The sequence below is a fragment of the Cupriavidus sp. GW823-FHT06D04 genome (genome assembly GCF_058795055.1).
Map to the genome: position 1 here is coordinate 1 of NZ_JBXAHL010000004.1, position 56,104 is coordinate 56,104.

Annotated in this window: 52 protein-coding genes (1 of these 52 cut by a window edge); 20 read left to right on the forward strand and 32 right to left on the reverse strand. The window is 66.4% G+C overall.

What is annotated here, in order from left to right:
- Nucleotides 1-140: 140 nt before the first annotated feature.
- Nucleotides 141-2,303 carry a TonB-dependent siderophore receptor gene (locus AC1Q7H_RS07985; protein ID WP_211979487.1) on the reverse strand — a complete coding sequence of 721 codons (2,163 nt, stop codon included), beginning with the start codon at nt 2,301-2,303 and terminating at the stop codon, nt 141-143.
- A gap of 228 nt (nt 2,304-2,531) precedes the next feature.
- On the opposite strand from AC1Q7H_RS07985, the gene AC1Q7H_RS07990 reads away from it, so the two are divergent.
- On the forward strand, nt 2,532-2,762 hold the full coding sequence (locus AC1Q7H_RS07990) for a type II toxin-antitoxin system RelB/DinJ family antitoxin (protein WP_153956959.1): 231 nt from the start codon (nt 2,532-2,534) through the stop codon (nt 2,760-2,762).
- A 102-nt stretch (nt 2,763-2,864) separates the two neighbouring features.
- On the opposite strand, the gene AC1Q7H_RS07995 is transcribed toward AC1Q7H_RS07990, so the two are convergent.
- Nucleotides 2,865-4,541: an amidohydrolase gene (locus AC1Q7H_RS07995; protein ID WP_492381106.1), complete on the reverse strand. Its 1,677-nt coding sequence runs from the start codon at nt 4,539-4,541 to the stop codon at nt 2,865-2,867.
- Nucleotides 4,542-4,611: 70 nt separating this feature from the next.
- Entirely contained in the window at nt 4,612-6,147 is a 1,536-nt protein-coding gene (locus tag AC1Q7H_RS08000; RefSeq protein WP_153956961.1) for an amino acid permease, read from the reverse strand.
- 409 nt (nt 6,148-6,556) lie between these two features.
- On the opposite strand from AC1Q7H_RS08000, the gene AC1Q7H_RS08005 reads away from it, so the two are divergent.
- Together AC1Q7H_RS08005 and AC1Q7H_RS08010 are read left to right on the forward strand one after the other, a co-directional pair.
- On the forward strand, nt 6,557-8,233 hold the full coding sequence (locus AC1Q7H_RS08005) for a phospholipase D family protein (RefSeq protein ID WP_041228748.1): 1,677 nt from the start codon (nt 6,557-6,559) through the stop codon (nt 8,231-8,233).
- Nucleotides 8,234-8,379: 146 nt separating this feature from the next.
- On the forward strand, nt 8,380-9,312 hold the full coding sequence (locus AC1Q7H_RS08010; protein WP_013953995.1) for a LysR family transcriptional regulator: 933 nt from the start codon (nt 8,380-8,382) through the stop codon (nt 9,310-9,312).
- A 29-nt stretch (nt 9,313-9,341) separates the two neighbouring features.
- On the opposite strand, the gene AC1Q7H_RS08015 is transcribed toward AC1Q7H_RS08010, so the two are convergent.
- The 10 genes from AC1Q7H_RS08015 to AC1Q7H_RS08060 all read right to left on the reverse strand — a co-directional run bounded on the left by AC1Q7H_RS08015 (nt 9,342) and on the right by AC1Q7H_RS08060 (nt 19,978).
- Entirely contained in the window at nt 9,342-9,848 is a 507-nt protein-coding gene (locus AC1Q7H_RS08015; protein ID WP_211979484.1) for a DUF6630 family protein, read from the reverse strand.
- Nucleotides 9,849-9,874: 26 nt separating this feature from the next.
- Entirely contained in the window at nt 9,875-10,564 is a 690-nt protein-coding gene (locus AC1Q7H_RS08020; protein WP_153956963.1) for an ArsR/SmtB family transcription factor, read from the reverse strand.
- Between the two features lie 341 nt (nt 10,565-10,905).
- Entirely contained in the window at nt 10,906-12,141 is a 1,236-nt protein-coding gene (locus tag AC1Q7H_RS08025) for an adenylate/guanylate cyclase domain-containing protein (protein WP_492377909.1), read from the reverse strand.
- Nucleotides 12,142-12,354: 213 nt separating this feature from the next.
- On the reverse strand, nt 12,355-13,299 hold the full coding sequence (locus tag AC1Q7H_RS08030) for a SphA family protein (protein WP_249221143.1): 945 nt from the start codon (nt 13,297-13,299) through the stop codon (nt 12,355-12,357).
- Nucleotides 13,300-13,343: 44 nt separating this feature from the next.
- Nucleotides 13,344-14,123, reverse strand: a complete 780-nt coding sequence (locus tag AC1Q7H_RS08035; RefSeq protein ID WP_153954089.1) for a cyclase family protein — start codon at nt 14,121-14,123, stop codon at nt 13,344-13,346.
- Nucleotides 14,124-14,150: 27 nt separating this feature from the next.
- Nucleotides 14,151-15,749 carry a phytoene desaturase family protein gene (locus AC1Q7H_RS08040; protein WP_013953988.1) on the reverse strand — a complete coding sequence of 533 codons (1,599 nt, stop codon included), beginning with the start codon at nt 15,747-15,749 and terminating at the stop codon, nt 14,151-14,153.
- A gap of 100 nt (nt 15,750-15,849) precedes the next feature.
- A complete protein-coding gene (locus tag AC1Q7H_RS08045; protein WP_013953987.1) occupies nt 15,850-16,374 on the reverse strand; it encodes a flavin reductase family protein in 525 nt (174 codons plus the stop codon).
- 75 nt (nt 16,375-16,449) lie between these two features.
- Entirely contained in the window at nt 16,450-17,739 is a 1,290-nt protein-coding gene (locus tag AC1Q7H_RS08050) for a styrene monooxygenase/indole monooxygenase family protein (RefSeq protein ID WP_211979481.1), read from the reverse strand.
- A gap of 80 nt (nt 17,740-17,819) precedes the next feature.
- Nucleotides 17,820-18,608, reverse strand: a complete 789-nt coding sequence (locus AC1Q7H_RS08055; RefSeq protein ID WP_013953985.1) for an SDR family oxidoreductase — start codon at nt 18,606-18,608, stop codon at nt 17,820-17,822.
- A 305-nt stretch (nt 18,609-18,913) separates the two neighbouring features.
- Nucleotides 18,914-19,978, reverse strand: coding sequence for an AraC family transcriptional regulator (locus tag AC1Q7H_RS08060; RefSeq protein ID WP_153954091.1), 1,065 nt, complete (start codon nt 19,976-19,978; stop codon nt 18,914-18,916).
- A gap of 460 nt (nt 19,979-20,438) precedes the next feature.
- Between AC1Q7H_RS08060 and AC1Q7H_RS08065 the strand changes: the two genes are divergently transcribed.
- From AC1Q7H_RS08065 to AC1Q7H_RS08080, 4 genes are read left to right on the forward strand one after another with little or no spacing between them, the layout of a single operon-like run.
- The gene (locus AC1Q7H_RS08065; RefSeq protein ID WP_013953983.1) at nt 20,439-21,116 is read left to right on the forward strand and encodes an alpha/beta hydrolase; all 678 of its coding nucleotides are present in this window, start codon (nt 20,439-20,441) and stop codon (nt 21,114-21,116) included.
- 51 nt (nt 21,117-21,167) lie between these two features.
- A complete protein-coding gene (locus AC1Q7H_RS08070) occupies nt 21,168-22,790 on the forward strand; it encodes an AAA family ATPase (protein ID WP_211979479.1) in 1,623 nt (540 codons plus the stop codon).
- 58 nt (nt 22,791-22,848) lie between these two features.
- Nucleotides 22,849-23,442: a sigma-70 family RNA polymerase sigma factor gene (locus tag AC1Q7H_RS08075; protein WP_211979478.1), complete on the forward strand. Its 594-nt coding sequence runs from the start codon at nt 22,849-22,851 to the stop codon at nt 23,440-23,442.
- Between the two features lie 41 nt (nt 23,443-23,483).
- Nucleotides 23,484-23,690, forward strand: a complete 207-nt coding sequence (locus AC1Q7H_RS08080; protein ID WP_013953980.1) for a zf-HC2 domain-containing protein — start codon at nt 23,484-23,486, stop codon at nt 23,688-23,690.
- A gap of 52 nt (nt 23,691-23,742) precedes the next feature.
- Here AC1Q7H_RS08080 and AC1Q7H_RS08085 read toward each other — a convergent pair whose 3' ends face one another.
- On the reverse strand, nt 23,743-24,087 hold the full coding sequence (locus AC1Q7H_RS08085) for a hypothetical protein (RefSeq protein WP_013953979.1): 345 nt from the start codon (nt 24,085-24,087) through the stop codon (nt 23,743-23,745).
- A gap of 285 nt (nt 24,088-24,372) precedes the next feature.
- Between AC1Q7H_RS08085 and czcI the strand changes: the two genes are divergently transcribed.
- The 7 genes from czcI to AC1Q7H_RS08120 all read left to right on the forward strand — a co-directional run bounded on the left by czcI (nt 24,373) and on the right by AC1Q7H_RS08120 (nt 33,014).
- Nucleotides 24,373-24,747, forward strand: a complete 375-nt coding sequence (gene czcI, locus AC1Q7H_RS08090) for a cation efflux protein, CzcI family (RefSeq protein WP_013953978.1) — start codon at nt 24,373-24,375, stop codon at nt 24,745-24,747.
- A gap of 94 nt (nt 24,748-24,841) precedes the next feature.
- On the forward strand, nt 24,842-26,110 hold the full coding sequence (locus AC1Q7H_RS08095) for a TolC family protein (RefSeq protein WP_492377914.1): 1,269 nt from the start codon (nt 24,842-24,844) through the stop codon (nt 26,108-26,110).
- 16 nt (nt 26,111-26,126) lie between these two features.
- Nucleotides 26,127-27,395, forward strand: a complete 1,269-nt coding sequence (locus tag AC1Q7H_RS08100) for an efflux RND transporter periplasmic adaptor subunit (RefSeq protein WP_153954093.1) — start codon at nt 26,127-26,129, stop codon at nt 27,393-27,395.
- 12 nt (nt 27,396-27,407) lie between these two features.
- On the forward strand, nt 27,408-30,584 hold the full coding sequence (locus AC1Q7H_RS08105; protein ID WP_211979475.1) for a CusA/CzcA family heavy metal efflux RND transporter: 3,177 nt from the start codon (nt 27,408-27,410) through the stop codon (nt 30,582-30,584).
- A gap of 150 nt (nt 30,585-30,734) precedes the next feature.
- Entirely contained in the window at nt 30,735-31,865 is a 1,131-nt protein-coding gene (locus AC1Q7H_RS08110; protein WP_492377916.1) for a cytochrome P450, read from the forward strand.
- 26 nt (nt 31,866-31,891) lie between these two features.
- Nucleotides 31,892-32,248: an antibiotic biosynthesis monooxygenase family protein gene (locus AC1Q7H_RS08115; RefSeq protein WP_010810707.1), complete on the forward strand. Its 357-nt coding sequence runs from the start codon at nt 31,892-31,894 to the stop codon at nt 32,246-32,248.
- Nucleotides 32,249-32,261: 13 nt separating this feature from the next.
- A complete protein-coding gene (locus tag AC1Q7H_RS08120; protein ID WP_013953972.1) occupies nt 32,262-33,014 on the forward strand; it encodes a sulfite exporter TauE/SafE family protein in 753 nt (250 codons plus the stop codon).
- 30 nt (nt 33,015-33,044) lie between these two features.
- Here the strand turns inward: AC1Q7H_RS08120 and AC1Q7H_RS08125 are convergent, their stop codons facing one another.
- The gene (locus tag AC1Q7H_RS08125; RefSeq protein ID WP_013953971.1) at nt 33,045-33,794 is read right to left on the reverse strand and encodes a carbonic anhydrase; all 750 of its coding nucleotides are present in this window, start codon (nt 33,792-33,794) and stop codon (nt 33,045-33,047) included.
- 311 nt (nt 33,795-34,105) lie between these two features.
- Nucleotides 34,106-34,306 carry a DUF3606 domain-containing protein gene (locus AC1Q7H_RS08130; RefSeq protein ID WP_010810704.1) on the reverse strand — a complete coding sequence of 67 codons (201 nt, stop codon included), beginning with the start codon at nt 34,304-34,306 and terminating at the stop codon, nt 34,106-34,108.
- Nucleotides 34,307-34,438: 132 nt separating this feature from the next.
- On the opposite strand from AC1Q7H_RS08130, the gene AC1Q7H_RS08135 reads away from it, so the two are divergent.
- A complete protein-coding gene (locus AC1Q7H_RS08135; RefSeq protein ID WP_492377917.1) occupies nt 34,439-35,536 on the forward strand; it encodes an extracellular catalytic domain type 1 short-chain-length polyhydroxyalkanoate depolymerase in 1,098 nt (365 codons plus the stop codon).
- A 52-nt stretch (nt 35,537-35,588) separates the two neighbouring features.
- Here AC1Q7H_RS08135 and AC1Q7H_RS08140 read toward each other — a convergent pair whose 3' ends face one another.
- The gene (locus AC1Q7H_RS08140; RefSeq protein ID WP_153954096.1) at nt 35,589-35,903 is read right to left on the reverse strand and encodes a 2Fe-2S iron-sulfur cluster-binding protein; all 315 of its coding nucleotides are present in this window, start codon (nt 35,901-35,903) and stop codon (nt 35,589-35,591) included.
- Nucleotides 35,896-36,513, reverse strand: a complete 618-nt coding sequence (locus AC1Q7H_RS08145) for an IMPACT family protein (protein WP_492381107.1) — start codon at nt 36,511-36,513, stop codon at nt 35,896-35,898. Before AC1Q7H_RS08145 ends, AC1Q7H_RS08140 begins: the two co-directional genes overlap by 8 nt.
- Nucleotides 36,514-36,811: 298 nt before the next feature.
- Between AC1Q7H_RS08145 and AC1Q7H_RS08150 the strand changes: the two genes are divergently transcribed.
- From AC1Q7H_RS08150 to AC1Q7H_RS08160, 3 genes are all read left to right on the forward strand, one after another.
- Complete coding sequence (locus AC1Q7H_RS08150) at nt 36,812-38,797, forward strand: PhoX family protein (RefSeq protein ID WP_492381108.1); 1,986 nt, start codon at nt 36,812-36,814, stop codon at nt 38,795-38,797.
- Nucleotides 38,798-38,909: 112 nt separating this feature from the next.
- Nucleotides 38,910-39,422, forward strand: a complete 513-nt coding sequence (locus AC1Q7H_RS08155) for a GNAT family N-acetyltransferase (RefSeq protein WP_041228739.1) — start codon at nt 38,910-38,912, stop codon at nt 39,420-39,422.
- A 130-nt stretch (nt 39,423-39,552) separates the two neighbouring features.
- Nucleotides 39,553-40,182 (forward strand): DUF938 domain-containing protein, encoded by a 630-nt coding sequence (locus AC1Q7H_RS08160; RefSeq protein WP_492381109.1) that lies wholly within the window; start codon nt 39,553-39,555, stop codon nt 40,180-40,182.
- Nucleotides 40,183-40,216: 34 nt separating this feature from the next.
- Here AC1Q7H_RS08160 and bcsS read toward each other — a convergent pair whose 3' ends face one another.
- Both bcsS and AC1Q7H_RS08170 read right to left on the reverse strand, forming a co-directional pair.
- Nucleotides 40,217-40,930 carry a cellulose biosynthesis protein BcsS gene (gene bcsS / locus AC1Q7H_RS08165; RefSeq protein ID WP_211979468.1) on the reverse strand — a complete coding sequence of 238 codons (714 nt, stop codon included), beginning with the start codon at nt 40,928-40,930 and terminating at the stop codon, nt 40,217-40,219.
- A 13-nt stretch (nt 40,931-40,943) separates the two neighbouring features.
- Entirely contained in the window at nt 40,944-43,103 is a 2,160-nt protein-coding gene (locus AC1Q7H_RS08170; RefSeq protein WP_211979467.1) for a glycosyltransferase, read from the reverse strand.
- Nucleotides 43,104-43,530: 427 nt separating this feature from the next.
- Here AC1Q7H_RS08170 and cysK point away from each other — a divergent pair, with 427 nt between their 5' ends.
- Nucleotides 43,531-44,448 carry a cysteine synthase A gene (gene cysK, locus AC1Q7H_RS08175; protein ID WP_153954100.1) on the forward strand — a complete coding sequence of 306 codons (918 nt, stop codon included), beginning with the start codon at nt 43,531-43,533 and terminating at the stop codon, nt 44,446-44,448.
- 59 nt (nt 44,449-44,507) lie between these two features.
- On the opposite strand, the gene AC1Q7H_RS08180 is transcribed toward cysK, so the two are convergent.
- The 9 genes from AC1Q7H_RS08180 to fliF form a co-directional block, all read right to left on the reverse strand.
- Nucleotides 44,508-44,996 carry a GFA family protein gene (locus AC1Q7H_RS08180; RefSeq protein ID WP_211979466.1) on the reverse strand — a complete coding sequence of 163 codons (489 nt, stop codon included), beginning with the start codon at nt 44,994-44,996 and terminating at the stop codon, nt 44,508-44,510.
- An 84-nt stretch (nt 44,997-45,080) separates the two neighbouring features.
- Complete coding sequence (gene alkB, locus AC1Q7H_RS08185) at nt 45,081-45,743, reverse strand: DNA oxidative demethylase AlkB (RefSeq protein WP_211979465.1); 663 nt, start codon at nt 45,741-45,743, stop codon at nt 45,081-45,083.
- 31 nt (nt 45,744-45,774) lie between these two features.
- Nucleotides 45,775-46,191 (reverse strand): type II toxin-antitoxin system HicB family antitoxin, encoded by a 417-nt coding sequence (locus AC1Q7H_RS08190; protein WP_211979464.1) that lies wholly within the window; start codon nt 46,189-46,191, stop codon nt 45,775-45,777.
- A gap of 202 nt (nt 46,192-46,393) precedes the next feature.
- On the reverse strand, nt 46,394-47,827 hold the full coding sequence (locus AC1Q7H_RS08195) for a flagellar hook-length control protein FliK (protein WP_492381110.1): 1,434 nt from the start codon (nt 47,825-47,827) through the stop codon (nt 46,394-46,396).
- Nucleotides 47,828-47,853: 26 nt separating this feature from the next.
- Entirely contained in the window at nt 47,854-48,312 is a 459-nt protein-coding gene (gene fliJ, locus AC1Q7H_RS08200; RefSeq protein ID WP_013953957.1) for a flagellar export protein FliJ, read from the reverse strand.
- On the reverse strand, nt 48,290-49,765 hold the full coding sequence (gene fliI / locus AC1Q7H_RS08205) for a flagellar protein export ATPase FliI (RefSeq protein WP_211979462.1): 1,476 nt from the start codon (nt 49,763-49,765) through the stop codon (nt 48,290-48,292). The genes fliJ and fliI overlap by 23 nt, the downstream gene beginning before the upstream one ends.
- On the reverse strand, nt 49,758-50,576 hold the full coding sequence (gene fliH, locus AC1Q7H_RS08210) for a flagellar assembly protein FliH (RefSeq protein ID WP_211979461.1): 819 nt from the start codon (nt 50,574-50,576) through the stop codon (nt 49,758-49,760). The genes fliI and fliH overlap by 8 nt, the downstream gene beginning before the upstream one ends.
- A complete protein-coding gene (gene fliG, locus AC1Q7H_RS08215; RefSeq protein ID WP_013953954.1) occupies nt 50,563-51,573 on the reverse strand; it encodes a flagellar motor switch protein FliG in 1,011 nt (336 codons plus the stop codon). The genes fliH and fliG overlap by 14 nt, the downstream gene beginning before the upstream one ends.
- The gene (gene fliF, locus AC1Q7H_RS08220) at nt 51,560-53,290 is read right to left on the reverse strand and encodes a flagellar basal-body MS-ring/collar protein FliF (protein ID WP_013953953.1); all 1,731 of its coding nucleotides are present in this window, start codon (nt 53,288-53,290) and stop codon (nt 51,560-51,562) included. Before fliF ends, fliG begins: the two co-directional genes overlap by 14 nt.
- A gap of 406 nt (nt 53,291-53,696) precedes the next feature.
- Here fliF and fliE point away from each other — a divergent pair, with 406 nt between their 5' ends.
- The gene (fliE, locus tag AC1Q7H_RS08225; RefSeq protein ID WP_041688225.1) at nt 53,697-54,020 is read left to right on the forward strand and encodes a flagellar hook-basal body complex protein FliE; all 324 of its coding nucleotides are present in this window, start codon (nt 53,697-53,699) and stop codon (nt 54,018-54,020) included.
- 71 nt (nt 54,021-54,091) lie between these two features.
- On the opposite strand, the gene AC1Q7H_RS08230 is transcribed toward fliE, so the two are convergent.
- The 3 genes from AC1Q7H_RS08230 to AC1Q7H_RS08240 all read right to left on the reverse strand — a co-directional run.
- Entirely contained in the window at nt 54,092-54,385 is a 294-nt protein-coding gene (locus tag AC1Q7H_RS08230) for an EscU/YscU/HrcU family type III secretion system export apparatus switch protein (protein WP_013953951.1), read from the reverse strand.
- Nucleotides 54,382-55,707 carry a flagellar hook-length control protein FliK gene (gene fliK / locus AC1Q7H_RS08235; protein WP_492381111.1) on the reverse strand — a complete coding sequence of 442 codons (1,326 nt, stop codon included), beginning with the start codon at nt 55,705-55,707 and terminating at the stop codon, nt 54,382-54,384. The genes AC1Q7H_RS08230 and fliK overlap by 4 nt, the downstream gene beginning before the upstream one ends.
- A gap of 70 nt (nt 55,708-55,777) precedes the next feature.
- Nucleotides 55,778-56,104: the 3' portion of a flagellar protein FliT gene (locus tag AC1Q7H_RS08240; RefSeq protein WP_013953949.1), read on the reverse strand. It continues 15 nt past the right edge of the window; the window shows 327 of its 342 coding nt (coding positions 16-342); its start codon lies off the right edge, out of view; the stop codon is at nt 55,778-55,780.

Below are 56,104 nucleotides of genomic sequence, written 5' to 3' on the forward strand. Positions count from 1 at the left end.
GTCTCTGGCTAACACTTCCCCTTGCCGGGCGTGTAGGGGACTCCCACCCCCAAGTCAGTGCGCCCTGCCGGGCGCACCCAAAAAAGAACCCCGCTCCGGAGAGCGGGGTTCTGCGAGGCATCGTTGCGTTCGGGTGAACCTCAATACGCAATCCTGGCCGTCAGGCTCACGCTGCGCGGATCGGCCGGCTGGATGTAGTTCTCATACTGGAAGCCCCAGTAGCGCTTGTTGGTCACGTTGTTCAGCGCGGCGCGCAGCGTCAGGTCCTTGCCGGCGACGCGGGTGTTGTAGCTCGCGCCGAGATTGAACACCGTGTAGCCGCCGGCCTCCAGCGTATTGCCCGCGTTCAGCTTGGTATTGCCGGTGTACTTGCCATCGACACCAAGGCGCAGGCCCGGTACGAACGGCACGCGGTAGCTGATGCGTCCGGCCAGCACCAGGTCAGGCGCACCGGCGACGCGCTTGCCGTTGTTGGCCATGCCCTTGTCGTAGTACGAGTCCAGGTACATCGCGCTCGCGCCGAATTCCCACTGCGAGCCCAGCCGGTACACGCCAGCCAGCTCCAGCCCCTGGTAGATCGAGGTGCCGTCCTGCTGGCGCGTCGGCACGCCGCCGTTGATGTTGTCGTACTCGGCGCCGCGCTCGATGCGGAAGGCGGCGGCGGTGGCGCTCCAGGCGGCCTGGTCGGCCTTGACGCCGATTTCATACTGCTTGCTGCGGATCGGGCTGAGCAACTGGCGTGCATTGGTGTAGCCATCCGGCACGATCGAGCCGGGCTCCAGCGCTTCCACGTAGCTGGCGTAGACCGTGGCCGTGGGCACCGGCTTGAACATCAGCGCCAGCGTGGGCGTGACCACGCCGTTCTTGCTGTAGCTGGAGGTCACCGGCACGTAGCCGTTCTGCTCGAAGTTGGTCACGCGCAGGCCGGCCAGCACCGACCAGCGCTCGCTCAGCTGCACGGTGTCGCTGGCGAACACCGACTTCTGCGTAATGTCGCTGTTGCGCACCTTGTTGAAGGCGGTCGAGCTGTAGTACGTGTTGGTATTGGGCTCGAAGATGTTGCCGGTGCCGATGACGGCGCCGAAGCCGTTGTTGTCATAGCGGTCGATCTGCTTCTGCCACGACAGGCCCGCTACCAACTGGTGCCCGAACGGCCCGGTGCGGAACTTGCCTTCCAGCATCGCCTGCCATTGCCCCACCTGCTGGTTCTGCGCGGTGTCGTAGCGCTGGTCGTTGTAGTCGCCGGCCTGGTTCAGCAGGTTGTAGGTGCTTTCGTTGCGGCTGCGGTTGACCTTGGTGAAGCTGTACTTGGTGCTGACCGCCCAGTCCGGATTGATCTGGTAGCGCAGGCCGGTGCTGTACAGCTGCAGGTTGGTGTTCAGGTGCTGGTCGGCACCGGCGAAGTTGCGGATGCGGCCGGACACCGCGGCCGGCAGGGCCGTGTCGCCGTAGCTCCACAGGCTGAACGACGGCATCTGGCCAGTGGCGCGGCGGTCCTGGTAGATCGAGTCGAAGGTCCACGTCAGGTCCCTGGTCAGGCGCGCATCCAGGCCCAGCGAGACGCTGTCGCGCTGGATATTGCGCGCGTTGTAGGGCGTGCCTTCCTCGTGCGTCACGTTCAGGCGGTAGCCGAACATATTGCTCGGGCCGGCGCGCCCGCCCAGGTCGACGTGCTCGCTCCAGACATTGGCGGCGCGGTAGCCCAGTTCGAACGAGGCGGTGAAGGTGTCGGTCGGCTTCTTGGTGACGTAGTTGACGATGCCGCCCGGGGTGGCAAAGCCGTACATGAAGCCCGGCAGCCCCTTGAGCAGTTCCACCTGCTCCATGTGCTCGTAGGGCAGCGTGATGCCGTAGGCCACGAACGGCAGCCCGTTGATCTTGAAGCCGTTCTGCCAGTCGATCTGCAGGCCGCGCACGCTCAGGTAGCTGGACCAGCTGTTGTAGCCATTGCCGTTGTCGCTGACCGACGCATCCATCGCAAACACATCGCCCAGCTTGGCCACCTGGCGGTCGGCCAGGTCTTCGCCGGTGACGATGGTGGTGGAGTACGGGGTGTCGAGCTGCGTGCGCGAGCCCAGCGCGCCGGTGCAGGCCTTTTTCTCAAGCTGCAGGCCGAAATCGTCGACCGCCGAGGCGCTGACGGTCACTGCAGGTAGTGATTGCGCATCCGCTGGCGCCGCGGCTTGCTGTGCCAGCGCGGCGGTTGCCGGAAAGCCGGCCAGGACGGCCAGTTGTGCCAGCGCGGCGAGGTGGCAGGGTTTGGGTGCGCGCAGGCGCGCGGCGCGAATGACTTGGCGGCTCATGAGGGACAACAGGAGGCAGGCGGGCCTGTATGTAAATACAAATGCGACTTATTCGCATTTGCGAAAAGCCGAATGATGCCTACGCTCGTTGCGGTGGTCAAGGTGTGGGAGGGGGTGTTGCGATGAAAGCAACGGTGGCTGGCGTAGCCGGTTCGCGCTAGCCTCCCTGCTCCCCTATCGATTGCTGGAGCCTGCCATGGTCATGTCGAACATTCGTGTCCGATTGACCTGCGAACCAAGGAAGAGGCTTCTGCCGTGCTGGAAGCAATGGGCCTGCCGGTGTCCGATGCAGTGCGCATGCTGCTGAAGCGCATAGCGACAGACAAGGCACTTCCTTTGGCGTTGATGACGCCAAATGCGGCGACTATTGGTGCGCTGAGGGAAGCGCGGGCCGGCGGGTTGCGCAGGTTCGAGTCGCTGGACGATCTAAGGGCCGATCTCTGTCGTGCAGGCGACTGATGCGGTCAGTTAGCTCCTCTCTCCCGCGTGCGGGAGAGAGGAGTGCTAGCCATGGCTAGCTGGTGAAATTCGCCGCGTGCGCGCGGGATGTCAGGGAAACGCTCAGCGCTTGCCGTCCTTCACGTACACCCGCTCACCCGCCACCCAGGTCTCCAGCACCTGGGTCTTCCAGATGTCGGCAGGCTTGGCCTTGAACAGATCCTGGTCGACCAGGATGAAGTCGGCCCACTTGCCGGCTTCGAGCGAGCCCAGCGTCTTCTCCTGGTGCTCGGCATAGGCCGCATCCAGCGTGAAGGCGCGGAATGCCTGCGGCAGGGTCATGGCCTCTTCCGGATGCCAGCCGCGGATCGGGCGGCCCTCATGGTCGGTGCGGGTCACCGCGGCGTGCAGGCCGTAGAACGGGTTGGCCGATTCCACCGGGAAGTCCGAGCCGCCCGCGATCACGGTGCCTTGCTTGAGCAGCGTCTGCCAGGCATAAGCGCCCTTGATGCGGTCCTTGCCGACGCGGTCCTCGGCCATGTTCATGTCGCTGGTGGCGTGCGTGGGCTGCATCGAGGCGATCAGGTCCAGCGTCTTGAAGCGCGGGATGTCCGGCAGCGCGATCACCTGCGCGTGCTCGACGCGGTTGCGCAACTGGCGCCCGCCCACATCCTTGTAGGCCGCTTCCATGGCATCCAGCACCTGGTGGTTGGTGGCATCGCCGATGGCGTGGATATTGACCTGGTAGCCGGACTTGATCGCGGTCTTGACGGCGGCCTGCATGGCTGCGTCGCTCATGAAGAGCAGGCCGCTGTGCACGTGGTCGTCCGAATACGGCGCCATCAGCGCGGCGCCGCGGCTGCCCAGGGCGCCGTCGCCGTACAGCTTGACCGCGCGCAGGTAGTAGCGGTCGTTGCCATAGCCCACCAGCGGCCCCTTGGCCGAAAGCGCCTTGAAGTCGTCGCCGGTGTCGCGGATCATGCCATAGATGCGCGTGGTCAGCTTGCCCTGGTCGGCGAACTCGCGGTAGATCTTGTCTTCGGCAACGGTCACGCCGGCGTCGCCCGCGGCGGTCAGGCCGAGCGCGTTCATGTGCGCCAGCGAGGCGGCCAGTGTGGCGCGGCGGTCGTCGTCGCTGTACGGCGGGATCACGCTGTTGACCAGCGCCATGGCCTTGTCGACCAGCACGCCGGTGGGGTTGCCGTCGGCGTCGCGCTCGATTCGCCCGCCGGCCGGGTCCCTGGTGTCGCGGGTGATGCCGGCGGCCTGCAGCGCCTTGGTGTTGAGCCACGCGGCGTGGCCGTCCACGCGCACCAGCCGCACCGGGCGGTCCGACACCGCCGCGTCCAGCTCGGCCGCTGTCGGGAAGCGGCCCAGCTTCCAGTTCACCTGGTTCCAGCCATAGCCCAGCAGCCACTTGCGCTGCGGGTTCTTGTCGCCGTAGGCGCGGATCATGCCTTGCGCCTCGGCCAGGGTCCTGGTGCCGGACAGCGAGATCTCGGTGGTCTTGAAGCCCAGGCGGAACACATGGCCGTGGGCGTCGATCAGGCCCGGCAGCAGGGTCTTGCCCTGGCCGTCGATGCGTCTGGCATCGGGGTACTGCGCGCGCAGCGCGGCGGCGTCGCCGGTGGCCAGCACCTTGCCCTGGTCGAACACCAGGCCGGTGAAGCTGGTGATCTTGTCCTGCTTCAGGGTGTAGCCCTGCACCGATTCCACCAGTGTCGGCGCGGCATGCGCGGACAGGCTCAGTGCCATGCCGGCGCCAAGCGCCAGCATGCTCATGCGGATTGCTCTCTTCAAAGCGATGCTCCTTGTTGTTGTGCTTTCTTGCTTTTATGTACTGCTGCTTGTGAGCGCCCGGGAATGGCGCTTATTCACCGGTTGCCGGTACGGCGGCGCGCGCCGGGGCGGCATCGCGTCTGGCCGGCAGGGCGGGGAAATGCATCTCGGCATAGGACACGAAGCGCGTCTTGCGCGCAATGCGGTAGCCCAGCCAGATCAGGAGGAAGATCGGGATGCCGATATAGGTGGCGGCCACGCTGACCCAGTCGATCTTGCCGCTGGTGAAGGCCTGGTAGTTCTGGCCCAACGTGACGATCAGGCACAGCGCAAATGCGAAGACCGGCCCGTAGGGGAAGAACGGCGAGCGGTAAGGCAGCCGGTCCAGGTCCAGCCCCTGCGCGACAAAGCCCTTGCGGAAGCGGTAATGGCTGACCGCAATGCCCAGCCAGGCGATAAATCCGGTCATGCCGGACAGGTTCAGCAGCCACAGGTAGACCGACCGGCTTTCGAACAGCGAGGTGAGGAAGCACAGCGCGCCCACCGCGGTGGTGGCCAGCAGCGCCATCAGCGGCACCCCGTTGCGCGTCAGCTGCGCAAAAATGCGCGGCGCGCGGCCTTCGGTGGCCAGGTTGTACAGCATGCGGGTGGAGGCATACATGCCCGAGTTACCGGCCGACAGCACCGCGGTCAGGATCACCGCGTTCATCACGCCTGCCGCAAAGGCCAGGCCCGCATGGCGGAACACCAGCGTGAACGGGCTTACGCCCACGGTCTGCACGTCGTTCTTGAGCAGGTTCGGGTCGGTGTAGGGGACCAGGATGCCGATGATCAGGATCGCCAGCACATAGAACAGCAGGATGCGCCAGAACACCTGGCGCACCGCGCGCGGGATGTTTGTGGCGGGATCGGCCGATTCGCCGGCGGCGACACCGATCAGCTCGGTGCCCTGGAACGAGAAGCCGGCGATTATGGCCACGCCGATCAGCGCCGGCAGGCCGCCGACAAAGGGCGCATCCCCGATGGTCAGGTTGGCCAGCCCGTGCGTGGCCGATACATCGCCGCGCAGGATGCCGAAGATCATCAGCGTGCCGATGCCGATAAAGGCGATCACTGTCACCACCTTGACCAGCGCGCACCAGTACTCGGCCTCGCCGAAGCCGCGCACCGAGATCGCGTTGAGCAGGAACATCAGGCCCAGGAAGAGCGCGCTCCACAGCACGCCGGGCGTGTCGGGGAACCAGTACTGCATCACCAGCTGGGCCGCGGCCAGCTCCACCGCGATGGTCACCGCCCAGTTGTACCAGTAGTTCCAGCCGAGCGCGAAGCCGAAGCCTTCATCGACATAGCGCGCGCCATAGGTGGCGAACGAGCCCGACACCGGCATGTAGGCCGCCAGCTCGCCAAGGCTGGTCATCAGGAAATAGACCATCGCTCCGATCAGGATATAGGCGGCCAGCGCGCCGCCGGGGCCGGCCTGCGCGATGGTGGCACCCGAGGCCACGAACAGCCCCGTGCCGATCGAGCCGCCGATGGCGATCATGGTGAGATGGCGTGCCCGCAGGGTGCGGCGCAGCGTCGGCGCGGGGGCGCCGGAAGAGATGGGCTGGGAAGGTTGGCTTGACATCAGGATCCGGTCTGGGCGCGCGTCAGGACTAAAGGCGCGAAGGGGGCGCAACTATGCCGGCATCGCCAAGAGGCGGCAAGCTGCGCCAAAGCGCCAGCCGCATGGGTCCCGGCGGCCCGCCGCCAGTGCCACCTCCCGGTTCTACCGGCCGGTATATTGGGCGGCATCATAAGAGAAATCGCTGTGCAGGGAAAGCCGCTGCGCGGGCCGTGCGCCGTCATATGTGCGGCATTCGCCGCGTGGTGCCTTGTTTGTCCATGAGGTGTAGGACAAACACCCGGCGTGGAACAGGAATGGCACCGCTGTTGCGGCCACGGCGCACGGTATATCGTGCGAAGTAGCAGGCGCTGCATGCCGGCCGGTGCGCGGAGCCAGCCCCATCCCATCCCGCCGCAGGGGGACCTCACGGATGTTCCAGACGCTCTGCCATGTCCCGTTCGATGCCCGGCCACTCAGTGCCGCGGGGCATGCGGGCGCCAGCCGCTGCCGGGGCCTGCGCCGGATGACGGCGCTGATGCTGGTGTCCGCGCTGGCGGCCGGGGTGCTGGCAGGGTGCGCCAGCCTGCCGGCCTCGGCGCAGCGCACCCCCTCGAGCGCTCCGGCCAGTACCGCCGATACCCCGCTGGGCAAGGTGCTGGCGCCGCGCCTGGCGCAGCGCCCCGGCGAGTCGCTGTTCTATCCGCTGTCGTCCGGGCCCGACGCGCTCGCTGCGCGGCTGGCGATGGCGCGTGCGGCGCAGCGCAGCCTGGACCTGCAGACCTATATCTTCGAGACCACCGGCACCGGCGCCGCCGTGCTGGGCGACATCCTCGACGCGGCCGACCGCGGCGTGCGCGTGCGCATGCTGCTCGACGACCTGCATACCGGCGGCATGGACCAGATCCTGTCGGCCATCGATTCGCATCCCAATATCGAAGTGCGCCTGTTCAATCCCTTTGCCAACCGCAGCGTGCGCTGGCTGGAAATGCTGGCCGGCTTCAAGCGGCTGGACCGGCGCATGCACAACAAGTCGATGACGGTGGACAACCAGATGTCGCTGGTGGGAGGGCGCAATATCGGCGATGCCTACTTCTCCGCGCGCACCGACATGGACTTCAGCGACCTCGATGTGCTGATTGCCGGACCGGCGGTGCCGCAGGTGTCGGCCGTGTTCGACGAATACTGGAACGACCAGTCCTCATATCCGGTGGTGGCGCTGATCCCGGCAGGCAAGGAAGCGCCGGTTGAGATGCGCAGCCTGCGCAAAGGTTTGGAGGCACGCGGCGACCAGGCCATCGCCAGTCCCTACGTGAAGGAATTGCTGGAGTCGGGCCTGGCCAAGAGCATCGAGAGCGGCCATATGCCTGCTTACAGCGGCAACGCAGTCGTGGTCTCCGATTCGGCCGCCAAGATCACGCACCAGACCGATGACGATCCCGGCTACGCCACCGCCCGGCTCGAGAAAATGATCAACGGCGCGCAGAAGGAAGTGCTGCTGATCTCGCCGTACTTCGTGCCGGACGACGACGGCGAGGCCTGGCTTATCGCGCTGGCAAAGCGCGGCATCCGCGTGCGCATCCTGACCAACTCGTTTGCCGCCACCGATGTCAGCCCGGTGCATGCCGGCTACGCCCCGCACCGGCTGGCCCTGGTGGCCGCGGGCGTAGAGCTGTACGAGCTCAAGCCCAGCGCCTACGCCGAACTGGCAAGCAGCGGCAAGGCCGCGCGCGGTTCACGCTCGCGCTCTTGGCTGTCGTCCAGCCGCGCCAGCCTGCACGCCAAGAACTACATCGTCGACCGGCGCCTGGTATTCATCGGCTCGCTCAACATGGACCCGCGCTCGGCCAAGCTCAATACCGAGATGGGCATCGTGCTGGACAGCCCCGCGCTGGCCGAGCGCATGATCAAGTCCACCGAGAACGCGCTGCTCGACATGACCTACCGCGTCGGGATGCAGACCGATGGCGACGGCGGCAACCGGCGCCTGACCTGGACCACGCGCGAGAAGGGGCAGCTCATGGTCTACGACAGCGAACCCGGCATGGGCCCGCTGCAGCATCTGGGCATCGGCGTGCTGCGCGTGCTCCCGATCAAGGAAGAACTGTAGCTGGCGCGCATCAACAATGCCTTCGACGAACTGCGCCGCGGCAAGCTGGTGCGTTCGGTGATCCTGTTCGATTTAGGGTCGCCGCCCACAGCGCCATTGTTCGCGCTGTGGGACAATCGCGGCGCACCGCAATGACGAGGCGCCGCATGAAGACAATCGAATGGAAGGACTGGGAGATTTTTTGCCGCGTGGTGGAAGGCGGCGGCTTCACCCAGGGAGCCGAGCTGGCCGAGGTACCCAAATCTTCCGCCAGCGCCGCGGTGGCGCGGCTGGAAAGCCAGCTTGGCATCCGCCTGTTCGAGCGCACCACGCGCCGCGTGCGCGTGACCGAACGCGGCCAGCGCCTGTATGAGCGCGTGGCGCCGCTGTTCGCCGAACTCCATGACATCAGTGCCGAGGCCACCTCGGACAGCGCCGAAGTCAGCGGCCTGCTGCGCATCTCCACCCCTTATGAAGTCGGCTCCCAGCATTTGTCCGAAAGCCTGACGCGCGTGCTGCGCGCCCACCCGGGCCTGCGCGTGCAAGTCGATGTCAGCTGGGACCAGCCCGACCTGATCCGGCACGGCTACGACCTTGCGTTCGTGATGACCGACACCGCGCTGCACGACACCTCGTTCGCCAGCAAGCGCGTGGTGCTGATTGAACGCGCTTTCTATGCCGCGCCGGCACTGATCAAGGCGCGCGGGCTGCCGCGCACGCCGCAGGACCTGCAGGGCTGGCCGACGCTGGGCAACGCCGACGACCGGCACTGGGAGTTCCTGCGCGACGGCGTGGAGATTGCACGCCTGGATGTCGAGCCGCGCATCTGCACCCATAACGCCGAGCTGCGGCTCAAGGCGGCGCTCGACGGGCTGGGCGTGACGCGGCTGTCGCCGCGCTTCGTGCAGGATGCGGTCGGACAGGGGCAACTGGTGCGCGTGCTGCCGGGCTATGCCTCATCGCCGCTGAAGGTCTACGTGCTGATGCCGGCGCGCAAGCTCATGCCGGCCAGCGTGCGGCTGCTGCTGGACGTGCTGGAGCAGACGCTGGGGGTGCCGGAGGCGCGGCGCCCGGCCGGCAAGCGGAGGGAGAACGCTTAGCTGCCGCGGCCTCCGCTCGCAGGCATCGGTCAATAAGGCTGCTCGGCCGGCCGCACATCAAAGTGCAGCACTTCGGCAAGATCCAGCATCTCCTCATCATCCTCGCTGCGCGTGATCCAGCCGCCGTAGGCATCGCCGCCCGTATCCCAGTTCCACAGCGTATAGCCGGCCACGCGCAACTGGTTGTGCGCCAGCTCCATCAGTTCGGGCACGCTGGTGGTCTCCAGGAAGGCTTCTTCCTCGGGGTCATCGCTGCCCCAGTTGATCTCCAGGTCGATCCGTTCGCACAGCTGGTTCAGGCAGCCGATAAAGGACTGGGCATCCTTCCAGTCGACAAAGAACCCGGACTGCCAGTCGATGACCTCGCGGATCACCCACAGCAGTTCCTGGCCATCGGTGTCATCGTCCTCGGCATCGAGCAGGGCATCTTCAAACATCGACAGCTGCGCCGAGGTCTGCGCGCTGTCGCCAAGGTTGATCAGGGCGAAGAAACGCGCAATCGCGTCCTGCGTGTCGTCGTCCAGTGGTCTGGCCATCTACTTTCTCCTGTTGCTGCGGTCTTCTAGGCCGCGATGCGCATGATCTCGCGTTGGCCGGCCGGTGTCACGCGCAACGCGCGCGAGGTGCGCGTAGGCTCGACCCAGCCGCGCGCCAGCAGGCTGCCCAACAGCGCCGCGCCGAGCGCGCCGCCCAGATGCGGCTTGCGCTCACTCCAGTCCGGGCAGGTGCAGGCAAACTGGCGCCGCTTGCGCCGGGCGGCCTCCACATCCACGCCCAACCCTGCCAGCGCCTGCGCGCCGTCGCCGCTCAGGTCTACGCGCTGTCCGTCCAGCATCAGCCAGCCTGAATGCGTCATCCGCTCGAACAGGCCCACCGCGAGTTCTCCCGCAAGGTGGTCATAGCACGTACGCGCCTGGCGCAGCGCCGGTGGAGCGGTGCGCGATACCGGCACGTCGCGCAGCCGCGGCGGCTGGCTGGCCAGCGACGCCGAAGCCAGCGCCTCGATCGCCACGCCGATCTCCGGCGCGGCCAGGCGGTAGTAGCGGTTGCGCCCGCGCGTCTCGGCCACCAGCAGCCCGCCTTCGGTCAGCCGGGCCAGGTGGCCGCTGGTGGAAGAGGCCGACAGCCCCGCGATCAGCGCCAGCTCGCCGGCGGGCCGGGCGCTGCCGTCCATCAGGGCCCACAGCATGGCCGCGCGGCCGGGATCGGCGAGCAGACCGGCGAGGTGGCTGATGCCGGGCGTGTAATCCATGGTTTGGCTCCGGATGAAATGTGTCATGCGGAGTATAGGAGATGGGCGGGTCGTTGACCTCGGACATTCGCTGAGTCAGGCTTGGCGACATGTCTGGACTTAACACGATTGTTCTGCGCCGCCGAGCCAGACTTCGAAGAGGCTCCGGAGTGGGGAGATAAGGGATGCGACGAGAGCCAATTGAATGGCCGGCCTTCGGTGAAATAGTGGCTGCCATTAGCCGGAATAGTGATCTGCAACAGCTGCTGATAAATGCGGGGCTTGCAGCGTCGTGACGCGCAGTCGAAAAACGTGGAAGCGAAGATGGCTCGGGGGATCTGGTCAGGGGGAAACAACTATCGCTATAGCGCCTCGCGGCGGCCAGTCAGGAACCAGGTATGCACTGCACCGACCCCCTTTGCCACGATGATGCCGCGTTCTTCGAACTGAAAGGATTCTCCCAATCGATTGCGAGTTGCGTCGGTAACTTGAATCCGTCCAGCCAGACTATGGGATTCCATCCGACTGGCAGTGTTGACGGCATCGCCCCATAAGTCGTAAATGAACTTGCGCTTACCGATAACGCCGGCCACGACCGATCCACTATTGATGCCAATTCGCATTCGGAGGTTATAGCCGGTGCGTCGATTGAACAGTCTGAGCGCGTCTATCATGTCCAGTGCCATGTCGGCAGCGCGGACAGCATGGTCAGAAACTGGTTCCGGTAGCCCAGCTGCTGCCATGTAAGCGTCCCCGATTGTCTTGATCTTCTCAAGTCCGCGACGATCCGCGATTGTGTCGAATTCGGTGAAGATCTCATTGAGCACTGCGACCAGGCGCTCGGCGCTCATGCCCACCGAGAAACGGGTGAATGCCACGATGTCCGCAAACAAGACCGTCACTTCCGGGAAGCTGTCGGCTATGACTTCAGGAATGCTGTTGGCTACGATTTCCGGACGTGCTTTCAGTCGTTCAGCTATCGGAGAGGGCAGCAGGTTCAAAAGCAGCCGCTCCGAAAGCGTCTGTTCGACCATGAGTCGATCGTAAAGACTCTGAAGTTCATCGCGCTGACGGCAGATTAGATCCCAGCTGGCTTGAAGCTCCTCGTTTTTCCGCGCAAGCGCTGCTTCGGTGCGCTTCTTTTCCGTGATGTTGCGCCCTTCAGGCAGCAGGAACACCACCTCGCCATCCGAATCTCTAATAGGTAATAGCGAGAAGTCGACAATGATCGTCTCCTCGCCCATCTTTTGGCCGTATACCTCGAAGTCACCGCGGACGAACTCGCCTTGGCCTGCGCGCCGGATCAGCTCTCGCAAGACGCGCTGGGTCTCCGGAGAGATGACCCACCATCTGGCCTCCCAGAATGGCATTCCGCGAATGTCATCCATTTGAATGCCGATTCCCTCGAGCGCTGCGCGATTGATCTCGAGCATCTTGCCGTCGACGTCTAGCAGGCCGACGAACTGGTACATTGCGTCCAGCATGATGCTTGCAAGCTTGGCTCGCTGGGTTTGGAAGTCGTCGTGTGCGGAAAGCGTTACATCTCGCACCTGAATTTGCGGGCTGGCCGAGAACAGCTGGCGGCTAATAAGGGCCATGCTTCACCTCTTCCGCTCCGCCGCAAATTCATACAGGAGTCAGCCTGACGGGCTGGCTTTCGACGGCAGGGCTTTTGCTATTGGAGCATATCTGCAACGGCGCGGCACGCCCTGACCGGCAGGCCACGTTGCCGTTCGCACCGAGGCGAAAATCAGCGCCGTCTTCTCGCATGGCTACAGAAGCACAGCACAGGGCCTCGCGGGCCCATTCCGTCAGAAAGCGGTGACCACCTTGACCCAGAATTTGTCGCCGCCAAACCGGTTCCTGGCATACGCTTCATGCTGCCATTGGGTGATGAAACTAGTTCCCTTGGCGTTGGTGTAGGAGACGCTGGGGCCGATAGCCAGCACCTCGCCGCGACGGCCACGGCTCCACACCCCAGGCACTTCTGGCACCACGGCGCCATTGAACTTGTCGTCCGTGACCTGTTTCAGGTAGTACCCGCTCAAGCCGACAGTCCACGGGCCGATGTGCTTGCCCAGGGCGTAATCGACGTGCAATTCCTGTCCGGACTGGTAGCTTCCTGTCATGCCGCCGAAGTTGGAGTCCTTGTTCTTCCCCTTAATGTTGTACATGAACTTGGCAGAGATTTCCCAGCCACTCTGGTTCAGCCAGGTGAATGCCGCAACTGGCTCGAAGGCCCAGTAGTTCGCGCCGATGCTGGCCCTGGGATCATTCTGGTCGTAGCGGCCCGTGGGCGCGTAGATGTCCAGACCCGTCGTGACATGCCAGTTCGCACCATGCCAGCCGAGCACTATCGGGTCGATCGTGATGTCACCCAAGCCGGTGGCGTTGCGACGGCCGCCCATCTGGGGCAAATTCATGGACTGGTAGACGAGCGGAACGATGGCCTGCATGCCCCAGCTCGCGCCAAGAAGCGTGATGTTGGTGACCTTCACCACCCGCAACGCGTCGAACCAGGCGTCAACCTTTGCAGGATTGCCGGCGATGTTTGCGTTGTCGCCGTTGCCGTCTTTGAGCTTACCGCCGTAATAGCCGGTGTAGTTGAGGAGATAGGTGCCGGGCGGGGGCAATGCTCCCGACATCCAGCTTTCAGCTCCATTGGGATACTGGTCTGCGCCCTCCTTTGCGAGCGCCTGATTGCCGACTAGCGCAAGCGAACCGGCCAGTACGGCCGAGATTGCTCGTTTCTTCACTTCGTTCTCCTCCTTTTTGTGGTGATGGGCGGGTTAGCGGAATATCAGCCGGGAATAAGAGCCAGGACGCGAAGCGGGCTGCCTGAACCGTCCTTGATCTTCAGCGGGGCGGCGACAATCAATGCACCCTGCGGCGGGAGTTGGTCGAGATTGGTCAGGCATTGCAGACCGTAGCGGTTGTTGCCATGCATGAGGTAATGGCACGGGAACGGTAACTCCCAGCCATAGGACTGGCCCGCGTCGGTGCCAATTGCTTCGACGCCAAATCCATGGACATCGCGCTGTTCAATCATCCACTGGACGACGCCCAGGTCAGGGCCGGGTGTGTGCATGCCGTCGTCACGCGCATTCAGGTACGCCTCGGGACTATTGCGCTTGGACCAGTCGGTGCGCATCAGGACCCAGGAGCGCGGAGGGATGCGGCCATGCCGTGCTTCCCAGGCTTTGACGGCGTCGACAGTGAGCAAGTAGTCCGGGTCTTCCGCGGCCTCCCTCGAGCAGTCGATGACGCAGGCGGTGGCGAAGAATTTTTCGGCAGGGATGGTGTCGGTCGTATTGTCCGGCAAGTCCTTACCAGAGATCCAATGGACTGGTGCGTCGAAGTGGGTCCCGGTATGTTCGCCGCAGGAGAAGTTATTCCAGTACCAGTTCGGTCCACGATCGTCGTAGCGCGAGATGGTTTCTTGCCGGAAGGGCCAGGTCTGGCCCATCTCCGGAGGCAGCGAGATGGTCGGAAATTCAGAACTCAAGGTCTGCGTCAGATCCACCACGCGGATGCGGCCGGACAGCAACTCTGCTGCAAAGTGGGCGAGGCTGTTGCTCATGGTTGTTGTCTCCTGTGGTTGCTTCACTTATGAGTTAGATTTCGCCCGTTTCTTTGCGAGCGCGTTTGCGACGTGGTAACCGGAGGTACCGCCAAGACCGGGGCCTGGATGGGTCGAGGCGCCGATGTGGTGCAGATGTTTAACCGGGGTAGCGTGATCCTTGACGCCAGGGACCGGACGCCAGAACATGAACTGGTCGATGCTGCATTCGCCGGAATAGGGATCACCGCCGACGAGGTTGACGTTCATCGACTCAAGATCCGCCGGGGAGAGGACCGTACGCCCGACGACGCTCGCCTTGAGATTTGGAACCTGGCGAGCAATGCGGTCGATAATCCGGTCGGCGTAGCGCTCACGGAGTTCGGCGGTCCAGCGACCATCCGCGGGAACAGCGATCTCTCCAAGCGCATCGCCTTTGACTTGACGCGGACACTCCGGAACCTGAATCCAGAGCACCCAGCCTCCGGCCGGGCTTCTGGAAGGGTCAACAGCGCAAGGCTGGGCAACGCAAATCGTGCCTTCGGCTGGAAGCAGGCCTCGCTCTGCTTCGCTGACTGCCCTGGAGACACCGTCCAGACCCGAGGTAAGGTGCAGGTAGATGACGTCGCGCAGATGTTCTTGGGGCCAGTCCGGAGGGGCGGACAGCGCCAAATGGATCTGCATGTTCCCCTTGCCGTAGCGGTACTCGGCCGCCTGCTGACGTAGGCCAGGGGGAACGTGCTTGGCGGCCAGCAGCTTTCCGTAAAGCTGGCCGGGCGTGACGTTGCAGATGATCTCCTTGCCCATGAAAACGCGGTTGTCCCGCGTCCTAACGCCGCGCGCCGAGCCGCCCTCGACCAGGATGTCCTCGACGTCGGCATTGACGTGGAAAGCACCACCCCTGCTCTCGATGATTCTGCGGAAGGCGTCGACGGTACGGGCATTGCCTCCTTGGACGATAGGCAGGCCAACCGCCTCCAGCGTGAAGGCGACGACTTTTCCCATCAATGCAGACATGGCGCTTTCCGGGCCAAGGCCTGTATGCAGTACCCACGGCGCGAGCAGCGCCTGGACCAGGTCGGATTTGACCCGGGTCTCCAGCCAGCTGCGGCAACTCATCAGTGCAGGGGAAAAGAAGGCGACGGTGTCATGCACGCCTTGTTTCCACAGGCGGCCGGCCACGGTCTTTGCAACACCGGCACTCCACAGTTCGTTGCCAAGCAGCGAGAACACCAGGCCGGCGTTTTGCTCGACCTCTTGCATGGCGGCCTGAAAGGCATCACCGTCGCCGCTTGCCAGCGTATTGAATGTGCTGACATTGCGCTCACGGGACGTGCTCAGAACCAGCGAACGGTTATCGGGTAACAGTACGCCAGTGGGTGTACTGTTATTGCGGTAGCTGAGCCCTGCCTGATGAAGTTCATCCTTCAGCTCCGCGTAGCCTGGCGACGTGACAAACAGCGGATGTGCCGTGGACAACGTGTCGTGGAGATAGCCCGGTGCATTCAGGGCCTCCGTGCGAATGCATCCGCCCAGCGTGCTATTGCGTTCCAGCACGCAGACACGCTTGCCGCGTCTGGCTAGGACGGCAGCGCAGACGAGCGAATTGATACCACTGCCGACAATGACGGCGTCATACGTACTCATTGGATTATCCCGGGGGCAAGGATAAGAGAGGCGGGCAAATACGTTCGGTCGCGGCGTTGGCCAGCTTCCTTTAGACGAATTGCCGCGTGCGGTACCGGAATCAGGTCGCGGCGACGTATTCGGTGCGGATCAGCTCTGACAGCTCCGTAAGAGCGTTAGCGGTACGCGCGTAGTTTCCCTTGTAGAAGAGCAGGGATTCCCGATCCGATGTGTCAAAGTGCCGGACCTCGCCCAGGAAGATGATGTGATCGCCGCCGTCATACTGATGCGTGTTTCGGCATTGGAATACCGCTGCGCAACCTGACAGGACAGGCGAGCCATCGATGCCATCCGTGCAGGGGACGCCCGAAAACTTGCCTTCCGCGCCTCGTGCGAAGCGGTTGGAGACATGTTCCTGGTCGGCTGCCAGGACGTGGATCACGAAACTCCCGGTCTTCTGGAATGCCTCGAGGCTGTAGGACTTCTTGGCGAGGCTCCACAGCACCAGGCGAGGCTCCAGCGATACCGAGCTGAAACTATTCACGGTCACGCCCCAGGGTTCTCCGTCGGGGGTGCGCGTTGTGACGATGGTTACGCCCGTGGCAAAGCGGCCGAGGGCATTCCGAAATTCGCGAGCGTCGGTCATGGCTGTCTCCTGTCGCCTGCTCAACCGTTGCACGGTGAGCAGGCTGCTTGCTTTCGTGTGGGTGATCTTTTTGCCTCAGGCGGCCTTGGACTGCGACTCTTCAGCGATCCAGGCCTCGGTGGCTTCCTCGTTGAACCAGTAGCTGCCATAGTCGCGCGGATCGTTGAATCCGTTGGCGATGCGCTGGGCGATGCGCGGCGCGTGCTGCGCTGTGGCCAGCAGTTTGACGATGTGGTCTGGCGGCGGGAAAAGCAGGGAATTTGTCCAACGGATGACCGGTTCGGCATAGCCTTCGTAAAGGCCGTCGAAGGTCTGCTGCATCCATGCCTTATCGAAGGGCTTGTCCCCATGGCGCAGGATGGCCTCGAAATAGTGCAGAGCGCCCTTGGTGGCGTTGTTCGAGCCCTGGCCGGTGATCGGATCGTTGACCATGACCGCGTCGCCGAGCCCCATTACATGCCGGCCGGAAGGCAGGGAAAGAGTAGGGTTGCGCACGGTCGGGGTGACGCGTCCGCTCAGGATCCCATTGGCATCGGTGAGTCGTACATTGGCACAGCGCTCGCTTTCCCACGGCAGGTAGTCGCGCAGGATGCCCAGGCAGACATCCAGATGCTGGTCGGCGGACTTGATGTCTGCCCAGCGGTCCATCGGGCCGCCAGGAATGGCTTCGAAGACCATGATGTCGCAGGCTTGCGTTTCGCAACTGCCCTGGGTGGTGAGGGCCGGGAAGACAAAGTACTCGCCGATGCCGGGAATCAGATTAAAGTTGACGCACTCAAACGGACCACTGCGCTGCATGCCCGTCACGTAAGCAAGTGCCAACTGGCGTTGGGGATGACGAACAGGCGAGCGTGCATCATTGCGTGTCAGCAGATTGACGATCTCTCCCTTGCCACCGGCCAGGAGAACAAGATCATGAGATTCGACCAAGGCTTCAAGCTGGGGAATCTCGACATTTTCGATACGTAGAATGCCGCCACGGCTTTCGAACTCCGCCATCCAGCCTGGCATCTTTACACGTTGATCAACAGACTGGGCGTAGGAATTCAGGCGGGCGCGCCAGTGGATGGCAACTTCGCCCTTGCCGTCGTCGGTGGGGATGGTCAGGCCGATGCCGTCCACCGTGGGGCACTGCCTTTCCCATTGATTCATCCGGAAATTGCGCTCGATCTGGAGTGCTTGGTCGAAGATGCACTGGGACGACATCACTTTGCCGCCCCATACCTCGTCAGCGGTGCGGTTTGTCACTAGCGTGACCTCATAGCCTTGATCCAGCAGGCCGCACCCGAGCAATAGTCCTGCCTGACCCGCGCCAACAATCGCAATCTTGCGTGGCGTGATCTTGTCGATGGAATGGGGGATCATGTGTCTCTCCTGTGGGATTGTCTTGTGTGCAATTCACTTCGTGCCGGGCGAACCGAGGTCGCCCGGAATCACCGGCCGGTTTATGCCGTCAGCCGGTTGATGGCTGCTTGCCGACCCTCGGGGCCGAGGGCGCCGTATCCGCCGTCACATGCATAGTCGGCGCCGGTAACAAAGGCGGAAGCATCTGACAGGAGGAAGCGAACCACTTGCGCGACTTCTTCTGGCTTGCCGAGCCGGCCGAGTGGGTGAAAATCTGCGGCGATACCGTCGGCTTTCGCCTTGTCGCCGCCGCTCAGCGCGCTGATGACGGAGGACCACGTCCAGCCCGGCGAGACGGAGTTGACTCGAATGTTGTCCGGGGCTAGATCCAATGCGGCGCTACGTGTGAATTGCTGCATCGCTGCCTTGGTAATCGGGTACAGCCAGCGCCCCGACTGCGCCACGCCCGCGGAGATCGAGGCAAAGTTGACGACCGCTCCGCCGCCGCGCTTTTTCATCTCCGGCACGCACGCCTTCAGCATCATCGCCGCGCCGACTACATTGACGTTGTAGGACTCCAGCCACTGCTCGCGTGTGGAATCGGCACCGTTATCCACGTAGGTGCAGGCGCAGTTGACGAGCAGGTCGATGCCGCGGAAGGTCTCCATGGTGTCGGCGATGCAGGCAGCGATGTCGGCATCGCTGGTCACGTCCACGGCCACATAGCGGCAGCGCTCCGGATGCCGCTCGGCAACATTGCGGCCGCCTTGCTGGTCGATGTCGACGACAACGACGTTGGCGCCAGCCGAGACCAGGGCCGATACCACGGCCTCGCCAATCATGGTCGCGCCACCGGTGACAATCGCCGTCTTGCCTTCGATTCCTTGCATGTCCGTCTCCACTTGTTGTATTGGCTCGCATGTAGCCATGTGCAACGTAGTTTGGTGTAGCGGTGATGACGCTGCTATCCACAATCCGCCGGCCAATATCCAGATAACGAGCCGTCGCTGGCGGACCGGGAAAAGGAGGCGGTGGAGTCAGGAAAAGGTGGGGCGGCAGCCTTGCCGGATGGCCGGGCGTGCAGGTATCCGTTCACGCGCGAGCGCGGCCTGGCGTTGTTGTATCAACGACTGCAAGTCAGTGAAACGGGTCGATGCCGCAGGGGTATTGCGAGGTCTAAAGAGCCCGCTGATTATCAACGCCCGGCATCGCTGACATGGCGCTCCGCTGCACCCCTGCGCAGGGTCGCCGACGGAGAAACGCCGAAGCGCTTCTTGTAATAGGCCGCAAACCGGCCGAGATGTGTAAAGCCAAAGCGATATGCAAGATCCGTGATGGAGGCCTGCTCCGCTCCGGCGGCAGCAATCAACGCTTGTCGGACGCAGTCCAGTCTCGCATCCCGCAGATAGGCTAACGGCGTCGTATTGAGATGGCGGCGAAAGCCTTCTTCCAGCGCCCGGATACTCACGCAGGCGACTTGCGCCAGGTCGGCGACGGTCAGCGGTGTGTCGGCATTCGCGCGGACATAATCTATCACCCGCTGCATATGACGTGGCCTGGCGGGCTCGGCGCTGCGCGCAAGGAGATAGGTGTGGGTGTGCGGTTGAAGCAGCAGCAGCGTCCGCAGCAGGTAGTCCTCCATCGACGCCACCGCGGCCGGGAACTGGAGCCAGTTGGTGCCGTGCTGGTCGATATTCCTGGTAAGGTCGAGTACGGACTGGCTCCATGCGTGCTGGGGCAGCCCCGGATCGAATGAAAGGGGCCCGCTGGGATCGCGCCCGGTCAGCAATGCGAAACGTTGCTCGATGGCTTCCTTCTGAATCCAGAGCAAGACTTGCGCACAATCCTCATGCCAGTGCATTCGGGTTGGGGTGTCTGGACTCAGCAAGCTGGCGGTGCGGACGTCGGAAAGTATCTCCTGCGAGCCACACTTGATTTCGGCATGGCCCGCAACCGGGATCTGGGCGAGATAGAAGTGCTCTAGGCAGCCAGGGTCGATCTCTACATGGGCGCCATAGGCAAGGAAGTTGAGTGCGGTCTCATGCAGTCGTACCAGGTTGTGCTGGACATGCAATTGCTGCAGTGCACCGACCACTCGCAGTTCATGCGGGCAAAATACCGAAGCGATCTTGCCCTGGGCCTCCTTCACATCCTCGGAGCGGAATGAGGGGTAGTTCGCCAGCATGCCTTGCGGCGCGCAGTTGTGGTCACGCGCCGGAGAAGACGGGATGTCGGCGGGTGACTGGGGGGCGGTCTGCATCGTCTCACTCCTGCAGGATTGCAGCGTGCCTGGCTCGCCTGCGAAGCGAAGGAAGCCCGCGCAATCAGTTACTTTATACCTAAACTTCCTGCGCGCGCCAAGAAGGCGGCCGGGCTGCCCTGTTGGCCGACCGCCAGGGAATCTCTGCGCGATCGTCGCCACGCTCCTTCTTGTCCATATAGTTTAGGCATAAAAATATGATTATGGAAATATGCGCTTCGAGCCGACGCGGGTAATCCGGTCGGCGCCTCGACGGGAGGCGCAGGGGGCAGATGCCGCTGGCGGACCTGATGCAGGGCATCCTGCGCGGGCGGTATTTCTCGCTGCTGGAGAACCAGGAATAGGACTGGTGCAGGTTTGCTTGCGGAGGAGGGAGGCCGCCGTCGGTCTCCGGGTTCATGGTCTATACTTAGATATGTGATATACAATATATTAAGTGTGCATAACGCCTCCTGCCGCCATGCTTGATCCCTCGCTGTTCGGTCGCCTGTCATTCACCTACGCGGATCCCGTCGACGGCCCGCTGCCACCCGGGCGTAACCCGCTGGGCGTGGCCCCGGAGCGCGATGCCGTGCTGTTCGTTCCGGACGGCCTGCCGGAGAGCGGGCCGGTGCCGCTGCTGGTGATGTTCCACGGCGCGGGCGGGTTTCCGGAAAAGGTGCTGCCGCATATCGAGCCGCATGCGCGGCGCCACAAGTTCCTGGTGCTGGCGCCGCATTCGCTCTACCCGACCTGGGACATCGTGATCGGCGGCAACGGCCCCGACCTGGAGCGGCTGCGCCAGGCGCTGATCGCGGTGACATCGCGTTACCGGGTCGACGCGGGCCGGCTGGCCTTTGCGGGCTTCTCGGACGGGGCCAGCTACGCGCTGTCGATCGGCATCACCAACGGCGACATTGCCAGCCATGTGATTGCGTTCTCCGGCGGCTTCATGTCGGTGTTCATGCAGGAGGGCGCTCCCAGGGTGTTTGTCGCGCACGGGCTGGCTGACGAGCAACTGCCGGTTGTCACCAGCGGCCGCGCCCATGCGGCCAGGCTGAAGGCCGCGGGCTACGACGTGCAGTACGTCGAGTTCGATGGCCTGCATGTCATCCATCCGCCCGTGGTCGAGCGCGCGATCGATTTCTTCCTGCAGTGAAACCCCGGCCGCTGGCCGGCGCGGCCACGCCATTCAACGGGAGTGCGGTACATGGATTTCGAGATTCCAGAGGCGCTGATCCACCCCCTGCTGGCGATGATCGAAACCGGGTCACGGTTGGCGCGGCAGTTGCAGGAGCACGGCGTCTGCCACGGCAATATGCTGGTGTCGAGCAAGCTATTCGATGCGCAGTCGCTGAGCTCGCTCTACACGCTGAGCAAGACGCAAAACGAGCGCGCGCTGATGTTCCAGATGCTGGCGCTGGACAATGTCTACAACGCGCCGCAGGCGCGCGTGATTCCGGGGCTGGACCAGCTGGTGGCGGGGCTGGCCGCCTACCTGTCGCGCGATGCCATCGATGGCTGGCTGTACCAGCGCAGCCGCGACGGCGTGCTGCTGCCCTGGCTGGTGCGCCGGATGCGCTATGTATCGCCCGAGCAGGGCATGCCTTATGTGGTGGTGGACATGCTGGCCAACACCATGCAGTCGGCCAACTCCACGCTGACTGACCACCACCTACGCCGCTCCGGCATGACCACGTCGATGGTGATCACCCGCGACGACATCGCTAACCGCACCATCCCGGAGTTGCTGGCCGAGTTCGGCTTCTACAAGGAGTGCGCGGAATTCCGGCACGAATACGAGCAGCATGCGCAGCGCTTCGTGCGCTACCAGCGCCGCTTCGGCGCGCAGTTTGTCGCCACCCGCGCGGCGTTCTCGCTCGATGCCAAGGGACCCGCCGAGCTGACGCCGATTGCCGACACCGCGGGCGCGCGCTGCGTGAATGATGAGGAACGGCTGGAGCGCCGCTTCGAGATGACCTGCGACCCGGCGTTCTGGCGCGATGCCGGGGTCATGGAGGGCTTTGAGCGCGTGCCGCTGCATGGCTACGTGCACCTGTTCCACCTGGAGTGGCATCGCAACATCTGGGTGCATGTGCAGCACCTGACCGAGTATCGCTACCAGCCGGCCCTGCGCGACAAGCTGGTCCTGCCCGCGCATCACCGCGACCTGATCGATATCCTGACCTCGCACATGGACATGCTGGTGCCGGACTTCGTGCCCGGCAAGTCCGGCGGTACCACCATCCTGTGCCAGGGCGCCCCAGGCCTGGGCAAGACGCTGACCGCGGAGATCTACGCCGAGGTGGTGGGCAAGCCGCTGTACCGCGTGCATTCCGGGCAGCTGGGCACCACTGCCGCGTCGGTCGGTGCCACGCTGATGACGATCCTGCGCCGGGCCATGCGCTGGAACGCGATCCTGCTGCTGGACGAGGCCGACGTCTATATCCGCTGCCGCGACAACGACCTGGAGCACAACGCCATCGTCGCGGAATTCCTGCGCACGCTGGAGTACTTCAACGGCCTGCTGTTCATGACCACCAACCGCATCGGCGACGTCGACGATGCCATCCTGTCGCGCTGCATCGCGACCATCCATTACGAAACGCCGTGCAAGCAAGACGCCATGCGGCTGTGGCGCCTGCAGGCCGGGCAGTTCGGCGCGGAACTGGGCGACGCGCTGATCGATGCGCTGACCGCCGCCTACCCCAAGGCGAGCGGACGCGACATCAAGGAGCTGCTGAAGCTGGCAACCCGCTACGGCAAGGCCAAGGGGATCCCGCTGTCGGAAGACGTGTTCCGGCTGTGCGGGCAGTTCCGCGGGATAGGGTAAGGCGCCGGTGCGCGGGTATCATGGGCCATCTGTGCAGGCAACCGCGCCCCGATCCCCGATGAGCCTCGACCCCGCCGAACTCCAGGCCATACGCCCCTACCTGCTGCGCTTTGCCCGCCTGCAGCTGCGGGACGAGGCGGTGGCCGAGGATGCCGTCTCGGAAACGCTGCTGGCGGCGCTGGAGCACCCTGAGCGCTTCGCCGGCCAGTCAACGCTGCGCACCTACCTGGTTGGCATCCTCAAGCACAAGATCATCGACACCCTGCGCAGCGGCAAACGTGAGGTCAGGCTGGCGCTGGCCACCGATGCCGAAGGCCAGCCGCAATCCGACGACGATGCCTTCGATGTGCTGTTCACGCGCAACGGCCACTACCAGGACCCGCCGTCCGACTGGGGCAACCCGGAACGCGCCTTTGAGCGCCGCGAGTTCTTCGAGATCCTGCAGCTTTGCGTGGACCGCCTGCCGGAGCGCACCGGCCGGATCTTCATGATGCGCGAGTGGCTGGAGCTGGACACCGAAGAAATCTGTCAGCATTTGCAGATCAGCGCGACCAATGCCTGGGCGATGCTGTACCGCGCCCGCATGCGCCTGCGCGAATGCCTGGAACTGCACTGGTTCGGCCAGCGCGGCCGGCCCGGCAAGGCCGGTTGAGCCCGGCCCCCGCCCATGCAACGGATAAGTCACTGACCTACATGCCAGATTCCCGCCCCTCCCGCCGCCTGCTGCCGAACTGTGAAGAGGTGCATCACCTCACCATGAAGGGCCTGGACCGGCCGCTGTCATGGGGCGAGCGGCTGCGCATGCGCGCCCACCTGGCGATCTGTGACGCCTGCACCAGCTTCAGCGCCCAGATGCGGACCCTGCGCGAGGCCATGCACAGGCTGGGGCGCGACGAATGACAGAAGGCCAGCGGATCCGCTGGCCTTCTTGCTGGCTGGGTGCCGATATCGCTCAGGCGCGAGCGCCTTCGCCGTAGGGGTCGAAGCGGCCAGCGCGGCTGCCTTCGGTAAAGGTGTCGAAGCTGCGCGACGGCGATGCCGACACGCCGCTGCGCTCCAGCCCGGCCACCGTGCGGGCGCCGTCGACAAACGGATCGGCCTTGCCCACGCGGGCGCCTTCCGTGAACACATCGTGGCTGCGGAACTCATAACCATACTTGTCGCCGGGCACGGTGCTGCGGAAGCTGTAGCCGTACTTGTCGCCGGGCAGCTGCTCGGCGACGGTGGCGGCTTGCGCGGCGCCCAGGGCAGCCAGCGACAGGAGCAGGGCGGTAGCGAGGCGGGTGGTCTTGGTCATGATGGTTCTCCTTAAGCTCGTTGAATTTGTCAGAAGGCTTTGCGTTGTGTGCGTGCCGTTCATGTACAGAACTATAGAAGCGCCATCGATACGGAAACAGGCCAGTTGCCGGACAAGTTATTCAAAAAAATTGAAGTTACGGCCGAGGGCGGAAGCGGCCCGTGGCATGACGCAAATGTAATGTCCCCGTCGCCGGAATGCCCGGCGCGGCTCGGTTAAACTTGCGGCTCGCTGCAATCCCCCGTCGCCTGATGCCAGGCGGCCAGGGCAGCTGCCACTTCCCTTATGCAACGGCTCATCCTCATCCTTCTTGCGCTCGTCCTGCCGCTCCAGTTCGCCTGGGCGGGAGCCGCCGCGTATTGCCGACATGAGGTGGCGGCTCCGGCCAAGGCCCATTTCGGGCACCATGAGCACCAGCACAAGGCCGACAGCGGCAAGCAGGACCAGCCCGCGCAGAAGGCGCAGGACAAGGCCAAGCTCGGCCTGCCCGATCCCGACTGCGGCGTCTGCCATATCGCTTCGCTGCCGTTTGCACGGGCCGACGCGCCCGACGTGCACGCCATGCGCCGGGTGGAACTGGCGCCACCGGCGCCGCAGCCCAGCTTCTCTTCGCACAGTGCGCGGGCGCCCGACCGTCCGCAGTGGCCGCGTCTCGCTTAACCGGCGAGACGACGCTTCCATTTCATGGTCTTCCTGATTTCCTGACGTCAGGCGTCTCGCCGAATTCTCCCGGTTTCTTTCCTGGTGCAATTCGATGCGAAGACTTTTGCTGCCGCTTGGGCTGGCGGCCGTTCTATTCAGCCCACATGGCGTCGCGCAGACGCCGCCCCCTGCCATGGCGCAGCCATCGGCATCCTTGCCGGCCCCGGGCCAAGAGCCTGCCGGCACGCTGAGCCTCGACGCCGCGCTGGCGCTGGCCGAAGCCGGCAGCTTCGCGTTGTCCGCGGCGGGCAAGGAGCTTGACGCCACCGAGGGCGATGTCACGCAGGCGCGCGTGCTGCCCAATCCCGAACTGGCCGTGTCGATCGAAGACACGCGCAAGGCCACGCGCTCCACCACCGGCCAGATCAACCTGCCGATCGAACTCGGCGGCAAGCGCGCCGCGCGCATCGGTGTGGCCGAGCGCGGGCGCGAACTGGCGCAGGTCGAGCTGGGCGGCGCACGCGCCGAGCTGCGCGCCGCGGTGATCGCACGCTTCTTTGGCGTGCTGGTGGCGCAGGAACGCGTCAAGCTGGCCGAAGGCTCGGTCGGCATCGCCAGCAAGGCGGCCGCGGCGGCCGGGCGGCGCGTGGCCGCCGGCAAGGTCGCGCCCCTGGAAGAAACGCGCGCCAGGGTCGAACAGGCCAATGCCGAGCTGGAACTGGCCGAGGCTACCGGCGCGCTGCAATCCGCACGTCAGTCGCTGGCCACGCTGTGGGGCAACGCCTTGCCGCACTTTGCGCAGGCGCAGGGCGACCTTGACGCACTGCCCTCGCGCCCCGCGCCGGCAGCGCTGCAAGCGGCGCTGGAAGACTCGCCTCAACTGGCGGCAAGCCGCCTCGTGGCCGAGCGCAGCCGCGCCGAAGTCGCCGTGGCGCGCAGCCGCCAGTATCCCGACGTGACCGTGAGCCTGGGCGCCAAGCGCGACAACGAGGCCAACCGCAATATGGCCGTGCTGGGCGTGGCGATCCCGCTGCCGCTGTTTGACCGCAACCAGGGCAACCTCTACGCCGCATTGCGCCGGGCCGACAAGGCGCAGGACACGCACGCGGCCACGCGCATCCGCCTGGTGGGTGAGCTGCAGCAGGCGTCGACGCAGCTGTCGGTATCGCGCGCCGCGGCGCAGACGCTGCAGGCCTCGGTGCTGCCCGCGGCGGAGCAGGCCTATGCCGCCGCCTCGCGCGGGTTCGAGGCCGGCAAATTCAATTTCCTCGATGTGCTGGATGCCCAGCGCACGCTGTTCCAGGCGCGCATCCGCTACCTGGACGTGCTGGCCCGCACCTATGACGCGGCGGCCAGCATCGACCGCATCCTCGGACACTGATACGGACGCCGAAGACATGGCAATGAGCAAGCAACAACGGGCCGCCGTGGTGGCCATCCTGGTCGCGGGGCTGCTGGGCGGCGCGGCGATCCTGTTCACCGGCAAGGGCGGCAGCGCCACCGGCGAGGCCGGGCACGGGCAAGCCGAGCATGGCGACGAGCACGAACATGGCAAGGAAGGAGACAATGCGGCCGCGCACGCTGACGCCAGCGCTCCCGCGGCGAAGCCGGAAGCCGAAGGCAAGCCGCACCTGATCGCGCTGACGCCCGCGCAGATCCAGCAGGCCGGCATCGGCATCGCCAGCGCCGCCGCGGCGCCGCTGCGCAGCAGCGTCGATTTCCCCGGCGAGATCCGCTTCAATGAAGACCGCACCGCGCACGTGGTGCCGCGCGTGGCGGGCGTTGCGCAGGCGGTGCCGGCCAACCTTGGCCAGCAGGTACGCAAGGGCGAAGTGCTGACGCTGCTCGCCAGCACGACGCTGGCCGAGCAGCGCAGCGAGCTGCTGGCGGCGCAGAAGCGCGAGGCGCTGGCGCGTGCCACCTACGCGCGCGAGAAGACGCTGTGGCAGGAGAAGATCTCCGCCGAGCAGGATTACCAGCAGGCCCGCACGGCGCTTGAGGAAGCGCAGATCGCGGTCCAGAACGCGCGCCAGAAGCTGACCGCGATTGGCGCCACGGAGAAGAGCGCGGGCAAGGGCGGCAGCCTGAACCAGTTTGCGCTGCGTGCCCCGTTCGATGGCATCGTGGTCGAGAAGCACCTGGCGCTGGGCGAAGCGGTCCAGGAAGCCACCAGCGTCTTCACCGTCTCCGACCTGAGTTCGGTGTGGGCGGAGTTCGTGGTGTCCGCGCGCGACCTGGACCAGGTGCGTGTGGGCGAAGCGGTCACGGTGCGCTCGAGCGCCTCGGACACGCAGGCCGAGGGCAAGGTGTCCTACGTCGGCGCGCTGCTGGGTGAGCAGACGCGCACGGCCAAGGCGCGCGTGACGCTGGCCAATCCCGGCATGGCGTGGCGCCCGGGGCTGTTCGTCACGGTCAGCGTGCTGGGCGCGCCGGCGCAGGTGCCGGTGACGGTGGCGGCCGACGCGGTGCAGCAGGTCGACGGCAAGAGCGTGGTGTTCATCGCCGTGCCGGGCGGGTTTGCGGTGCAGCCGGTCAAGACCGGGCGCGCTGGTGGCAAGCTGGTGGAGGTGACCGAGGGCCTGCAGGCCGGCGCGCGCTACGCCGCGGCCAACAGCTTCATCCTCAAGTCCGAGCTGGGCAAAGCCAGCGCCGGGCATGAGCACTGAGCGGAGGCACGCATGTTTGAACGCCTGATCCGCTTTGCCATCGAGCAACGCTGGCTGGTCCTGCTGGCGGTGCTGGGCATGGCCGCGCTGGGCCTGTACAGCTACACCCGGCTGCCGATCGACGCGGTGCCCGATATCACCAACGTGCAGGTGCAGATCAACACCGCAGCGCACGGCTATTCGCCGCTGGAGACCGAGCAGCGCATCACCTATCCGGTCGAGACCGTGATGGCGGGCCTGCCCGGGCTGGAGCAGACCCGCTCGCTGTCGCGCTACGGGCTGTCGCAGGTGACGGTGATCTTCCGCGACGGCACCGATATCCACTTTGCGCGCCAGCTGGTCAACCAGCGCATCCAGGAAGCGCGCGACAAGCTGCCCGCCGGCATCACGCCCGCGATGGGCCCGATCTCGACCGGGCTGGGCGAAATCTACCTGTGGACGGTCGAGGCCGACCCCGGCGCGCGCAAGCCGGACGGCACGCCGTATACGCTGTCGGACCTGCGCGAGATCCAGGACTGGGTGATCCGCCCGCAGCTGCGCAACGTGCCCGGCGTGACCGAGGTCAATGCCATCGGCGGCCATGCGCGCGCCTATGTGGTTGCGCCCAGCCTGGAGCGCATGGCGTCGTACGGGTTGTCGCTGGCCGACGTGGTGAGCGCGCTGGAGAAGAACAACGACAACGTCGGCGCCGGCTATATCGAGCGCCGCGGCGAGCAGTACCTGGTGCGCGTGCCGGGGCAGGTGCGCTCGCTCGACGATATCCGCGACGTGATCGTCGGCACCGCGCAGGGCCAGCCGATCCGCGTGCGCGACGTGGCCACCGTGCAGACCGGCGGCGAGCTGCGCACCGGCGCGGCCACCGAGAACGGCCGCGAGGTGGTGCTGGGCACCGTGTTCATGCTGATCGGCGAGAACAGCCGCACGGTGTCGCAGGCGGCGGACCGCAAGATGGCCGAGATCAACCGTACCCTGCCCAAGGGCGTGCAGGCCGTCACGGTGTACGACCGTACCACGCTGGTCGACAAGGCCATTGCCACGGTCAAGAAAAACCTGCTGGAAGGTGCGGTGCTGGTGATCGCCATCCTGTTCCTGTTCCTGGGCAACCTGCGCGCGGCGCTGATCACCGCGCTGGTGATCCCGCTGTCGATGCTGTTCACCTTCACGGGCATGGTGCAATACCGCATCAGTGCCAACCTGATGAGCCTGGGGGCGCTGGACTTCGGCATCATTGTCGACGGTGCCGTGGTGATCGTCGAGAACTGCGTGCGCCGGCTGGCGCATGCGCAGGAGCGCCACGGCCGGCCCCTCACGCGCGGCGAACGCCTGCATGAAGTCTTTGCCGCGGCGCGCGAGGCGCGCCGGCCGCTGTTGTACGGGCAGCTGATCATCATGGTGGTGTACCTGCCGATCTTTGCGCTGACCGGGGTGGAGGGCAAGATGTTCCACCCGATGGCCTTCACCGTGGTGCTGGCGCTGCTGGGCGCGATGGTGCTGTCGGTGACCTTCGTGCCGGCGGCGGTGGCGCTGTTCATCGGGAACCGCGTGGCCGAGCGCGAGAACCGGTTGATGGCCTGGGCGCGCCGCCGCTACGCGGTGCTGCTGGAGCGCTCGCTGGCCGCGACGCCGGTGGTGCTGACGTTTGCCGGCGTGGCGGTGGCATTGTGTCTGGCCATCGGCACGCGCCTGGGCAGTGAGTTCGTGCCCAGCCTGAACGAGGGCGACCTGGCGATCCAGGCCTTGCGCATCCCCGGCACCAGCCTGACGCAATCGGTGGCGATGCAGCAGCAGGTGGAAACCGCGCTGAAGGCCAAATTCCCGGAGATCGAGCGCATCTTTGCGCGCACCGGCACCGCGGAGATCGCCTCCGACCCGATGCCGCCGAATATCTCCGACGGCTACATCATGCTCAAGCCTGTGTCGCAATGGCCCGAGCCCCGCCGCACGCGCGACGAGCTGATCGCCGCGATCCGCGATGAGGTGGGCAAGCTGCCGGGCAACAATTATGAGTTCTCGCAACCGATCCAGCTGCGCTTCAATGAGCTGATCTCGGGCGTGCGCTCCGACGTGGCGGTCAAGGTGTTCGGCGACGACAACGCCGTGCTGGAGCAGACCGCCAATCGCATCGCGGCAGTGCTGCAGGGCATCCCCGGCGCGGCCGAGGTGAAGGTCGAACAGACCACCGGCCTGCCGATGCTGACGGTGCAGATCGACCGCAACAAGGCGGCGCGCTACGGCCTGAACCTGAGCGATATCCAGGATGCGGTGGCGATCGGCATCGGTGGCAAGGTGTCGGGCACCTTCTTCAGCGGCGACCGGCGCTTCGACATCGTGGTGCGCCTGCCCGATGCCGTGCGCGAGGACGTGGAAGCGCTGCGGCGCCTGCCGGTGCCGTTGCCGAAGGAGGCAGCGGCGCGCACCAGCTATATCCCCCTGAGCGAAGTCGCCAGCGTGGAGATCGCGCCGGGCCCCAACCAGGTCTCGCGCGAGAACGGCAAGCGCCGCATCGTGGTCAGCGCCAATGTGCGCGGGCGCGATATCGGCAGCTTCGTGCCCGAGGCCGAGGCTGCCATCCGCGCGCGCGTGCAGATCCCGGCGGGCTACTGGACCAGCTGGGGCGGCACCTTCGAGCAGCTGCAGTCGGCCACCGCGCGGCTGCGCATAGTAGTGCCGCTGGCGCTGGGCATGGTGTTCGTGCTGCTGTTCGCCATGTTCGGCAACGTCAAGGACGGGCTGCTGGTCTTCACCGGCATCCCGTTCGCGCTGACCGGCGGCATCCTGGCGCTATGGCTGCGCGGCATTCCGCTGTCGATCTCGGCGGCGGTGGGCTTTATCGCCTTGTGCGGCGTGGCGGTGCTCAACGGGCTGGTGATGCTGTCGTTTATCCGCTCGCTGCGCGAGGATGGCCATGGGCTGGATGCGGCGATCCGCGATGGGGCATTGACGCGGCTGAGGCCGGTGCTGATGACGGCGCTGGTTGCCTCGCTTGGCTTCGTGCCGATGGCCTTGGCAACGGGCACGGGTGCCGAAGTGCAGCGCCCGCTGGCGACAGTCGTCATCGGCGGCATCCTGTCGTCGACGGCGCTGACCTTGCTGGTGTTGCCGGTGCTGTACCAGCTGGCGCACCGGAACGACGAGGCGGTGGCGGACGCGGCGCAGGGGGAGGGGGAGTTTGCGCGGGTGGAAACGTAAGCTGCGAAGCCACGTTGAAGCCACTGGGTTTCCGCGAAGGCGGGAACCCAGTGGCTTTTGCAAAGGCAATCGACCTTTCATGACGCCATGAAGCGTTCACCCCCGCGCACGCGGCAAACTGGCAGCACATCCAGTCCCCAACGTGCCGCCATGCAGACAGCCACCCTGCCCGATACCGGGATCGACCCGCTTCGCGCCGTCACCGATCCCGACCCCTACCCGTACTACCGGGAGCTGGCCACCCGCCAGCCGTTCTACCGCGATGACCGTCTCGGCCTGTGGGTCGCCGCCGGCCCGCGTGAAGTGGCGGCAGTGCTGGCCCATCCTGACTGCCGCGTACGCCCGCCGGCGCAGCCAGTACCGCCCGCGCTGGCCGGCACCGCAGCCGGTGACCTGTTCGGCCGCCTGATCCGGATGAACGACGGCGCTGCCCACGCACCACTGAAGCAGATCCTGATGCCGATGCTGGCGGGCCTTGACGCGGCCGCCACAGCGCGGCGCGCGGCGGCGATGGCAACGATGATCGATGCTGGCGCTGCCGCCGGTACGTCTGGCGAGCGCGTCAACCGCTGGCTCTTCACATTGCCTGTGGTGACAGTGGCCGACCTGCTCGGTTTGCCCATTGCCGAAGGTGGCAAGGCGGCCGAGGTCGCACAACGCGTCGCGGCCTTCGCCGCCGCGCAGTCGCAGCTGGCCGATGCGCACACCGTCCGTGCCGGTGCTGACGCAGCGCAATGGCTGGGCGCGTGGCTTGCCGGTGCCACGCCGGGCGACGGCCCGCTTCCGGCGCTGCATCAAGCCGCGCATGCCGCCGGCATCGACGCGCAGGCTGTCGCCGCCAACATCATCGGCCTGCTGGTGCAGGCCTGCGAAGCCACCGCGGCGCTGGCCGGGAATACGCTGCTGCGGCTGGGTCGCGACACGCCGCAGTCAGAGCTGCCGCTCGATGCCGTGGTGGCGCGGGTCGCCCGGGAGGATCCGCCGGTGCAGAATACGCGCCGCTTCCTGGCCGCCGATGCGCAACTGTGCGGCCACGCCGTCAAGGCCGGCGATGCGGTGCTGGTGCTGCTGGCCGCGGCGTCGTGCAGTGGTGCCGCAGCCGGCGAGCGGCCATGGACCTTCGGCCACGGCCGCCATGCCTGTCCCGGTGACCGCGTGGCGCAGACGCTGGCTGCTGCCACGGTGGCAGCGCTGCGTGCGCGTGGTGCCGATCCGGCCGCGCTGGCGCAGGCGTTCCGCTATCGTCCGTCGCTAAACGCGCGCATTCCGCATTTCCTTTGATCCCCGCCATTGCCCCAGGAGACAACATGATCGCAGTCATCTTCGAAGTCGAGCCCGCACCGGGCCGGCAGGACAACTACCTCGACATCGCCGCGCACCTGCGCCCGCAGCTGGAAGCCATCGACGGCTTTATCTCGGTGGAGCGCTTCCAGAGCCTGACCAACCCCAACAAGCTGCTGTCGCTGTCGTTCTTCCGCGACGAGGCCGCGGTGATCGCCTGGCGCAATACGCTGGCGCATCGCCAGGCGCAGGCGGCCGGTCGCGGCGGCGTGTTTGCCGGCTACCGGCTGCGCGTGGCGCAGGTGCTGCGCGACTACGGGCTGAATGAGCGCGACCAGGCGCCGGCGGACAGCCGCGCGGTGCATGACCACAAGGCGGGCTGAAGGAGGCGCAGCGATGACGATGGAAGCGATCGGCACCCAAGCCGCGTTTATCGGCCTGACGTTCTTGCTGGCAGGCTTTGTCAAAGGGGTGGTGGGCCTGGGCTTGCCCACGGTTGCGGTGGGCATGCTAGGGCTGGTGATGCCGCCCGCGCAGGCGGCGGCGCTGCTGGTGGCGCCGTCGATGGTGACCAACGTGGTGCAGCTGTTCAGCGGCGCGCGCTTCGGGCAACTGATGCAACGGCTGTGGCCGATGCTGGTGGCGATCTGTGCCGGCACCTGGCTGTGTGCGGCATGGGTGCCGGCCGGCATGATGACGCACGCGACCTCGGCCTTGGGTGTGGCGCTGGTGCTGTACGCGGTGGTCGGGCTGGCCGCGGTGAAGCTGGTGGTGCCGGCGGGGGCGGAGCGGTGGCTCGGGCCGTTGATCGGGCTGGTCACGGGTGGCATTACGGCGGTGACCGGTGTGTTCGTGATTCCCGCCGTGCCTTACCTGCAGGGGCTCGGGCTGGACAAGGAAAGCCTGGTGCAGGCGCTCGGGCTGTCGTTCACGGTATCGACCATTGCGCTGGCGGTGAGCCTGGCCATGGGCGGGTCGCTGCTGCATTTGCCGGTGCTGGGCGCCTCGGCGCTGGCGCTGGTGCCGGCGCTCGGCGGCATGTTCCTGGGCCAGTGGCTGCGCCACCGGATCAGCGCCGAGCGCTTCCGCAAGCTGTTCTTCTGCGGGCTGCTGGTGTTGGGCGGCGAACTGGCGCTGCGAGGGCTGTGATCAAGCCCCCATGCTCCCCGCCCTGCACGCTCAGTGGCTGGCCTGCACCGTGCGGCCGTTCAGCGGCTGCACCGGACGGGCGTTCATCGGATAAAGCTGGCGGAATGCGGCCAACTGCGCAGGCGACACTTCCACCGGCGTCTTGAGCACCTGCCAGCGCACGTCCTCGCTGCACGGTGGCGTGGTCAGCGAGCCGGTGAAGGCCCAGTACGACTGCCGGGCCGGCAGCAACGCCGCCACATCCAGCGGCGCCGTCAGTTCACGCGACTCCCCGGCCTTGGCCGGCAGGCTCGCGAAGACGGGTTTCAGCGCCGCATTCTCCCGCCCGGACTTGAACAGCACCGCCACCACCGCCAGCTTGCCTTCTGCATTCTGGTGCACCAGGTGCGCGACCAGCGGATAGGTCTTGCCGTTGATCTTCTCTTCGCTGGGCGTATGGAAGTGGAACTGCAGCAGCTTGTAGGCCACACCGTCGAGTTCGATCTGCCCCGCGGCGGGCAGGTTGACCTGCACGGTGTGGCCGTTGTTGACCACGGTGGCGGGCGCCGCGGCGTAGCCAAAGCCGATCGGCTTCAGGTCCGCGGGTTGGGTCTTGCCGGTGCGGATATCGATGGGCGACTGGTGCTTGCCCAGCGCACAGGTCTTGTAGTCCTGGTCGAGCTTGGCCCAGTGGCTGGTACCGGTTGGTCCGATATAGCTCCAGTGCGGGTCATTGCCGGCCCACGCGGCAGGTGCAAGCAAGGCGGTGCAAACGGTGATAATCGGCAGCCTGATGTTCATTGTCGATGCGTCCTAGTGTTGGTAACCCCTTGGTTTCCGACGTGGTGTTATCAAGCTGTCCCAGTCTTGAGTGCCGGGTCTTTGCCCGGCCGGGAATCATGCAGCAAAACTGCCGTCCAGCGAATAAGGCATTGCTGAATTCCGGTCTGCACTGCATTTAACAGGGGTATGGACTGCATGCACGCATGCGATTGATGCATGCCGCGCATGCCGTCATGGAACGGACACGGCGCCGACATCTCACGTGGCACGCTCCACAGGCATCCCCGCTCAGCCGGGGATGCCTGCCTGCCACCGTTTGTCTCGGGATTTCAGCCAGGCCGCGCGCCGGCCTGGTTCGACTCCAGTTGCGCGCGTACCGCGGAGATATGGTCGCCCGCGGCATCGACGGCGTTCTCCAGGTCGCTGGTGCTGCAGCCCAGCTCCCGGCACCAGTACTGCACTTCAAGCGGATCCATCAGGTTGATGCGGCCAGGATCCAGCGGCCTGAACTCGTTTGTCACATCGCTCATGCTTGCCTCCTGTCCATGTCTCGGGGCGACACGGCCCTTGCATTGTAGGCAGTCATCCGGCGCGCGTTGCATGCAAGACGGCCTGAGCTTGCGCATATGATGTACGGGTTACCCCAGCCGACAGGACGCCGCATGCCCCGCTCATCCGGTGCAAAACTCTGGTCCACGCTGAACAAGGCCGCGGCCCGCAATGCGCGCCGCATGCAGCGCGCCGTCAACCAGAACCTGACCAAGCCGATGACCGAGGCCATCGTGCGCAACGCGGTGAAGCAATCGGCTGCAGTCACGGCCGCCACCCAGCGCGCACTGTCGGGCGTGGTATCGCCGGTGCAGGCGCCGCAGAACCGCGGCAGCGGGCGCTGGGAGGAAGGCGCATGGGGCGCGCCACTGGCACCGCGCCGCTACCGCATCTTCGTGCCGGCCGGCGTCACGGCGTCGCGTCGCGCGCCGATGCTGGTGCTGCTGCATGGCTGCGGCCAGGACGCCGCCAGCTTTGCCGCGGTCACGCGCGCCGCCGCCGTGGCGCGCGAAGCCGGCTGGGTGGTGCTGCTGCCTGAACAGACCTCGCAGGCCAATGCACAGCGCTGCTGGAACTGGTTCCGGCCCGCCGCGCGGGGTGGCGTCGAAGCCGGGCTGCTGATGGCGCTGATCGACCAGGCTTGCCGCGGCCATCCGGTTGCCGTCGACCGCGTCAGCGTGCTGGGGCTGTCCGCGGGCGGCGCGATGGCGCTGATGCTGGGGCTACGCTACCCGGAGCGCTTCGCCGCGGTCGGCTCGCACTCCGGCGCGGTGCCCTGGAGCGCCACCAATGCCGCCCAGGCAGCGCGTGCCATGCGCGGGGGGCACGGGCCCGATGCCAAGACCATGCAGGCGCTGCGGTTCGGGCTGGCGGGGCGCCGCCCGCCGCCGTTGCTATTGCTGCATGGCGATGCCGACCACGTGGTCGACTTCAGCAATGCCACCGCCGCGGCGGGCATGTGGATGCACCTGCAGCCGGAGGATGCGCACCCGCTGTCCGCGGTGCCGGCACGGCGCATCCAGCGCGGCATGCGCCGTGCCATGGATGTCTTCGACTGGATGGAGGGAAAGTCCCCTTACGTTCGCCTAGTGCGGATCGAGGGTCTGGGTCACGCCTGGAGCGGCGGGGCAGGCGGCCAGGCGTTCTCCGATCCGGCGGGGCCGGATGGGTTGAAGCTGGCGTTGCGGTTTTTTCTGGCGGTTTGGGGGTGAGAGAGTAGTCTTGACGCCGCACAACGGGTGAGGTTCTCTTCAGGCCTGAGACCTACCCCAGCCTGACAGGCTCAATCACCACATCACTGGCCGGACAAGCCACACACGGCAGGATCAGCCCCTCTTCCCTCTCATCCAGACTCAACCCCGGCCATTCGATCCGATAGCGGATCGTCCCCGCATGCAGCCGGCTGGCGCAGGCGCGGCAGGTGCCATTGCGGCAAGAGTTGGGCAGCGCCACGCCTTCGAGCAGTGCAGCTTCCAGCAGGCTCAACGCCGCCGGCGCGGCGAAGCGGGTATTGCCTGGCAGCACGCTTGCGGTGAATTCCGCGCGGTCGTCCGGCGCCACCGGCTCGCGTTCAGCCATGGGCCTCATCCTCCGCTTCCGGGAATTGGGCGCGTCCGTGGGTCGCGTCGCGCAGGGCATCGCGCGCGGCGTCGAGCTGGGTTGCGGGCATGCGCAGGACCAGCGTGGCCTGCGCGCCATAGGCGGTGCCGGCCAGCGTGCAGCCTGGCTGCGCTTCATAGTCGAGCCAGCGGCGCACGCGCGGCTCGTCGGCATAGTCGACTGACACCGTCAGGGTGCCGTAGGCGATGCGTTCCACGCGCTCGGCCTTTTTCAGCGCGGCCGCGATGGCATCGGTGTAAGCGCGCACCAACCCGCCCGCCCCCAGTTTGACGCCACCGTAATAGCGCACCACCGCCGCCAGCACGCCGTCCAGGTCATGGTGGCGCAGCACTTCCAGGATGGGCCGGCCGGCGGTGCCGGAGGGCTCGCCATCGTCGGACATGCCCGAGGCGCCGCCAGCCAGCAATGCCCAGCACACGTGGGTGGCGGTGGGGTGCTCGGCGCGCAGCGCCTGCAGTGCCGCCATGGCGGCGTCACGGTCGGCAACGGGCAGCGCCAGCGCCAGGAAGCGGCTCTTGCGGATTTCGATCTCGGCCTGGACGGGGGTGGCTAGCGTGTATGTGGGCAAGCGGCAGGGCGGAAGGGGGGGCAGAAACGGAGGCTGCCGGCATTCAACGGATCCGCGCCTGTGGAGCCGCGGATGCAAAGGGCGAGTGTACCGCAGCGGCATCCGGGGCCTGGCCGAAAGCGCCGCTTTTGTGTCGTATCGTCAACTTGTTGTCACAAACTGCGCCTACGATCCGCTCCGGCCATGCGCAATGCCGCCCGCCGCCCGCCTGTGCCAACAGGTGCCCGGTCCCACCCGCGGGGGCCGGCGCAAATACGCAGTGAACAACATATCCCTTCCTCTTCCCCGGATCGAGAACATGCTTGAACAACCCAATGCTGGCCGCCGCAAGGCCCTGAAGCTCCTGGCCGGCGCGCCGATGCTGCCGCTTGGCCTTGCCTCCACCGGCCTGCTGGCAGGTTGCGGCGGTGGCGACGACGCTGTCGCCGCGCCGCTTCCGCCGGCCCAGGCCGCCACGTTCACCACGGCCGAGTTCGTCGGCATGAGCGCGCCGACGCTGGCTACGCCGGACGCGATGGCGACAACCACGGTGGGCTCCAGCCTCAAGGTGTCGTTCAGCGACGGCAGCAGCCAGACCTACAAGCTGGCCTACCAGCCGTTCTTCATCACCGGCGACACCCTGCCCGACGGCAAGGGCGGCACCATCCTGGCCGGCGGCTACTACGACATCAACAACAGGCCGATCATGGACACCTCCGTGGCCGGCAAGGAACGCCAGTTCTTCTCCGACGCGCCGGACGGCAGCTCGCTGCTGACCCTGGCCAACCCGACCGTGCCCGGCGTCAAGGGCAAGACGGTGTTTGCGGTGGTGCAGTTCGAGTACACCACGCGCAACCAGGGCAATGCCAGCATGTACGGCCTGCTGCCGTCGCCCATCGCGGTGGTGACGCTGGACCAGGACCCGGCCACCGGCAAGCTGACCCCGGTCAAGTACCACAACGTCGATACCTCGGGCGTCAACGGCCTGTGGATCACCTGCGGCGCCAGCCTGTCGCCGTGGAACACCCACCTGTCGAGCGAAGAGTACGAGACCGACCTGCTGAACGCCAGCGCGGTCACGCAGCTGCAGGGCTACAGCCAGAACCTGTACGGCGACCCGGCGCGCGCCAACGCCTACCACTACGGCCACCTGCCGGAAGTCACGGTCAACCCGGACGGCACCGGCACCATCAAGAAGCACTACTGCCTGGGCCGCATCTCGCATGAACTGGTGCAGGTCATGCCCGACGAGCGCACCGTGCTGATGGGCGACGATGCCACCAACGGCGGCCTGTTCCTGTTTATCGCCGACCGCGCCCGCGACCTGTCGTCCGGCACGCTGTACGTGGCCAAGTGGCACCAGACCTCGGGCGTGGGCCCGGGCAGCGCCACGCTGTCGTGGATCAGGCTGGGCAGCGCCACCAGTGCCGAAATCCGCGCGCTGGTCGACGGCGGCATCAAGCTGGCCGACATCATGGACGTCAAGACCGCCGATCCGGCTGATGTCAGCTACACCCGCATCCTCTACAACGGCAAGCCGAACTGGGTGAAGCTGATGCCGGGCATGGAAAAGGCCGCGGCGTTCCTGGAAACGCACCGCTACGCCGCACTGGTCGGCGGCAGCCTGGGCTTCACCAAGATGGAAGGCACCACGGTCAACATCAAGGACAAGAAGGCCTACTCGGCAATGTCGCGCATCGAGTCGAGCATGCTCACGGCCAATGCCGCCAACGCCGGCGACATCCAGGTGGAAGGCCCGTACTCCGGCGCCGTCTATGAGCTGAACCTGAAGGGCGGCCAGGCCGACAAGACCGGCACGGCCATCAACAGCGAATGGGTGCCGGTCGACATGGCGGCGGTGCCGGCGCTGGTCAGCGAAGACCTGGGCGGCGGCAAGATGAAGCAGCAGGATGCGCTGGGCAACTTTGCCAACCCTGACAAGGTCGCCACGCCCGACAACCTGAAGTTCTCGGAAAAGCTGCGCACGCTGTTTGTCGGCGAGGACAGCAATACCCACGTCAACAATTTCCTGTGGGCGTACAACGTCGATACCAAGGTGCTCAGCCGCGTGCTGTCGTGCCCGGTCGGCGCCGAATCCACGGGCCTGCACGCGGTGGACGAGATCAACGGCTGGACCTATGTGATGAGCAACTTCCAGCACGTTGGCGACTGGGAATCGCCGCTGCACGACAAGGTCCGGCCCGCGCTTGAGGCGAAGGTGATGGCCAACTACAAGGACCGCTTCGGTGCCGCCGTGGGCTACCTGACGGGCGACCCGACTGGCGTCAGGCTGGCCAAGGCCTGACGCGGTAGCGCAGTGCCAGGATGAAGGCGGCGGGCTTCGGCCCGCCGTTTTTTGTTGGGGCGCGATCGTCTAACATGGCAACTCCGGCATCATGCCCAGCCTCCCGCCCGTCATGCCTGACCAGCTTCCGCACATCCACTCCGCGCGCCTCAGCCTGCTGCCCTTTCGCGGCGACGACGCAGCCGAGGCCTTTGCCTGCATCACCCCGACGCTTGCGCGATTCATGGACTGGGAGCCATCGCCCACGCCGGCGGCTTTCGAAGCCGTGTGGCAAGGCTGGCTGATAGGCATGGCGCGAGGTTCGGAATGTGTGCTCACCATCCGGCGTGCCGACGACGGGCTGTTCCTGGGGCTGGCGGGATTGCACCACGCCGACACGCCCGCGCCGGAACTCGGCATCTGGATCCGCGAGGACTGCCACGGCCATGCCTTCGGCCTGGAAGCGGTCACCGCGCTGGCGCAATGGGCGCAGGACAACCTGTCGCCGGCGCACCTGGTCTATCCGGTGGCCGAACAGAACTGGCCCAGCCGCCGGATCGCAGAGTCGCTTGGCGGCACGGTCGTGGGCCAGGCCACGACCCTCAAGTTTGAGCGCTTGATCTACCAGATCCCGGGGCGCCGTTGAGGTACAGCGGCATCGCATCCTGCCCAGGCTGCCGCCCCTCATCAGCTGACACGCAGCCCCTCAGGGCGGAGCGCCCCCCGGCGGGCCGATTCTGCTACGCTAGGCGCTTTCCCCCGCTGAGCATGCCATCATGACCGGCTCGACCCAAGACCCCGACGCACGCCGCATGGCGCCCGCCACCGAGCGCAACCGCGAGCCTATCCTTGCGGTGTTGCGCAACGTGCTGCCCGCCAGCGGCACGGTACTGGAAATTGCCAGCGGCACCGGCCAGCATGCCGTGCACTTTGCCGCAGCGCTGCCGGGACTGACCTGGCAGCCAAGCGATCCGGAAGCCGCCGCGCGCGCGTCGATCGCAGCCTGGACCGCGCATGCGGGCCTGGCCAATGTGCGCGCGCCGCTGGCGCTGGATGTCTGCCGCCAGCCATGGGGCATCGATGCCGCGGATGGGGTGGTGTGCATCAACATGATCCATATTGCCCCATGGGCCGCGGCCGAGGCGCTGTTCGAGGGCGCCGGCAAGCTGCTGGGCCCTGGCGGCGTGCTGTTCCTGTACGGCCCCTATCGCCGCGGCGGCGCGCATACGGCGCCGAGCAACGCGGCCTTCGACGCGCAATTGCGCGCCACCGACCCCGACTGGGGCGTGCGCGACATGGAAGCCGTGATCGCGCTGGGCGAGGCGCAGGGCATGCGCTGCGACGAGCCGGTGCCAATGCCGGCCAACAACTTCAGCCTAACGTTCCATGTCAATGGAATCAAATAGTTAGCGTATTTTCTTGGGTGCGGCACAAGCGCCATCAGAACGCCTTGCTGATTTCCAGCCCGCCATAGAATGCGCGCGGCTGCCCACCGGTCTTCTTGACACCACCATAGAAGCCAAGCTTCACGGTCTGGCCGAGCGAGATGCCGGTCAGCACCAGACCGCCCTGCGTGGAGTGGTAAAACGGATCGCCATGCTTGATGACCTCCGCGCCGGCCCACGCATCGCCGAAAATCTTGTAGAGAATCCGGCCGCGCGCCCAATACGCCTTGGGCCCGATGTTGTAGCTCGCGATCCCGTTGACGGCCCAGTGTTGCGCGAACTCCTGCTGGCCGAGGACTGTCAATGCCAGGCCCCATTCGCCGCCGTCGGCACGGTTATCGGCGCCTTCTGGCGACACGCGATTGTAGCGATAGCGCGCGCCGGCCGTGGCTTCAACCCAGCCGGTCTTCCAGCCCTTCTGTACGCCAAGCGCCGCCTCGGCCGACTGTCCGTTCACTGACACCGTCGTGCCGTTCGAGCCGTACTTGTAGTGGTAGTCGCTGACGACGAGCTTCTGGGTGAGGAAGGGCACCGGCAGCCAATTGCCGGTGACACCAGCGTATTCGCTACGCTCACCTCCACCGGCGAAGCTTGCCCCGCCGAACAACGTGCCCGCCATAGCCGGCAACGGGACGATGGCCGCGCCACAGAGGGTTACGATGGCGAGCGCACGGTCGGCCCGAATATTCTTGCGCGTGTCCTGCGTCATGCGGCCTTTTCTTTCATACCGTCGTCGCGTGCGGCGTAATGTTGTAAAGGTGGAAATCGCCGGTTGGCGTCGCTAGCCTGCCCGTGGGCGTCAGCCTGACCGCATGTTCCGTGGCCATGCCTTTCGCTGTGCGACGCAACGTGGCACCAGTGTCCAGATCGAGTTCGATACTGCTGAACAGCAGCGGCGCCGCGCCCTCGATCGTGGCAATGACCACCGGCAACACACCGGCGCGCAGCGGCTGCATCAGCAGTCCCGGCGCCCAGTTCTGCGTCAGCAGTGGCGCGCCCCCGTCGCGGCTCAGCAATTCAGCCAGGCGAGTAAGAGGCGGGGTCTCGGTTTCGGAAAGGTTGCCCATTTCAAGCTGCAGCCGACTGCCGTACAGGAACGTCTCGAGTGCGCCGGTGTTGCCCTGCGCATCCCAGTTGAAGCGCAGTCCCACTGTGGCCTCCCCGGCGACGCCCGCCGCGGCCTTTTCCGCCCACGCCGCAGATCGGTTGACGAACGTTGCGGCGGCCGCATCGCATACGATCAGATTGGGCAGGTGGATGGCTATGTTTACCGTGTCGCCGCGGGATAACGTTGGAATTGGCTCCCCGATGTAAAGCGCGCCGTTGGGGGAAAGGTCCGATGTCAAGCCAAGGTATGACGTGCCATCAAGGGTCAGCGTGATCGGCAGCCGCAGCGGGAAGCGGTACTCGGTGCGGCGGTTGCTTGCATGGCGGTGAGCGTACACGATCACCATTGCTGCCGTGAGAAGGGTCGCGCAGGTCCATATGAGCGTGACGACGCCTGCACCGACCGGAATGCTCCCTGTATGCATCCGGTACAGGCCTGTCGGCACGCTGATTGCCGTAATCCCCGCCAGCACTAGCACCGGCGACATCCAGAGCCACATCCTGCCAGTATCGGAAAGCTGCTTGTCGGTCACGGCAAACGGGATGTTGCGACGAAACAGTCCAACGCTCGTTGACATGAAGGCAAAGAATCGAGTCATGGCGTACTGCTCGCTGAGAAGCAGCGAGTTGTAGCCGCGTCCCAGCTCAAGGTGAACCAACATCGACAGCAGGTAGTACAGGCAGAACAGCAGCAGGAAGGTGTTGAGCGATGCGACGATGGGTAGGTCGCCCGAGAGAAATACTGCCGGCGGTGTCAGAAAGAAAACAAGCTTCTGCCAACCTTCGAAGAAGTAAAGTGCCGACGCGAAATAATTGAGTCGCTGGCCCAGCGTCAGGCCTCGGCTGAAAAGAATTCTTTCGCGCCGGAACACCTGCATCGCTCCCATTCCCCAACGCATGCGCTGCTTCAGGTAGGTGTCAATGCTGTGCGGCGCCAGGCCAAAGGCGAGTGATTCGGCGTAGTACACAGACTTGAATCCCAGCTTGTGCAGCTTGACGGCCGTATGGACATCCTCCGTAACGGTCTCGGTGGCGAAGCCGCCGATTCTCTCCACCGCGGAACGTCGGATCACCGCACAACTGCCGCAGAAGAAGGCCGCATTCAGTGCGTCCTTGCCGCGCTGTATGACTTTGAAGAAGAGCGCCTGCTCATCCCAGACCCGCTTCTTGCCGATGCGGTGGTTGAACGAGTCGATATTGAAGAAGTCCTGCGGTGTCTGCACGAACGCAACGTCTGCATCGTGGAAGAATCCCAGTGTATTCACCAGGAAATCCTTGCGAGGAGCATGGTCGGCGTCGAAGATCGCAATGAATTCGCCTTCGCAGAACTGCAGCGCGTGGTTCAGGTTGCCGGCCTTGGCGTGGGAGTTGTTATCGCGGGTGAGGTAGCGGCAGCCCAGATCCTCGGCCAGCTTGCGCATGTCTGGCCGCCGGCCGTCATCGAGTAGCCAGGTAACATGCGGGTACTCCATCCGCGTGGCCGCCAGCAGCGTACGGCGCAGCAGGTCCACGGACTCGTTGTAAGTGGGCACGAATACATCGACCTTCAGTCCCGCTGGCGGCGGTACTACCTCCCGCACGCTGAGCCGAAAGGTCATCAGCACGAACAGAAGTCCGCTCAGATAACCGTAGACTTCAGCGGCATACAACGGCAGAGACAGCCACGGCGCGTCCATGTTGACGGTTCCTACGCGCCAGGCGAGATACGCGAATCCGCAAGACACGTAGACGGCCACTAGCAAGGCGATATAGCGTTTGGGCTGCTCAGTCTTCATGTTGGCTTCCAATGGGCGCCTTGCCCGTCGAGCTACAAGCGGAGACCTATATCGGCATAGTCATACGACTAGTCCGCATGGTGCCATAGGCGGGAGCTCTTTGACGACTTCATGTCGCATCAGACGGTTGTTGTTTATTTCTGATATGAAGATCATTTAAGGCAGGGGCGGGGACGAGCTGGCTAGTGACCAAAATCTACGCGCAGATTCCACGGTTGCGTGAGTTGATCGCCGAGCGCCTGCGCGATAGAGCGGTGGCCTGCGCAGGGCATACGGTCAATGGTTAAGGAGGGCATTGCAGACGATACGATCCTGGCATGAAGCGTTCCGCCTGCGTGGCGCTTTGCTCTAGAATCGTCCCGTCATTCGATCCTGCGATGCCAGTGCCTTACAGGCCTGCGGCATCGCGCCCGCCACGGAGAACAAGATGAAGGTCCAGAACATCCTGCAGACGATCGGCAATACCCCGCATATCCGCATCAACCGGCTGTTCGGCAACGGCCACGAGGTCTGGATCAAGTCGGAGCGCAGCAACCCCGGCGCCTCGATCAAGGACCGCATCGCGCTGTCGATGGTGGAAGACGCCGAACGCCGTGGCGTGCTCAAGCCGGGCGGCACCATCATCGAGCCGACCTCGGGCAATACCGGTATCGGCCTGGCCATGGTGGCCGCGGTCAAGGGCTACAAGCTGGTGCTGGTGATGCCGGACAGCATGTCGGTGGAGCGCCGCCGCCTGATGCTGGCTTATGGCGCCACCTTTGACCTGACCCCGCGCGAGAAGGGCATGAAGGGCTCGATCGCGCGCGCCGAGGAACTGGTCGCCGCCACGCCGGGCGCGTGGATGCCGCAGCAGTTCGAGAATCCGGCCAATGTCGACGTGCACGTGCGCACCACCGCGCAGGAAATCCTGAACGATTTCCCCGAGGGGCTGGATGTACTGATCACCGGCGTTGGCACCGGCGGTCACCTGACGGGCTGTGCCCGCGTGCTCAAGGACAAGTGGCCGCAGCTCAAGGTGTTCGGCGTCGAGCCGGTGGCCTCGCCGGTGATCTCCGGCGGCGCGCCGGCGCCGCACCCGATCCAGGGCATCGGCGCGGGCTTTATCCCGAAGAATCTCGATACGTCGTTGCTGGACGGTGTGATCCAGGTCGATGCCGAGCCCGCGCGCGAGATGGCACGCCGCTGCGCGCGCGAGGAAGGCATCCTGGTCGGCATCTCGTCCGGCGCCACGCTGGCCGCGATCGCACAGAAGCTGCGCGAACTGCCGGCCAACGCGCGCGTGCTGGGCTTCAACTACGATACCGGCGAGCGCTACCTGACCGTCGAAGGGTTCCTGCCCGCATAAGCAGGCATGAGCGCCCTGGCCCGTGCGGCCCGGGCGCTCAGAACGCTTTGGGCAGCCGCTCAGCGCGACGACAGGCCGTGCCGCTTGTGCCAGTCCGCCAGCGATTCCTTCGGCCAGGTGTCGCAGTGCACATGGCCTTTGCCCTTGGGCACGTCGACCCAGGGCGCGACAGAATCCAGCGCAGCCTCCACCACCTCCGGCGGGCGCGGCAGCGCTGTGTCGATGGCCGATGCATGCGGATGCACCAGCTCTGGCCAGCGCGGGTCCCAAAGCCACAGCGCGCTGCCGCACTTCACGCAGAAATGCCGCTGCGCCGGCGAGCGCCGCGCGCGCTTGCCGGGCTCGCGCAGCACGGCGTGATAGATGCCAAGGTGCTTGCGCCCGCGCACGCGCAGCGTGGCCGCATCGCCGCCCAGGTTGATCGCGTAGCCGCCACTCCCCGCCGTCTTGCGGCAGATTGAGCAATGGCAGTGCATATACGGGTAGGGCGAGTCGGATTCGAGCGAGAAACGGATGGCGCCGCAATGGCAGGAGCCGTCTAGATGCATGGTGTGGGCCTTTGCACGGTGGCGTTCAGGACAGTCCATTGACTGTAGAAAACCCCCGGCAAAGTGCCAAGGCGGCGGTGATGGCTAGAGCGCCTTGCGGAATGTCAGATTGATGCGCAGCCGCCCCAGCAGCGGATGGTCGCCATCGGCCAGTGGCGCCACGCCGTGGAAGGCCAGCCGCGACGGCCCGCCCCACACCACCACGTCGCCATGCGCCAGCCGCACCCGCTGCGGACGGTCCGCGCGGCGCATGCCGCCGAACAGGAACACCGCGGGCAGCCCCAGCGAGACCGAGACGATGGGCGCGCTGAAATCGCGCTCGTCGCGGTCCTGGTGCAGCGAGAGCCGGGTGCCCGGCTCATAGCGATTGATAAGACAGGCATCCGGCTCGAAACCGGCAATGCCCGCTTGCGCCGCCGCGGTGGTGGCCAGTTGCCGGAAACTCGCCGGCATCTCCGGCCACGGCTTTCCGTTCAGCGGATCGACGGGGTCATAGCGATAGCCGCGCGCATCGGAGACCCAGCCGACCGTGCCGCAGTTGACCATCGCCACCGACATTCTCAGCCCGCCGGGGGTGATCATGTGCCGCCAGGGGGCAAGCGCGATGACGGCCTGGACGTCGGCCAGCAGCACTTCGGCATCCGCACGGGCCAGGCCGCGCAGGACTACGGCGCCGTCGGCGAGGGGTTCGATGGCGGGGCTGCCGGAGCCGCTCGGTGGCAGGTCGTCGAACAGGTCGAAAGTCATGAGATGGAGGATTGCGGACGCCTTGGCGCGGTCAGGCGACCGTCAGTTCCAGCCGCTTCCCCAAGGCCAGGAATGCAGCCTCGATCGTATCGATCTTGGTCGCATGGTCCAGGTCGACGATACGCTGCACCTCCTGCTTGCGCGTATGCAGCCGGCGCGCCAGTTCCGCCTGCGTCACGCCCTGCGCGATCATCTCGTTAAGCAGGAGCACCTTCGCCGACACGCTGGCCGGCAGTTCTACCAGATGCTGGCCGCGTCTTGCCTTCGACGGCAGCGGCACCGGGCGGCCATCTTCGAAATAGAACTCCATGGCCGTAGCGAGCGCATCGGCGGCCATCTCGCGGGCCTGCTCGATGGTGTCGCCGCTGGTCAGGGCTTCGGGGATATCGGGAAACGACACAGCAAAGCCACCGTCGTCCGGGACGATGTTGGCAGGGAAACGCAGCATATTGGGACTCCTCCTGCGACAACGGATGCCGGGTGTATGGTAAGCAAAAATGTTTACTGATTCTAGCAGCAATCCGTTAAATCTGGTTGCAGGATTGTGAGCGAAATACATGAACCGGCCGCCGCTGACATGACAAAGGCCGCCCGTCGGGCGGCCTTGCATTCTTCCTTGGCGCAATCACCACGCGCTGCGTAGCGCGAACTCAGGCAAACGTATCGATCTCGCCACGCCCAAGCACGCGTGCGGGACGGGCCGTCGTACTGGCCACCGCCGCCGGCTCAACAGCCGCCAGCGTGCCGGCACCAAAGCTGGTTTGCCCGCGCCCATTCTCCGGTGCCTGCTGTTGCTGCCCGTTGCCATTGCCCGCCTGGCTGGCAAAGCCGTCTGCGCCCACCGAAGTCTGTCCAAGCTGGATGCCGCTTTCCGACAGCGCGGTGCGCAGGTGCGGCAGCGCCGCTTCCACCGCGGCGCGCACGGCCTGGTGGGGCGAGACGAACTGGGCCTGGGCCTGCTCGTTGACCACGTTGAGCACGACCTTGAGCGGCCCGAGGTCGGGCGGGTTCAGCTGCAGTTCGGCGCTTTGCTGGCCTTGCGTGCTCATGCGGATCATCTGCTGGCCAAGGGCCTGCGGCCACTGGCTGTCATACAGCGGCGGGGTGACCACGGGACGGGCGGAGGCGGCTGCAGCGGCTGCAGCGGCTGCAGTAGCCGACGGGGTGGCCTGGCCGGCCAAGGCGGCGGCCGCGGCTTGCGTGTTGTCGGGGCTGGCGGCGGTAGCCTCGCCGGTGCGGGCGGCAGCCTGTGCGACGGCGAACGGTGTTGCCACGGGTCTGGTATCCGCCGTGCCGGGGTTGGCGGCGAGCGGATCGGCGCGGTGCTGGGCGATGCCGCTGTCGGGGCGATTGCCCGATCCGCCGGCAGACTGGCCGGTGGTGTCCTGCTGCTGGACGGCCAGTACGTCGCCCGGGATGGCCTGGGCCGTGCCGGCCTTGCCGTCGGTGCCTGCGCTGGTGCCGGCCTGCATCGCGGCGCGCTGGGATGCGATGGTGGCCAGCGTGTCGGCTATCGAAGGCTGTGCGGGCCGGGCTTCGGTGGTGACGACCTGCAGCGTGTCCGGCTGCGGCGTGGCGGCCGCCGGCATGGCATCGGCCTGGACATCTGCCGTGGCCGGCTGCGTGGCATTTGCCAGCGCCGCCTGCAGTGCGGCGCCGCCGCCGGTGTCGGCAACGCCCGCGAGGGCGGAACCTGGCGCGCACGGTGCGGCAGCAGGGCTGGTCGGGGCGGCGGCAGGCAGCATCAGTGCCAGGGCCGCTGCGGCAGCGGCTGCGGCGTCCGTCGGCGTGGCTGCCGTGGTGTCGTCCTGGTCCTGGTCTTCATCCTTGTGGCCGGCCGTGGGCTTCTTGCCGGCCGCGGCGACTGGCTGGGGCTTGCCGGCATCGGCCTGCGCCGCGGGCTGGCGCGATGCGGGCTGGTCGCGCGCGGTGGTTTCCCTGGCCGGCGGCGCGGGGGCCTTGCTGCTTTCGCGAGCGCGCGACAGCGCGTCGCCGAATCCGCTTGCGGTTGCGTCGGCGGTGGCGCGCCTGGCGCTCTCGACCGCATTGGCGGCGCTGCTGACAATCTGGCTGATATCGATCATGGGGTTGGCTACGGGTGTGGCCCGGGTCAGGCTTCGCTGAGGCGGCTGGCCGTGGTGCGGACCAGGCGGGCTGCGTATTCGTCGTTGGCGCGCTGCTCGCGGCGCGCGGCAACCTGGTCTTCCTTCGCTTCGGCGCGCGCGATCAGCGTGTCGAACGAGTTCAGGCGGCGCTTCTGGTGCTGCCAGTGGTTGCGCCCTGCCAGCAGGTCGGCCTCGGCCTTGGCCAGCGCCGCGCCCTGCTGGCGGATGGCATGGTCGAGCGAATCGAGAAAGCGCGAGAAATCCTGCCAGCGGCTCGAGGTCATGCCTTCGGCGGCCACCACCTGCATGCGCGCGCGGTACTCATGGCGGTACTCGGTGAGCTGGTTGAGCTGCTGCTCAGCCTGCGTGCGCAGTCCCTGCAGCCTGCCCAGCTCGCGCGCGGCGGCGTCGGTATCGTTCTGGGCGAGGTCAGCCAGCGTATTAAGCGGTGAATGCCTGGGCATGTTCACTCCTGTCGAAGAGGCTGTGAAGCTGGGCGATGGCGTCGTCGTAGCCGGCGCGCTCGTGGATGTCTTGCTGCAGGAAAGCTTCCATGCGCGGGTGCAGGCGCATCGCCAGGTCCAGCTCCGGGTCGTTGCCCGGCACGTAGGCACCCACGCTGATCAGGTCGCGGTTGCGCTGGTAGCGCGACATCAGCTGCTTGAAGCGGCGCACCGAGCCGAACTGGGCGGCCGGGATCAGCGCGGTCATGGCGCGGCTGATCGATGCTTCCACGTCGATGGCCGGGTAGTGGCCGGATTCGGCCAGGCTGCGCGACAGCACGATATGGCCGTCCAAGATGGCGCGCGCGGAATCGGCGATCGGGTCCTGCTGGTCGTCGCCTTCGGTCAGCACCGTGTAGAACGCGGTGATCGAGCCGCCGCCCTCGGGGCCATTGCCGGTGCGCTCGACCAGCGTCGGCAGCTTGGCAAAGACCGAGGGCGGGTAGCCCTTGGTGGCCGGCGGCTCGCCGATGGCCAGCGCGATCTCGCGCTGCGCCATGGCGTAGCGCGTCAGCGAGTCCATGATCAGCAGCACGTGCTGGCCCTGGTCGCGGAAATACTCGGCCAGCCGCGTCGCATAGGCGGCGCCCTGCATGCGCAGCAGCGGCGAGGTATCGGCCGGCGCGGCCACCACCACCGAACGTGCGCGGCCGTCGGGGCCAAGTATGTTCTCGATGAACTCCTTCACTTCGCGGCCGCGTTCGCCGATCAGGCCGACCACGATCACGTCGGCGCTGGTATAGCGCGCCATCATGCCGAGCAGCACGCTCTTGCCCACGCCCGAGCCCGCGAACAGCCCCATGCGCTGGCCGCGTCCGACGGTCAGCATGCCGTTGATGGCGCGCACGCCGGTATCGAGCACAGTCTCGATCGGCGCGCGCATCAGCGGGTTGATCTGCTCGCCGGCCAGCGGCACCTCCATGGCGGCGGTGATCGGGCCCAGCCCGTCGAGCGGACGGCCCGCGGCATCCAGCACGCGGCCCAGCAGGCCGGCGCCAACCGGCAGGCGCTTGGAGCCCGGCTCGCGCGGCGCGGTGATGCCGGCCGGCTGCGGCGATGGTTCCAGCGGATAGACGCGCGCGCCCGGCAGCAAGCCCACCACATCCGATTGCGGCATCAGGTAGAGCCGGTCGGCGCCAAAGCCCACCACTTCCGCTTCCGCGGTGCGCGGGGCATTGCTGTCGGTGGTGAACTGCCCGGCGGGCAGCTCGATCAGGCAGTCGCTGCCCACCGGCAGGCGCAGGCCCACGGCTTCCAGCACCAGGCCCGCGGCGCGCGTCAGACGGCCGCAGCTGCGCTTGCTGTCGAGCCCGGCGATGCCGGCCGTGGCGCTGTCCAGCGCGCCGATCCAGCGTTGCGCATGAGCCAGCGCGGAATCCGGCGCGGGCGTGGCTTGCTCGGCGGCATCAGGCATGTGGCGGCTCCCACGGATCGTCGCGGCCCAGCGCCTTGACCACGCGGGTCCAGCGCGTAGGCAGCGTGGCATCGCGCTCGCCGCTGGCGGCACTGGCGATGCAGCCGCCGCGCGCCACCGACGGATCGGCGCGCACGGTCCAGCCGGCGGCCGCCAGTTCGCCATGCAGGTGGGTTTCCACCAGCGCCACGTCGTCGGGATGCAGCAGCAGGCTGGGCGATCCGCACAGCGCTGGTTCGCTTGTCAGCAGCTCGCGTACGGCCGGCAGCAGCACTGCGGGGTCGTTTGCCAGGGCGGTGCGCACCAGCTGGCGCGCCACGTCCAGCGCCAGCGACACCAGCGCGAGCGCGACCTGGTCGTCCACGCCGCCGAGCGCGCTGCGAAAGTTGGTGGCCAGCGCCTGCAGCTGCGTGGCCTCGTTGCGTGCGGCTTCCAGGCCGCGGGCGTAGCCTTCGCGGTGGCCGTCGCCGTAGCCCTGGGTCTGCCCCTGGGTGTAGCCCTGGGCATAGCCTTCCTTGCGCGCGCCTTCGCGCATCGCGTCGAGCGCCTCGAAGTCGATCGGCGGCGGTGCGGGCTCGGATGGCATGGCGGCCAGGGCTTCGGGCGGCTCCATATCCCGGGGATCGAGCGAGCCCATCTGCCAGCGCTGCCAGCCGGCTGCGCCGCCACGCGCGCGGCGCGGGGGCTCGAACGGCGCAAAGCCGCCAGGATCGGCGGCCGCGCCGTTGCCGGCAAGGGAAGAGAGCGGGTCGCCGCGCGGCGCGCGGCGTGCGGCCTGGCCGCGCTCAGGGTTTGCCTCAGACATAGGCATCGTCGCCTCCGCCGATCTGCACTTCGCCCGCATCCGCCAGGCGTCTTACCACCTGCAGGATTGCCTTCTGCTCGGCCTCGACCTGCGACACGCGCACCGGGCCCAGCGCGTCCAGGTCCTCGCGCAGCATCTCGCCGGCGCGGGTGGACATATTGCGGATGAACTTGTCGCGCAGCTCCTGCGGCGCGCCCTTGAGCGCGACGATGAGCGACTCGGTGGCGATTTCCTTGAGCACGCGCTGGATGCCGCGGTCGTCGACCTCCAGCAGGTTCTCGAACAGGAACATCTCGTCGATGATCTTCTGCGCCAGGTCGCCGTCGTGCAGGCGCACGCCGTCGATGACGGCCTCTTCGTGCGCGGTGCTCATCAGGTTGATGATCTCGGCCGCGGTGCGCACGCCGCCCATGCGGCTGCGCTTCAGGCTCTGGCCCGCCAGCAGCTTGGTCAGCACGTCGGTCAGTTCCTGCAGCGCGCCCGGCTGCACGCCGCCGAAGGTGGCGATACGCAGGATCACGTCATTGCGCAGGCGGTCGGTGAACAGCGCCAGCACTTCGGAAGACTTCTGGCGGTCCAGGTGGATCAGGATGGTGGCGATGATCTGCGGGTGCTCGTCACGGATCAGCTCGGCAATGGCCGTGGCGTCCATCCAGTTCAGCGAATCGATGCCGCCGCCCGGATCGCGTGATTCCAGGATGTCTTCGATCACCGACTGGGCGCGTTCCTCGCCCAGCGCCTTGTTCAACACGCTGCGGATAAAGGCGTTGGAATCGACGTTCAGGGCCAGGTACTGCTCGGTCTCGGAGCGGAACTCGCCCAGCACCTCGGCCATTTCCTCGCGGGTGACCGAGCTGAGCGTGGCCATGGCCGAGCCCAGCTCCTGCACTTCACGCTGCGACAGGTGCTTGAACACCTCGGCCGCGGCATCCTCGCCGATCGCCATCATCAGGACGGCGCTCTTTTGCAGGCCAGATTCGGACATGCCCTTAGCGGTTGTCATTGGCAATCCAGTTCTTGATCACGCTGGCGACCAGGCGCGGGTCGCGCTGTGCGGCGTCGCGCACCAGCGCGAGGTCGCTTTCATACTTGGCGGCAAGCCGCAGGATTTCCGGGTTGGCGGGCTCGTCCGGCGGCAGCAGCACCGCCTCGGTCTCGTCCCTGGCTTCCGGCGCCGGCAGCGGCGGCGAGGTGTAGCGGCGCAGGATCGGGCGCGCCACCTTGAACCACACGAACAGCGCCAGCACTGCCAGCAGCAGGTAGCCCGCAAGGGTCTTGCCCAGCTCGATCATGTCGGGCTGCTTCCACAGCGGCACCTCGGGCGCGGCTTTCTCGCGCTCGGCGGTGAACGGGCTGTTGACCACGTTGATGGAGTCGCCGCGGTCGGCCGAGAAGCCCATCGCTTCCTTGGTCAGGTTCTCGATCTGCGCCAGCAGTGCCGGCGGCAGCGCTTCGGCCACGAGCTTGCCCTTGGCATCGGCCTGCTGGCGGTAGTTGACCACCACCGCCACCGACAGGCGGCGCACGCCGCCCGGTGCCTGCTGCACGTGGCGCACGGAGCGGTCCAGCTCGTAGTTGACGGTGGAGTCGCGCCGATTGCTGCTGGGGCCGCTGGAAGCCGTGGAATTGGCGCCCGGGGCCCCCTGGCCTGGCTGGGCAGCTTGCGCCGGCTGTCCGGGCTGCCCGGCAGCCGGAGCACCGGCCTGTCCCGGCGCCTGGCCCGCACGCGGCGTCTGCGGCGTGGTCACGGGCGCGGCGGCGGCGGCCGGCGGCTGGTTCGACAGCGCGCCGGGCACGCCGCCCGGCGGCGTGGCACCCTGCTGGGTCGATTCGCTGGTCTGCTGGCTGCGGATGGCCGAGCGGGTCGGGTCCTGATTCGGCTTGTAGCTCTCGTCGGTGTGCTCGACGATGGAAAAGTCCACGTCGGCGGTCACCTGCGCGCGCACGTTGTCCTTGCCGACGATCGGCGTCAGGATCGCTTCGATGCGCTTCAGGTAATTTTGCTCCAGCGCCTGGACGTACTTGAGCTGGGTCGCGTCGAGCATGCGCTCGTTGCCGGTGTTCGACAGCAGGTTGCCGTGCTGGTCGACGATCGAGATCGACTTGGGCGTCAGCTCCGGCACGCTGGACGACACCAGGTGGCCGATGGCCGCGACCTGGCCTTCATCGACGGCGCGGCCCGGGTACAGCTGCAGCACGATCGACGCGGTCGGCTTCTGGCGCTCGCGCACGAACAGCGTCGGCTTGGGGATGGCCAGATGCACGCGGGCGGACTGCACCGCGGCGATGGATTCGATCGAACGCGCCAACTCGCCTTCTAGTCCGCGCTGGTAGTTGACCTGCTCGGCAAACTGGCTGATGCCGAACTTCTGGTTGTCCATCAGCTCCATGCCGGCGGTGCCGCTCTTGGGCAGGCCCTGCGATGCCAGGCGCAGGCGGGTCTCATGCACCTTCTCGGCCGGCACCATCACCGCACCGCCGCCTTCGGCGAACTTGTAAGGCACGTTCATCTGCTGCAGCGACTGCAGCACCGCGCCGCCGTCGCGCTCGGAGAGGTTGCTGTACAGCACCTTGTAGTCCGGGCTGCGCGACCACAGCACGCCCACCGCGATGGCCGCGGCCAAGGCTGCGCCGCCCAGCATCAGCGGCAGCTTCGGGTTGGCCTTCAGGCGCTCGAGCACTTCTGCCGGGCGCCCGGGCAGTGCCACGGCCGCGGTCATGCGCGTGCTCCGGATCCGGCGCCGCGATGCTCGCGACGGCACGGGCGATGCTGACCGCCTTGGTCGTCGGCGCGGCTCACGGCACGGCTCACATTACGCTGCAGAGAAAACACGCGTACTCCCGAATCGATGGTTGTCTGGTGATTTCCGGAGCCAGCACGGGACGACAGCCCGCGCTCTTCCGGCACGGTGGCAATGATCGGCCAGACTTGAGCGCGACAATCCGGCGAACAGACGCGGTTTTTTGTCCGATTTCGGCCCATGGGAGAGCGGAGGCGGCGGGTACTCTGCGGGGGCTGAAACTGGCTGCGAACCGCCTGAGGCCCACCTGCCGGTAGGCCGTTATGTGATGCAAGGGCGCGCCACAAGACGAACTCTGCCGGTGGACCGGCATACGACGAGCCAAATGACCACTATCTCTTCCATCGAGGGCATGCTGCAGCAACTGCGCGGGATGTCCCAGGTTGCCTCGGGCAACAGTGCCAGCCAGTCCGCCGCGCCGGTCGGCGGCGGCTTTGCCGGCGAGCTGCAGCGTTCGCTGGGGCGCATCAACGCCGCGCAGGAGCGTGCCTACGGCCAGGCCGAGGCATTCGAGCTGGGCAAGCCCGGCGTGGCCCTCAATGACGTGATGATCGATCTGCAGAAGGCCAATGTGTCGTTCCAGACCGGGGTGCAGGTGCGGAACCGGCTGGTGGCGGCATACCAGGAAATGATGAATATGGCGGTGTAAGCCTACCGGCCTGCCCAGAAAGCAAAGAGCCCCTGGCGCGCGCAAGCGGTCAGGGGCTCTTGTCGTCCGGGTCAGGTCTGCGCTTCAGCGCCTGCGTCCATGCCCGCTTCAAGGTGGTAGATCCACGCCAGCAGTTCTGCCACGGCCACATAGAGCTGCGGCGGCACGTGGCTGTCCAGGTCGACCTGCATCAGCAAGTTCACCAGGGTGGGCGAATCGTGGATATAGACGCCCGCTTCGCGCGCGCGGGCGATGATGGCTTCGGCCACCACGCCATAGCCCTTGGCGACTACGCGCGGGGCCTTGTCGCTGTGCTGGTAGGACAGCGCGATCGCCGTGCCGCGGTCTTGCGCCGCTTCGCTCATCGCGCCTCTCCTTCTGTCATGTTGTCCTGGGTCTGCACGCTCAGGCGCTGCAGCACGATGCCCTGCGCCTCCAGCTGGTTGCGCAGCAGCGGCCGTGCCGCGATGAAACGCGCCGCGACATCGGTCTCGGGCGTTGCCACGCGGGCGTCGAGCCCTGCCGGTCCCAGTGTCAGCACCGCTTCGACGATGCCGAGGCTCGGCAATTGCAGCCGCAGGCGGCTGGACCATGGCCGGGCGTTGTCGTCATGGGCCTGCGCCGCGCCATCCGCATCGGGGCGCAGCAACTCCCACTCCATCGGCACGCCGGGCCAGGCTTCGCCGGCAAAGCGGAACTGCTGCGTGGCGAGCAGTTCCAGCTGCTGGCGGACCACGCCTTCGGTAGCCGGATGGATGGCCGGGCCGGCTGCCGCGGCCTGCCGGCCGGCGTCCGCCGAGGCGATGTCCGGCAGGCCCGCGGCGGCGCGCGCCGCGTGCGGGGCGAGGCTGTCCGGCGCAACAGTGCGCGCGCCAGCCTCCGCGGTAGTCTGGTAGGCCTGCCTGGCCAGCGCCGCGGCGGACTGGCGCTGGGTCCCGGGTTCGGCAGCGGCTTCGCGGCTGTAAGCCGCCGTGGTGGCGGTGCCTTGCCGCAGCGCCTGTTCCGCGGCCGCATGGCTGTGGGCCACGCGCGGATTGCCGGCCGAAGCCAGCGCTTCAGCCAGCACCTGCGAGGCCGGAATCAGCGGCGGCGCCGAGGGCCGCGCCGGCTCCGCCGCTGCGGCACCGCCGGCATAGGTCAGCAGCGCAGACGGCAGCGTTGTTGCTGCGGCCTGCGCAGTGCCACCTGGGGCAGCCGCTCGGGCCGGCACCGGTACTTGCGCCTGCTGCTCCTGGCGGATGCCGGACAACGCGCGCGCCCCGGCAACCCACTGCGCCAGGTGTGATTCGTAGAACAGGCCGCTCTGCCCGACCGTGTTGGCAAAGGCCGCCGCGGCGGCCTGCGCGGACGCTGGCGTGGGCGCGGCGGCCAGCAGCGGGCCGGCGCTGCGAACCGGCTGGGCCTCAGTGCCGTCCATCACCGCAAGGATGGCGCGCGCCGCCGCGCTCAGCGATTCCTGCGTCGAAGTGCCCGGCAGCAACGCAGCCTGGCCCGCCAAGGCGTTGGGGCCGGTGGCCTGTTGGCTGTGGCGGATCGCCTGGCCAGTGGAGTTCTGGACATTCGACTCGGTGGCCTCGGGCACGGGCTGCAGCGCCGCCAGCTTGTCGATGGCAAGCGCGGTGCGCAGCGGTTGTGGGTCCGGGGCCTGACCGGGTGCCAGGCCTGGAGGCAGATGGATGCCGGTCATACGGGTCGCTTGAATGCAGACGGCGGGCTTTCCGGCCCGCCGCAGGGAGCAGTGCAGCGGTCAGGCTGCGTCAGGCCGTGGCGCCATAGGCGGCGGATAGTTCGAACTGGCGGCGCGAGCTGGTCAGCATGTCGCCGAGCTTCTTCAGCTGCGGCATGGCCAGGTCACGGATGCGGGCGTCGTACGTGAGGATGCGGTCCAGCAACTGGTAGCGGCGCATGCGTTCCGCATCGGAAAACGGTGCCTCGTGGTCCATCTGGCGCAGGCGATCCACCTGGGCCAGGTAGCCCTGCTGCAGCTTGGCTACGGTGTCCCAGTCAGCTGCCTGGGCGGCCTCGTGCATGCGTGCGGACAGCGCGAGGATTTCCTCGTAGCAGTCCACGATCGGGGAAAACTT

Coding starts and splice junctions, on each gene's coding strand:
- AC1Q7H_RS08230 (WP_013953951.1), bottom strand. CDS start 54,385: ATGAGCGAAGCGGCGCAAGACCGCGGCACGGCGATCGCGCTGTCCTAC.
- AC1Q7H_RS08190 (WP_211979464.1), bottom strand. CDS start 46,191: ATGCTGCGTTTCCCTGCCAACATCGTCCCGGACGACGGTGGCTTTGCT.
- fliH (WP_211979461.1), bottom strand. CDS start 50,576: ATGCCTATGTCTGAGGCAAACCCTGAGCGCGGCCAGGCCGCACGCCGC.
- AC1Q7H_RS07985 (WP_211979487.1), bottom strand. CDS start 2,303: ATGAGCCGCCAAGTCATTCGCGCCGCGCGCCTGCGCGCACCCAAACCC.
- AC1Q7H_RS08040 (WP_013953988.1), bottom strand. CDS start 15,749: ATGAGTACGTATGACGCCGTCATTGTCGGCAGTGGTATCAATTCGCTC.
- AC1Q7H_RS08095 (WP_492377914.1), top strand. CDS start 24,842: ATGCGAAGACTTTTGCTGCCGCTTGGGCTGGCGGCCGTTCTATTCAGC.
- AC1Q7H_RS08045 (WP_013953987.1), bottom strand. CDS start 16,374: ATGACCGACGCTCGCGAATTTCGGAATGCCCTCGGCCGCTTTGCCACG.
- AC1Q7H_RS08140 (WP_153954096.1), bottom strand. CDS start 35,903: ATGGCTGAACGCGAGCCGGTGGCGCCGGACGACCGCGCGGAATTCACC.
- AC1Q7H_RS08025 (WP_492377909.1), bottom strand. CDS start 12,141: ATGGCCCTTATTAGCCGCCAGCTGTTCTCGGCCAGCCCGCAAATTCAG.
- AC1Q7H_RS08195 (WP_492381110.1), bottom strand. CDS start 47,827: ATGATCGATATCAGCCAGATTGTCAGCAGCGCCGCCAATGCGGTCGAG.
- AC1Q7H_RS08120 (WP_013953972.1), top strand. CDS start 32,262: ATGACGATGGAAGCGATCGGCACCCAAGCCGCGTTTATCGGCCTGACG.
- AC1Q7H_RS08085 (WP_013953979.1), bottom strand. CDS start 24,087: ATGACCAAGACCACCCGCCTCGCTACCGCCCTGCTCCTGTCGCTGGCT.
- fliK (WP_492381111.1), bottom strand. CDS start 55,707: ATGACCGGCATCCATCTGCCTCCAGGCCTGGCACCCGGTCAGGCCCCG.
- AC1Q7H_RS08005 (WP_041228748.1), top strand. CDS start 6,557: ATGTTCCAGACGCTCTGCCATGTCCCGTTCGATGCCCGGCCACTCAGT.
- cysK (WP_153954100.1), top strand. CDS start 43,531: ATGAAGGTCCAGAACATCCTGCAGACGATCGGCAATACCCCGCATATC.
- AC1Q7H_RS08125 (WP_013953971.1), bottom strand. CDS start 33,794: ATGAACATCAGGCTGCCGATTATCACCGTTTGCACCGCCTTGCTTGCA.
- AC1Q7H_RS08180 (WP_211979466.1), bottom strand. CDS start 44,996: ATGCATCTAGACGGCTCCTGCCATTGCGGCGCCATCCGTTTCTCGCTC.
- czcI (WP_013953978.1), top strand. CDS start 24,373: ATGCAACGGCTCATCCTCATCCTTCTTGCGCTCGTCCTGCCGCTCCAG.
- fliF (WP_013953953.1), bottom strand. CDS start 53,290: ATGACCGCGGCCGTGGCACTGCCCGGGCGCCCGGCAGAAGTGCTCGAG.
- alkB (WP_211979465.1), bottom strand. CDS start 45,743: ATGACTTTCGACCTGTTCGACGACCTGCCACCGAGCGGCTCCGGCAGC.
- AC1Q7H_RS08010 (WP_013953995.1), top strand. CDS start 8,380: ATGAAGACAATCGAATGGAAGGACTGGGAGATTTTTTGCCGCGTGGTG.
- AC1Q7H_RS08015 (WP_211979484.1), bottom strand. CDS start 9,848: ATGGCCAGACCACTGGACGACGACACGCAGGACGCGATTGCGCGTTTC.
- fliJ (WP_013953957.1), bottom strand. CDS start 48,312: ATGCCCAGGCATTCACCGCTTAATACGCTGGCTGACCTCGCCCAGAAC.
- AC1Q7H_RS08135 (WP_492377917.1), top strand. CDS start 34,439: ATGCCCCGCTCATCCGGTGCAAAACTCTGGTCCACGCTGAACAAGGCC.
- AC1Q7H_RS08080 (WP_013953980.1), top strand. CDS start 23,484: ATGCCAGATTCCCGCCCCTCCCGCCGCCTGCTGCCGAACTGTGAAGAG.
- AC1Q7H_RS08065 (WP_013953983.1), top strand. CDS start 20,439: ATGCTTGATCCCTCGCTGTTCGGTCGCCTGTCATTCACCTACGCGGAT.
- bcsS (WP_211979468.1), bottom strand. CDS start 40,930: ATGACGCAGGACACGCGCAAGAATATTCGGGCCGACCGTGCGCTCGCC.
- AC1Q7H_RS08055 (WP_013953985.1), bottom strand. CDS start 18,608: ATGCAAGGAATCGAAGGCAAGACGGCGATTGTCACCGGTGGCGCGACC.
- fliI (WP_211979462.1), bottom strand. CDS start 49,765: ATGCCTGATGCCGCCGAGCAAGCCACGCCCGCGCCGGATTCCGCGCTG.
- AC1Q7H_RS08110 (WP_492377916.1), top strand. CDS start 30,735: ATGCAGACAGCCACCCTGCCCGATACCGGGATCGACCCGCTTCGCGCC.
- AC1Q7H_RS08020 (WP_153956963.1), bottom strand. CDS start 10,564: ATGGATTACACGCCCGGCATCAGCCACCTCGCCGGTCTGCTCGCCGAT.
- fliG (WP_013953954.1), bottom strand. CDS start 51,573: ATGACAACCGCTAAGGGCATGTCCGAATCTGGCCTGCAAAAGAGCGCC.
- AC1Q7H_RS08155 (WP_041228739.1), top strand. CDS start 38,910: ATGCCTGACCAGCTTCCGCACATCCACTCCGCGCGCCTCAGCCTGCTG.
- AC1Q7H_RS08100 (WP_153954093.1), top strand. CDS start 26,127: ATGGCAATGAGCAAGCAACAACGGGCCGCCGTGGTGGCCATCCTGGTC.
- AC1Q7H_RS08130 (WP_010810704.1), bottom strand. CDS start 34,306: ATGAGCGATGTGACAAACGAGTTCAGGCCGCTGGATCCTGGCCGCATC.
- AC1Q7H_RS08050 (WP_211979481.1), bottom strand. CDS start 17,739: ATGATCCCCCATTCCATCGACAAGATCACGCCACGCAAGATTGCGATT.
- AC1Q7H_RS08060 (WP_153954091.1), bottom strand. CDS start 19,978: ATGCAGACCGCCCCCCAGTCACCCGCCGACATCCCGTCTTCTCCGGCG.
- AC1Q7H_RS08150 (WP_492381108.1), top strand. CDS start 36,812: ATGCTTGAACAACCCAATGCTGGCCGCCGCAAGGCCCTGAAGCTCCTG.
- AC1Q7H_RS08035 (WP_153954089.1), bottom strand. CDS start 14,123: ATGAGCAACAGCCTCGCCCACTTTGCAGCAGAGTTGCTGTCCGGCCGC.
- AC1Q7H_RS08075 (WP_211979478.1), top strand. CDS start 22,849: ATGAGCCTCGACCCCGCCGAACTCCAGGCCATACGCCCCTACCTGCTG.
- AC1Q7H_RS08000 (WP_153956961.1), bottom strand. CDS start 6,147: ATGTCAAGCCAACCTTCCCAGCCCATCTCTTCCGGCGCCCCCGCGCCG.
- AC1Q7H_RS08160 (WP_492381109.1), top strand. CDS start 39,553: ATGACCGGCTCGACCCAAGACCCCGACGCACGCCGCATGGCGCCCGCC.
- AC1Q7H_RS08105 (WP_211979475.1), top strand. CDS start 27,408: ATGTTTGAACGCCTGATCCGCTTTGCCATCGAGCAACGCTGGCTGGTC.
- AC1Q7H_RS08115 (WP_010810707.1), top strand. CDS start 31,892: ATGATCGCAGTCATCTTCGAAGTCGAGCCCGCACCGGGCCGGCAGGAC.
- fliE (WP_041688225.1), top strand. CDS start 53,697: ATGACCACTATCTCTTCCATCGAGGGCATGCTGCAGCAACTGCGCGGG.
- AC1Q7H_RS08070 (WP_211979479.1), top strand. CDS start 21,168: ATGGATTTCGAGATTCCAGAGGCGCTGATCCACCCCCTGCTGGCGATG.
- AC1Q7H_RS08170 (WP_211979467.1), bottom strand. CDS start 43,103: ATGAAGACTGAGCAGCCCAAACGCTATATCGCCTTGCTAGTGGCCGTC.